Source organism: Gammaproteobacteria bacterium (genome assembly GCA_016199745.1).
Taxonomy (GTDB): domain Bacteria; phylum Pseudomonadota; class Gammaproteobacteria; order Acidiferrobacterales; family Sulfurifustaceae; genus JACQFZ01.
This window is the reverse complement of record JACQFZ010000048.1, coordinates 1-56,622: the sequence shown is the minus strand read 5'-3', so window position 1 is coordinate 56,622 and position 56,622 is coordinate 1. Positions and strand designations below refer to the sequence as shown.

The window sequence follows — 56,622 nt, the reverse complement described above, 5'->3', positions numbered from 1 at the left end:
CAATCCGAAGTTTTATTGGAGTGAGCGAGTGAGCAATTTTAGTTCCGAAAAGAGCCCATATGTTAGTTCGCCTGGCACAAACGGCGGCTAGAAGACATGCAGGAACATTAACTAAATGACGCATAATGTATGTTATGTTAAATACAAGATTCTAGGTGCGGTAACAGTGTTAATCCTTGGCGGCCACACTACTCGGGCGAACTAAAAATACGGAAAGTTAGGAACTAAAACTACGAAATCCCCCGCCATCGTTCTTCCTGCAGCCGCTTTTGGGAGATTTGGTTCTCCATCTATGCCTTCCGTCCGTTGAAAGAAAAGTGTCCCACGCCCAAGCGCTGCTCAATCCGCCTGCCCCAACGCCGCTCTCAAGCGCGCCTTCGCGCAGCGATGGAGATTGTTGGCTGAATAAGGGCGTACGGGAATATTTTCAGTACCACTTTTTTAATCTGGTTCAGGACTGTCTGGATCGCTAGCCGGGTCCACGCCATCATCTTCTCGACTTGCTACTCGACTAGCGCGTCGCACTCGCTCCGCGCGTTCTTCTTTGGTGGGCTCAGGGAAACCATGCTCACGCATAATCTCGGCGATCGGCCGGGATCTATTTTTCATGCTCTTTGCTATCCGCGATCCCTTCGGTTCAACGTGAGCGCGATCTTGGAGAGCGCCGACGAGCTCAGCAGGCGGAGGTGGCCTGCGTGCCGCAATGACGTCGTCGGCGGGCGGTCCGGGTCGTAGTCGTTGGGGCGCTGTCGGTGGCGGACCTATCAACATGATGAACTGCTCATACTGGCCGCTGACTAGCAGATCGAATGCAACGCTACCATCGGATCATTTCGTAAACAGTTCAATGCGATTTATATCCGATGCACCACGATCGATTCTACGGATCGCTGCAAGTACTTGCCGCAAGCGTTCTTCGTCCGCGGGTGTCATGGTTTGACCGCTAGCCCACGCGTGAAACGATGGCCGATCCATCTGAAAGAGACGGCAAAGCTGATCCCAAGCTAAACCGCTAATACGACGGAGTTCGCCGATGGCGGCGCCGATTCGTTGGGGTGGTTCAGGAGACGTGATCATTGTCATGATTTTACGCGCCTATCGTGGACGCGAATTACTGAAGCAAAAGGGTCCGACTCTGGGCGTTTATCCATTGTTTGCGGCCGGCTTACGTCGAGTGGCACGTTGGGTACGTTGTGACTTGGCGAGCTGCCGCACGGATGTCATCAGCCGGCTCATGTCTTTCTCACCTCTCTGTTTTGCCGTTCGCAGCTCTCGGTGGAGACGTTTGATTTCTGCATTTCTTTCTGTCACTAGCTGGCATTGCTCGCGTTCGCGTTGCTGAAGCCGGTGTAATTCGGCCGCTTTGGTGGCATGCGCCTCGGTCAGAATTTCATGACGGTTCTGGATTGTTTTCAATTCTTTTTGAATAGCCCCCAGTTGGCGGTCTTGTTCAGTCATCGCACCTTCCAACGTTTCGCGTCGCCCGGTTTCTTTGGCCAACCGCTCTCGTAACGATTGATTGTCTTCCCGTGCATCAGTTAGCTGCGCTTGCTGTTGTTGCAACACGCTGAGCTGTTGAACACGTATGTCATCAAGCTCTGCTAGTTGCGTTCGACATCGAGCTACCTCGGCGTCCTGTTCACTCAACCGTTGGCGCTGCTGTTCCACCGCGGCTTCATGTTCTCGTGATTTTGCCTCGAATTTAGCCTGCGCGGTGGATTCGATTGCCAACAGAATGATCTCGGATTGCTCTCGTAACACCTGCAACAAATGATCGCTGAGATTGACGCCGGCATGTTCACGTTGAGCCTGTCGTTCACGCCAGGACTTTAGGTACTTATTGATGGTCGTTCGGCTTCCGGTGTTCCCCAGTTCCTGCCGCACTGTGTCGACCGATGGCTTAACGCCATCGGCCACCAACCGATCCGCCGCCTGAAAAACCTGGTATTCGCTGACGCCAATACGGCCCATGACGGTCTCCGAGTATTTTGTACTGTAGGACGGATACATTATTTTACATGACAAATAGATCAATATATTACTTATGTAAATGTATCTTTTCAAAACTAGCGACTATACTTTCCGCCTAGTTCACCAAAAGTCGCTACCCCGGCCATGCCGTCCATTGTTCCCGTTTTGCCGTCCGACACGATGCCGGCACTGAGTGATCAGACCGCCGCGTTGACCAACCCAGCCGCGCTGTATCTGGCCACCTTGGGCTCCGTGCAAAGCCGGCGGGTCATGCAATCGCGGCTCAATCGCTTCGCCCGGCTGTTGCAACTCGAGCACTGGCGGCAGATTCCCTGGCGGGATTTCGATCGTCCGTGGTTGTTGTTGGCCAAGGAAGCCCTGACCGTCGATCACTGCGCGCCCGACACGATCAATGCCACGTTGTCGTTGCTCAAAGGCGTGGCGCTGCAGGCCTGGGAGCTGAAACTTATCAGCGACCATCGTTACCTGCGGATCAAGAACACCCGATCGATTCGCGGCCACCGCGTTCAGAAGCGTCGCTGGCTCGCTAAGGACGACATCACCGCCCTGCTCGATCACTGTTTGGTCGACGATCGCTTACAAGGGTTGCGCGACGCCGCCTTGCTCGGGTTGCTCTATGGCTGCGGACTGCGCCGCTCGGAAGTCGTGAGCCTCGATCGGGCCCATCTCGATCCCTCGGAACGCAGCATTCGCATTCTCGGCAAAGGCAACAAAGAGCGCCTGGTCTATCCACCGGCGCGCGCCTGGGAGATGGTGAACGAATGGATCGACGGTGGTCGATGTGCCGGCGACGGTCCGCTCTTTTGCCGTATTCGCAAAGGCGGCGTCATCACCCAGGAACGGCTCACCGATCAAGCCGTGTATTACCTGATCAAACGGTTGATCGCGTTCACCGGGGTCAAACGCTTTTCGCCCCATGATTTGCGCGGCTCCTTCATCTCGTACTTGCTCGATCACGGCGAAGACATCAAGACCGTGGCCGACATCGTCGGACACGCCGACGTGCGCACGACGGCGGCGTATGATCGGCGCGGCGAACAACGGAAAAAGAAAGCCAATCGCGCGATTGATTTTTGATCGACGTTAAAAACGATCATTGTGGGGTGATCGATCCTACCGAGATATTTTTTCGATAGTTCCCGGCAGTCTGCCAATCGCAACGTGTTTGATGAGCCCCAAGTCATTGCCGATTTGGGTGTCAATTTATCCAAATTTGGATCGTGGAGTCGAGGATCTCGGTGTAGTCGGCGTGTGCGGAGAGATTGTCGATGCTCGCCACCTCGGCCCGCAGTCGCCGTGAATCTTGACGGTCTCGGCGCCGTTCAGCATGGCGGCGCCGAGCGTAGAGCTGTTGAGGAACACCGGGATATCGGGAATCCGGCCGGCCTCCTTCGGCAGGTGAATCAGGTACATCAACGTCTGCGCGCGTCCGACCGCGAATGCCGGGACAATAACCGTGCCGCCGCGTTTGACGGTTCGGTTGATAACCTCGGCCAGTTTTTCTTTGGGATCGGTGGGATCGTGGCGTCGGTTACCGTAAGTGGATTCGATGACGAGATAATCCACTCGCCCGACCGCCAACGGCGCCGCCATAATAGGATCGTGCGGTCGCCCGAGATCGCCGCTAAACAGCAATGTGGTGCCATCGCCACGCAACTGAACAAGCGCGGCGCCGAGCAGATGCCCCGCCGGTCGCAGGTGCAGCACTACCCCGCCCCGCTGTCAGGCAACAGGATTGCACAGAGGTCGCGTGTCGCCTCGCTGCAATACACCGTACCTTTGAATCCGTTCTTGACCAGCAGTGGTAAGTAACCGCTGTGGTCCAGATGCGCGTGGGTCAGAATGACGGCATCAACGTCTCGTGGCGCAATCGGCAACGGCGCCCAGTTGCGCAGGCGTAGCTGTTTGTAACCCTGGAACAGCCCGCAGTCCACGAGAAGTTTTTTGTCGCTCGTGCTCACCAGATACTTCGACCCGGTGACAGTTCCCGTGGCACCGAGAAAGGTTAGCTGCATCGTGACTCCTGCGTTAGAACGGTACCGCGATCCAACTGCTTCAAAGCATATTCAACCGCTCGAATCGAGTTATCGGATCCTACAGCCAAGAGAAATCGGGGCAAGCGTACCTTCTGGTGGGTGGCACCACTAGTGGAGCAGGAAGAAGCCGGCGAGCATAAGGCCGCTGATAATCGTCGCAACCATAATGATGACTGCAAGCGCGTTTAGACCGCCGTTGCCCGCGCTCGTCGCGCCTGCTTTAGAGAGCAACCACCCAAGGACGATGAACAACATGAGTACGATGATGCTGTGCGTGACCCAATGATGTCCGGTCGCTGTTTGCATGAGCGCCTTGATGGCCACGTTCGTCTCCTTGAAGATGACTAACAAGGAGCTCAGTACGCTTACGATTACCAACGACCAACCAAACGCCCAGATATACCTGACTTGTATTTGTGTCGCCATCGCTATTTCCCCAGTAGACCCAGCTTCACGCCGAGGCCGACGATGGCCCCGGAACCTTCCATTGCCAGCCCCAATAACACGACCAGCGCCGACAGCGTCAGCACGAGATGGCGCGCGCCACGGTCCGTCACCAATTGATTTGCCGATGTCGTGCCAGAAACCGCGATCGGTAGGTAGGTGCTGATGAGGAGCAGCACCAGAAGAGGAGCAGCACCAGAAAGAGATGTTCCTTCGTTTCCATGAAGAAGCTGTGCGCAAATGGCCACGGCCCTTGTTTGATGATGGCCTTGTCTGCGCCGTAGAACTGTACGTACCAGTATCCGCCGAAGAGGAACGACAGCCAGATCAACACGGCGACCACAACGCTCGCCGTGTTGATGCGGTGGCGGTTGGCGTCGCTCACGTTGATCACTTCGACGAAAACCCATACCGCGGCCAGCATCCCCAGCACACCGAAGGTCGGATGCAGCATCAAGATAAATTCTTTGCTCATGTCGCCTCCTACCTCCATCCTCTGATTGGTTCACTATTGCTTACCGCGATCCACTCCACGCGGACGCCTCGGTCGAAACGGTACAACGACCAACCGGCGGCCAAACCGAACAGCAGTTTGGAAAAGAACGTGACCGGATAAGGCATCAGCGACACGAACGCAGGATTGAGGTACGGAAGCACCACGAAGAAATTGATGGCCCACACTAATGCCAGCGCGACAGTGCTGGCGGCGATGGTCAGCGCGGACGCGCGCTTCCGCGTCAACGGCGACCACACCAATAGGCCGAACGCCAACACCAATAACACGGACAGCGCCATGTGCACCGTCACCTCCAGCGCCGGCGCAAACGTCGATCCCGCGAGCGCAGGCGCTACGCTCCCCACCACCTGACGGGAAACGTCAGCGGCGCTGAGCGTTGAAACCTGCGAATACAGCACAATCCATACAACCTCAGCGAGGCCGCCGACTAGCCCGGCAAACAGCAAAGGCCGAAACGATCAAATGCGGTTGGATGGCGTCACAGGACTTCTCCGTCTTAAGTTGGCCCCAGCATAGCGCCGCCGCGAATGGGCCATGTTGATGCAAATCAAGGGAAGGACGGATCGCGAAGGAAACTCAGCTCGGTGATCGAATTTCGTTAACGCCCGCTCTACCGGCGGCTCGATTCGGATCGCGCATCGCACAACCGTCCAATCGAGCCCGTGCAGGTAGGAAAATTCCTACGCACACCCCTCCTCGTCCTACCTCTAAAATCAGAACATCCTGACCGGCAGAATCAGCACCCACCGATACGATGGCGGGCATTGCCAACCGATACTTTCATCCATGGAAATGTCGGTTACTTTAAAGAGCGTTTTTATTGTCGAAGATTCCGTCGCGGTGCGTGCGCGTTTGGTTGAGTTAGTGCGCGCCATTGACGGTGTCACCGTTGTCGGCGAGGCCGGAACGCCGATCGATGCGGTGATCGGAATCATGAACACGCGCCCCGATTTTGTCGTCCTCGATTTTCAGCTCGAGGGCGGCACCGGCGCAGATGTGCTGCGCATGATTCGCCCGCAGATGCCTAATGCTGTCGTCATTGTGCTGACTAATTACCCGCTGGCACAAATCCGCCGCGCGTGTCTCGATGCGGGTGCAAACGCGTTCTTCGATAAAACGAGTGAGTTCGGAAAAATCAAGGACGTTATCGCGGGCGCTGCGCCCGCGTAACTATTAATAGATCAGCCAATACCTCAAAGAGGACGTCACCATGGGATCCGCCGCCGCTTTTTGTACGACCGACAATATGTCGATACCTAGCAATCGCCGCGCAGCGCCAACAAATGTGGAGCGTTGCCCGACATTGTGTTCGAGTTGCAATCTGCGTCACCTCTGCCTACCGTGCGGCATGACTGGCACCGACGCCGAGTTTCTCGATGGCTTGCACTTCACTCGTCGTCAACTAAAACGCGGCGACACGCTTTACCGCGCCGGCGCGGCTTTCGATTCGCTCTACGCCGTTCGCAGCGGCTTTTTCAAGAGCTACGCAATCACCGAAGACGGTCACGAACAAGTGACCGGTTTCCAAATGACCGGTGAGATCATCGGTCTTGACGGTATTGAGAACGACACGCACAACCTAACCGTCAAGGCGCTCGGGGACGCCGTTGTTTGCGTTATTCCGTTCGCGCACCTCGAAAAAATGGCGAGCCGCTTGCCCACCTTGCAGCGTCAATTCCATCGCATGATGAGCCGCGAAATCGTGCGCGATCAAGGCGTGATGATGCTGCTCGGCACGATGCCCGCGGAGGGCCGCGTCACCGCCTTCTTGCTCGGCCTATCGCAACGCTTCGCCGCGCGCGGTTATGCCGCGTCCGAATTTATTCTGCGCATGACGCGCGAGGAGATCGGTAGCTATCTTGGGCTGAAACTCGAAACCGTGAGCCGCGTATTCTCGCGGTTGCAGCAATCCGGTCTGATCGACATTCAGCAAAAACACGTGCACCTGCGTGACATGACGGGGCTTCAGGCGATTTTAGGAAGATCGGCGTAACGCGATACGACAAGGAGTCACCCATGTGCGCGCAAAGGCATCCTCCTTCTGCGGTCGGATCATCGCTGCCGCCGGAATTGTTGGCGAACGCGCTGACGGCGATCGATAATCCGGTCTTCATCGCCGACCGGCAAGGCCACATCGTTTGGGTCAATGACGCCTTCTGCCGAATCAGCGGTTACCCGTCTGACGAAATCATCGGCAAGAATCCGCGAATTCTGAAATCCGGCGTACAGGACACAGCGTTTTATCGAAAACTTTGGGAAACGATTCTTGCCGGCAATACTTGGCGCGACGACATCGTAGAGCGCCGCAAAGACGGCAATCTGTTTACCGTGGAACAAGTGATCACTCCCCTGCGCAATCACACCGGCGTCATTACTCACTATGTCGCTATTCACCATGACGTCACGCGACGCAAGCAAGAAATCGAACACGAGCGACATCTTGCCTATCATGACGCACTGACCGGCCTGCCGAATCGCGCCTTGTTTTTCGACACACTGAAGCAGGCGTTCGCCAAGTCCGGACGCCTGCCGAATTCGCTGGCGGTACTCTATGTCGACATCGATAACTTCAAGTCGATCAACGATACGTTGGGGCACCACGGCGGCGACAGTCTGTTACTCACCGTCGCCGACCGGTTACGCGCCGCTGTCCGCAAGACCGACACCGTTGCCAGGCTCGGCGGCGATGAGTTCGCCGTCCTTCAGGCCGATGTCGACGGCCCGGAGATCGCCGATAAGCTCGCCGCTAAATTGCTAGACACGATTTCGCGACCCTTTATGATCGATGGGCACAAGGTACATGCATCCGTGAGCATTGGCGTCGCGATACATCCGGGTGATGGTGATAACGCGCAAGACCTGCTGGATAACGCGGACCAGGCGATGTATCAGGCGAAAAATCAGGGACGAAATAACTATCGGCGGCATTGCCCGACGGCATCGCGGCTGATGGTTTCAGGTCAGAAATTCAATGCGGAAAATGCCGCCGGACAAGCTCTATCAAAGCGAAGTCGCATTCGTCGTTCTCCGCGAATAGCGTCGTGAGGAACGATGTCGACAGACAAGGACACATATTTAACCATCGACCAGGGACAACTCGTCGCATCGCTGCACGAGCTGTTGCTCTATGATCACGCGGCTGATGGCGGCGTCGAGTTGTTGCAAACGCATATTTCCTACGTATTCCTCGTCGGATCGTTTGCTTACAAAATTAAGAAAGCGATCGATCTAGGCTTTCTCGATTTTCGCACGCTGAGCGCGCGCAAGTTCTATTGCGAAGAAGAGCTGCGCCTCAATCGCCGAACCGCGCCGGGGCTCTACGTGGATGTTATTGCCATCAGCGGCACGGCGGACCATCCGGTGCTCGGCGGCAGCGGGCCAGCGATCGAGTACGCGGTGAAGATGCGCCGCTTTTCACAGGAGCATCTGCTCGGTCGGTTGTTAACGCGCGGCGAGCTGACGCCGGCGCACATCGATCAGCTGGCTGAGAGGATCGCCACGCTGCATGCATCGGCGAGCACGGCATCGGCCGATGACATGTACGGCACGCCGTCTGCGATCGAGCAGCCGGCGCTGGAAAATTTTCGCCAGCTTAAGACCACGCTGAGTGGATCGTCCGAGCTGGCGGATCTCGATTCCTTGGAGCAGTGGACCAATTTCCAGCACCAGGTATTGCAGGCCGAGCTCGGCGAACGCAAGCGCACCGGCTTCGTGCGCGAGTGCCACGGCGACTGTCATCTCGGCAACGTGGCGCTGGTCGATGGTCAGGTAACGCTGTTCGATTGCCTCGAGTTCAGTGCCAACTTGCGTTGGATCGATGTCATGAACGAAGTCGCGTTCGTGGTCATGGACCTGCAGGACCGCAGGCGCACGGATCTGGCGCAGCGCCTACTCAACCGATACCTCGATATCACCGGCGACTACGAAGGGCTGCGCGTGCTTCGGTTCTATGGGGTCTACCGCGCGCTGGTGCGCGCCAAGGTTCACGCGCTGCGCACGCACCAGTCGAACGTATCGCCACCAGAGAAGACGCGCTTGCTCGGCCAGTGCCGCGGCTATATCGCGCTGGCGAAGCAACAGACGATCGCCCCACCGCCGATGCTGATGATCACCCACGGTTTCTCCGGCACTGGCAAGACGACCTGCACGCAGCCGCTGCTCGAAGCGATCGGCGCGGTGCGCATCCGCTCGGACGTAGAGCGCAAGCGGCAGCATGGCATGCCCGCGCTCGCGCATACCACCTCGGCGGTCGGCGCTGGAATATACAGCGCCGACGACAGCGGGCTAACGTATGAGCGGCTGCTCGATTTAGCCCATGCCATCATCGAGTCCGGCTATTCCGTTATCGTCGATGCCACGTTCCTCAAACGCGCGCAGCGCGATCCCTTCCGGGATATGGCGCAAGCCGCGCGTGTACCGTTCGCGATTCTCGACATCGTCGCCGACGACACCGTGTTGCGCGCACGTATACTCGAGCGTCAACGAACATCGAGCGATGCTTCCGAGGCCGATATCGCTGTACTCGAATACCAGCAGCGGATCCATGAGCCGCTGCAACCGCCGGAGCTGGCCGTCACCGTCGCTTACGAATCGAGTGCGCCGTTCAACAGTGCCGACGCAACGCGTGCCTGGGCGACTGTCTTTCGCAAGACTGGTTTCGTGCCGGAGAATATCGTCCGCCGAATCGACCGTGTTGGAACACGGAGGACAAATGATTTTTCACCAGCTGTTTGAGCCGTTGTCGAGCACTTACACTTATTTGGTGGGCTGCACAGAAATGCGGCAGGCGGTCTTGATCGATCCGGTGTACTCCGCCTGGGAGCGTGACCTGGCGCTGATTAAATCGCTCGGTCTAAAGCTCGCATACACCGTCGACACACACGTCCATGCGGATCACATCACCGCCGCGTTGCGTCTGAAACAGGAAACCGGAAGTCGTATCGCTTTCCCAGCAATGAACCGCGTGGCGTGCGCCGACGTGGCGATCGAAGATGGCGTGCCTCTACAGGTCGGGAGCGTGCGTCTGGTTCCGCTCTACACGCCCGGGCATACCGACGACCATTTTTGTTACTGGTGGAACGACCGTGTGTTCACCGGCGATGCGCTACTCATCGACGGCTGCGGGCGCACCGATTTTCAGAACGGCAGCGCCGCGGCGTTGTATCGCAGCATCCACGAAAAGCTGTTTCGGCTGCCGGACGATTGCCTGATTTATCCAGCGCACGACTATCAGGGCCGCCGCGTGTCAACGATCGCGCAAGAAAAAAAGCGCAATCCGCGCGTGAATCTAGAGATACGCCTCGATCAGTTCATACAGTTGATGAGCGAGCTGAAGTTGCCGTACCCGAAGTTTATCGACTACGCGGTGTCCGGCAACCGGCAGTGCGGCGTGTGCCCCTCGCATCTGCCGGAGAAGATGAAGGAGTACTGTGCACAGATGACGCTCAGCCTGCAAGGCTGAGACGTCCTGTGAAACCGGCATCCGAACAGCCCGGGTGCCTTAACGACAACCGGTAGCCCACACCATGACAGATAACTTCACTCCCTACAGCGGCTTGCTCGGCGGTATCCTGATCGGCATCAGCACTGCCCTGCTGTTATTCGCCAACGGCCGCATCGCCGGCATCAGCGGCATTGTCGGGGGACTGCTGGCGCCCCGCCGCGGCGAGCTCGGATGGCGTTTCATGTTCGTCGCCGGATTGTGGATCGGTGCGCTCGCGTTCGTGTTCGCACGCGGCGAACCTCTGCGCATCACGCTTGAAGCATCGTGGCCAACGATGGCCGTCGCCGGATTGCTGGTCGGGTTCGGGACGCGCATGGGCAGCGGTTGCACCAGCGGCCACGGGGTGTGCGGTATTGCCCGCTTCTCTAAGCGCTCGATCGTGGCGACGTTGGTTTTTCAGCTCAGCGCCATCATCACCGTCTTAATCAAACGTCATGTACTGGGAGCCTGAATCATGACGCATGGACTACACCTCCGGGCAGCGTACCTACTCTCGGCCCTGGCCTCGGGTATTCTGTTCGGCCTCGGGCTCGTCATCTCACAGATGGTTGACCCTGCCAAGATCATCGGCTTTCTCGACATCACCGGCGAGTGGGATCCAACGCTCGCCGTCGTCTTCGCCGGCGCACTAATGGTGTCGATACCGGCATTTCACTGGATATTGAAGCGGCCGCATCCGCTGCTCGCGACCAGCTTCGTGTTACCTACCAAAACCGAGCTCGACCTGCGGTTAATCGGTGGAGCGGCGCTGTTCGGCATCGGCTGGGGACTCGCCGGATTCTGTCCAGGTCCGGCGGTTACCGCGCTGGTCACGTTCGCGCCGCCGGTCATCATCTTCGTGGCGGCGATGCTCGCCGGCACGTGGTTATATGGACGATTGGTGGGGCCATGAGCTACTGGAAATAAATCCATTCTGCAGTAATTGTGGATCGCTTCGGTCGCAATCGCCGTTGGATCTTCCGGTGGAAACTTTTCGAGCAGAATACTAATTGCGAAGTCGCCACGCGCCGGAAATTCCAATGCCCAACTTTCGATAAACTCTTCTGCATCGCGGTCCAGGTCGCGGTGATGAAACGGCGTTGCGTCCATCGAGTTAAGCAGCTGTGCCAGCTCGCGCAGTTGTAGCTGGATTTGATGGGCCGGCTTGCCGCGGCGATGCGACGCGATAAATCCCATTACTTCTTCCGCCATGCCACGATTTTCCTTCTGCTGGCTAAGCTGGTGTTGACCGATTCGTGGAATTTACCGGTGAAAATGGTGGCGTACCTTCGCCGCGATTTGCCGCGGCGTCATTTTATCGACTGCCTCGACCTCTTCGATCTGGCCGCGGATCTTGTTTCGGTCGAGTCGCCGCTCGAACTCGCCCTTCGCCAGACCAGGGCCGAATATCAGCACGCTGTCGGCGTCATGCAGTTTCGCGATGACCTCGTCGTAATAGATATTCAAGTGGCCAACGAAATCCCGCGTCCGCTGATCGTCCGCCGGTCGGGGCTCGCGTCGCCGCGACACTATCGAACCATTACGCCGACGCTGCCATTGCACATTCGATTCGATGATGTCGATCTGCTCGTTGTCCGTGGTGAGCGTTACGATCACTGCCTTCGAATGATCGATCCATACACCGGCAGCTATTTTTTCCGGGTCATGCATGGGTCACCTCGTGCTCCTCGCTAGTTGCATTCTTATTCACCGCACGCCGAGACGGATAAATCAGCGCGCGCTCCTCGGTATCGAGCTTGGTACCCACGAGATCGAGAATCGCGAATGCGCCTTCGGCAATCGCGTCCGTTACCTTGCGCGGGCGCACGGCGTCGCCGACCACATAATGGCGGATGCCGCTGTCGCCAAGTCCCTTCGCGACAGCATTCACCGGCCGAGAGCCGAGACACAGTACGACCATATCCGCCGGCAACATGCGCGTCTCGTGCGGCGCCAGTGTCACTACGTTGCCGACCGCGAGGTTTACCAACCGTGTATTCGGCATAAGTTTGACGCCGCCGTGCTGCAACCGGCTGAGCAGCAACGTGCGTTCGTCGATCGGTGCGTCGACGGCGATATCGCCCTCGGCTTCGAGCAAGGTGACATCGCTGCCGCGTGCCACAAGATACTCCGCCGTCTGTGCGCCGGCGCAACCGCCGCCGGCGATGACAATGCGGTCCTGAGGCGCGGTCGATTGTTCGAGGATGTCGCGTCCGGTGGCAACGCACATGCCTTCCCAACCGGGGATCTCCGGCCGCACTGGCTCAGCGCCGGTGGCGACGATGACCACCCACGGCTTTTGCCGCGCGATATCATCGGCGCTCATCGTCGAGTTGAGACGCACCTCGACGCCGAGTCGCTCGAGCTCGCGGGCCAAATAATCGCGCAGCATCGCCCAATCCTGCCGATGCGGCGCCGCCGCGGCGGCGGGCAGCTGCCCGCCGAGCACCGCGCGCGATTCGTGCAGCGTCACCTTGAAACCGGCGATGGCGCCGTAGCGCGCCGCGGTCATGCCCGCGGGTCCGCCACCGATCACTAATAATTTTCGGCCGTCGCCACCGCGCAAATTGACGAACGACATTTCGTGACTCACTTCCGGATTGACTGTGCACCACACCGATTTCTGATCGAACAGCCGACTGATACAACCTTGATTGCAGGCAATGCAGTGCCGCACTTCCGCCGGTTGACCGGCCGCTACTTTGTTCGGCCAGTCGGGATCGGCCAGCAAGCTGCGACCCAAGGCCACGAAATCCGCTTGGCCTTTTTGCAATACCTCCTCCACCATCGCCGGCGTGCGCAACTTGCCAACGGCAATGACCGGAATCGTGACCGCCGTCTTCACGCGCTCGGCGAGCGGTCGTAGCACGCCGTCCTCGACTGCCATCGGTGGGATCATCGTGCCCTGCGCATAGGTGGCGTAGCTGCCGGTTGAGATGTGCAGTGCCGCTACACCCAATTGCTCCAGGCGTTTGGCTGTGGCAACGGTCTCATCGAGTGTCAAACCACCCGGCAGCGTTTCCTCCCCCGAAAGCTGGACAATGATCGGAAAATCCGGCGCGGTGCTGGCGCGGACGCTGGCGTACACCTCTTCGAGAAAACGCCGCCGGTTCTCCGGCGTGCCACCATAATTATCGTTGCGGTAATTGCTGAACGGCGAGAGAAATTCTGCGATCAGATAACCGTGCGCCCCGTGCAACTCGACGAAGTCGACGCCGGCGACGTAAGCGCGGTGAGCGGCCTTGCCGAAAGCAAGCACGATCTCGCCGATCTCGGCCACGCTCAACGCACGCGGCAATTCATTGACCACCGGATCGGTAATCGCCGATGGCGCCACCGGTTGCTCGCCCGAGATCTTCGCCGACGCCTGCCGGCCGCCGTGAAAGAGCTGAATGCCCATGAGTGCGCCATGATGATGGCCGGCGTCGACCAACGTTCGCAGGCGTGGAATAACGCTGACGTGGTGAATACCGAGTTGATTCAGAAATCCCTTGCCGTCCTGACGCACGAAGCTCGCTTCCAAAATGATCGTGCCGACACCGCCACGGGCAATGCGATCGATATGCGTGATATAGCGCCCGGTCGCGTGCCCGTCATCATCGGCGTAGTTGCGGACCATCGGCGGCAATACCAAGCGGTTTTTCGGAATTAACCGGCCGATGCGGCCAGCGCTGAACATCAGAGGATAGGCTTGGCTCATGACATGTCCTTATGAATCTCAATAAGAAACTTCTGATTGATTCCCTCTCCCTCCGGAAGAGGGGCATTTCAGTATCGCCCCATCGCCGTTCGGCCGTTTTGATCTAGGTCAACCTTGCTTCACCCTACCGGCTGATCCAACACCTTCACTCCTTCGCGGCGCCGCTGCGTATAGTCCTGCAGCTGGCGCCGCATTACCTCGACCGCGTCGTGAACGGCTACATAGACATTCTCATGTTTATGCGGCGCATCCGGATCGCGGCTCGCCACCAACTCTCGACCCGCGACCTGCACGCTGAGCCGCACGTGGAAATGATTCCCCTGGTGATGGTGTCGATGACGCTGCTCGACGATGACCTGGCAACTCACTATCGGCTCGCCGTGCGTCTCCAGCGAGGCCAATTGTTCGCGAATGTTCTTCTCCAACGCCGGGGACGAGTCCATGTGGCGGAAAACGAGCTGTAGCGGCTGATTCATCGATCTATTCCTTATATATATGGTGTAAGGGAAATCTGCTTAATTCTGCGCGCGCGCCGGTCATCGCTCTTTGATCGGCGTCAAAGACTATTTACGCCGCCGCAAATAAATAACATGAGGTAAGCCAATGGAAGAAACCGGGCGTCCTGACCCAATGCGTGCCATGCAACTGCGCCATCCGCGAGAACCGCTACAACTCGTCTCGCGCGATATCGATCATCCCCGCGCGGGACAGGTGCTCTTGCGCGTATTTGCGTGCGGGGTATGCCGTACCGATTTGCACATCGTCAACGGCGAGCTGCCGCCGCTCGATCATCCGGTCATTCCCGGCCACGAAATCGTCGGCACCGTTGTCGAACGCGGCGCTGGTGTTGACCGTTTCGCCGTCGGCGAACGCGTCGGCGTTCCATGGTTGGGATGGACCTGCGGACATTGTCGTTATTGCCTTGCCGGCCGCGAAAACCTCTGCGACAACGCGCGCTTCACCGGTTACCACATCGACGGCGGTTACGCCGAGTACGCGTTGGCTGACAGCCGTTACTGCTTTGCACTGCCGTCGTCGTACTCGGATGCCGAAGCGGCGCCGTTATTGTGCGCCGGCCTGATCGGCTATCGCGCGCTCGTGATGGCGGGCGACGCCGAGCGCCTCGGCATCTATGGCTTCGGCGCCGCCGCCGATATCGTCGCGCAGATCGCGCGCCATCAAGGCCGCCGCGTGTTCGCCTTCACGCGCCCCGGCGACATCCGCGCGCAACAATTCGCCCGCGCGCTCGGAGCCGTCTGGGCCGGCGACTCCACCTCCCCCGCGTCGGAGCTACTCGACACCGCCATCCTGTTCGCACCCGTCGGTGCGTTGGTCCCGATCGCGTTGCGCGCCGTCGCCAAGGGTGGGACCGTCGTCTGTGCCGGCATCCACATGAGCGACATCCCGACATTTCCCTACCACATCTTATGGAACGAGCGCCGCCTCGTGTCGGTCGCCAACCTCACGCGCGACGACGGCGAGAAGTTTCTCACGCTGGCGCCGCGCGTGCCGATCAAGACGCAGGTTGAAACCTATCCGCTCGAACAAGCCAACCAGGTGTTAACGCGCTTACGCAATGGCGAGGTTAACGGCGCGGCCGTGCTCATCATGCCTATCAGGGTTCGCCATTAAAGACTCGGCGACACATCAACTCCCGCAGTGCGACTAACGTCATAGTGCCGTTGGCAACGCAGGCAGCGTTTGGCGGTGGGATAAGCACCGAGCCGGTCGCGACCGATGTCGGCGCTGCAGTCGGTGCAGATGCCGTAACTCCCATCGGCAATTCGCAGGAGCGAGGTGCCGACGTCGCGCAGTTCCCGCACCTCGCGTTCACGACCGGCGAGATCGGTGTCGCGCAATAGCTTGCTTACCGATTCGTCGCCGGCGTCGTGCGTTTCGCCGACGAGGTAGGCGTACTCGTCGCGCCGGCTCGGAGCCAAAGCGGAACGTAGGTGCGTGCGCAGTTGCTCGCGACGCTCGCGCAGTCGCTGTTTGAAGAGTTGAAGGTCGGCGCGTGTCAGTGACGGCATGTGTGCTCCTTGTTCGCGTCTTCGTCATGTCAAATTATCGGCCGACGCCAGATGGAGGTATTGATCTACGTCAAATAGAATCGCGTTGAGTCAGCGGCGTTTCGCTGATCTATCGCAAAAATCCCCCGCCCCGCTTCTCACTTGGAGAAAAAGTGATAATAAAAAACCCCGACGCTGTTAACCTAGGAAACCTCTGATCCATTCAAAATGTAGGGTGGGCAACTTGTTGCCCACGCGTTTTTTGGTTGAGTATCCGCGTGGGCAGAATTGCTACCTGGGTGCAACAAAATCCGTTGCACCCGTTCGGCGGCGCGAATCTCCGCCGGACATTCGCGAAAACCCCGCCTCACCCCACCCTACGTTGAATTATTCAGAGCTTCCTAGTTTTTCGGTTCTTGGAGGCAACGCTAGTGCCGGCTACGCCGTTTCCATTTTGGAACTTATCGCTCGCTGAGCTTGAGGCACGGTTGAATACCGGCGCGCAAGGGCTGACGAGCGAAGACGCGCGTCAGCGGTTGGCGCGCTTTGGGTTGAATGTGCCGCGGGCGCGTCGAACGCGGGCGGTGGTATGGCAGTTTTTGGCACGCTTCGGGAATCCGTTGATCATCGTGTTGCTGGTGGCGGGCGCGGTATCGGCGGTGATGGGTGATGTCGCGAGCTTTGTCATCATCGGCTTGATCGTTCTTATCAGCGTGGCGCTCGATTTTTTTCAAGAGCACCAGGCGGGACGCGCGGCGGAGCGGTTGCAACAGTCGGTGGCGGTGCACACGTGGGTGAGGCGCGACGGGCAGACGTGCGAGTTGGCGTTGTCGCAGGTGGTGCCAGGGGACATGGCGGTGTTGTCGGCGGGCGATTTGGTGCCGGCAGATGCGCGCGTACTCGAGGCGAAAGACTTTTTCGTGAACCAGGCGCTGCTGACGGGCGAGTCGTATCCGGTCGAGAAGCACGCGGGTGATTTGCCAAACCCAATGGACGACGTCGGCGACGCCAGCAACGCGGTGTTCATGGGCACGTCGGTCGTGAGCGGCACGGCGACGGTGTTGGTGTCGCGCACCGGGCGCGAGACCGCGCTCGGGCTCATCGCCGAATCGTTGGCGGCAAAGCGGCCGCCGAATGCGCTCGAGATCGGCACGCAGCGCTTCGGGCTGCTGATCTTGCGGCTGACGGTGTTGCTGGTGTTGTTCGTCTTGCTGGTCAACGCCCTGCTCCACCGACCGCTGCTCGAATCTTTTTTGTTCGCGCTCGCGTTGGCAGTGGGATTGACGCCGGAGCTGTTGCCGATGGTGATGTCAGTCACGCTCGCGCGCGGCGCGTTGTGCATGGCCAAGCGCCAGGTGATCGTGAAGCAGCTCGCGGCGATTCACAACCTCGGCAGCATGGACGTGCTATGCACTGACAAGACCGGCACGCTCACCGAGGCGCGCATCCGCCTCGCGCGGCACATCGACGCCGACGGCAGTGACAGCGAGCACGTGCTCGAACTCGCTTACCTCAACAGTCATTTCGAAACCGGGCTCAAAAGCCCGCTCGACGACGCGATCCTGGCACACGCGACCGTCGACGCCTCGCGCTGGCGCAAGCTCGATGAAGTGCCGTTCGACTTCGAGCGGCGGCGCGTGTCGGTGCTGGTCGACGACGGCAGCGAACGTTGGTTGATCGTCAAAGGCGTGCCGGAGGATATTCTGCGATTGTCGACGCACTACCTCGCCGCCGACCGGACGACAGTCGTGCCGCTCGACGACATCGCGCGCGGCCGCATTCAAGCACTGCACGATACCCTCGCGCGCGACGGATTCCGCGTCCTCGGCATCGCCTCGCGCCGCGTCGCCGCCGATTATCCGCACGCGGTCGTCGGCGACGAAACCGAGCTGGTGTTCGCCGGCTTCGCCGCGTTCCTCGATCCGCCGAAGCGCGACGCCGCGGAAACGTTGAAGGCATTGGCCGCCAGCGGCGTCGCGATCAAGATCGTGACCGGCGATAACGACCTGGTGACACAGCACGTTTGTCGCGAGCTCGGGCTGCCGATCACCGGCGTGCTGACCGGCGAGGCAATTCAGCAGCTGGACGATTTCGCGCTACAGGCGCAGGCGGAGACGACGAATCTATTTTGCCGCGTCAACCCGGCGCAAAAAAATCGCATCATCATTGCACTTAAGGCGCGCGGCCACATCGTCGGTTATCTCGGCGACGGCATCAACGACGCGCCGTCGTTGCACTCCGCCGACGTCGGCATCTCGGTCGACAGCGGCGTCGACGTCGCCAAGGAGGCGGCGCAGATCATTCTGCTGCAACACGATCTCGAAGTGCTACGCGCCGGCGTGCTCGAAGGTCGGCGCACCTTCGGTAACATCATGAAGTACCTCTTGATGGGCACGAGCTCAAGCTTCGGCAATATGTTCAGCATGGCCGGCGCCTCGCTGTTCCTGCCGTTTCTGCCGATGTCGCCGATTCAAGTGTTGCTCAACAACTTGCTGTACGACATCTCTGAGATCCCGCTGCCGCTGGATCGCGTGGATCCGGAGTATCTCGAACGACCGCGTCACTGGGACATCGCCTACGTGCGCAACTTCATGTGCGTTGTCGGACCGGTCAGCTCGGTGTACGACTTTCTGACGTTTTATATTTTGCTCAATGTGTTTCATGCGCCGGAAGCGCTGTTTCGCACCGGCTGGTTCATCGAGTCGATCGCGACCCAGGTGCTCGTGATCTTCGTCATCCGCACCCGCGCCAATCCCCTGCGCAGTCGCCCGAGCGGATGGTTGACGGCGACGGCGCTGGCGATCGTCGCGATCGCGGTGTTTTTGCCGTTCACCGGCATCGGACGTTATTTCGGTTTTGTCGCGCCGCCGGTGTTGTTCTTTCCCGTGCTGATCGGATTGTTGCTGGGTTATTTGCTGACGGTGGAGATGGTGAAGCGTGTATTTTATCGGCGTTATGATGCGCGGAGAATCTGAATGGATTGCCACGTCTCGCGGCGCCTTCGATGAAACCGAAACAACGTCACTGGCTCGATGCCTCCCCTGCTGTCGCCGCACGCGGCCTCGCGCTCGACCAACTTGCCGCCGCGGCGCAGGCACGTAAGCGCTTGCGCGATGGCACCGACGCTGGCGCATTGCACGACTTTCGCGTGGCGTTACGACGGCTTCGCAGTACCATTCGCTTGTATCGTCCCTGGCTCGATGAAAAGGCGTTGTCGCGAAAGTTGCGTAAACGTCTGAAACGTCTGGTGCACGCCACCAACGCGGCACGTGATGCCGAGGTCGGACTGGAGTGGCTTCGACGTTCTTTACCGCGGTCAGCGCGCGGCGCTGCCGAGTGGTTCGCCGGCGAGACCGAATCGCGTCGGCAGGCGGCCTATGACGAAATTCACGACCGAACAATGGCGGAATTCGACGCATTGCATCCACGTCTGCGCGCGGCCCTGCGCACTCGGCCGCCGCACCCGTCGATGCGGCGTGAGCTGCTGCGCAACGCGATCGGCGATATCGCGGCGAAACAAATCGCCGCGCTGGCATCGACGATGAACGAGATTCGCTCGGTAGACGACGCCGACAATATCCACGCCGCACGCATCGAGGCCAAGCGCTTGCGTTACCTGCTGGAACCGCTGGTGCGCGAACGCATCAATGGCAAACGCTGCCTACAGCAACTGAAGGATTTCCAGGATCGGCTCGGTGAGTTCTGCGACCGCACCGTGCTCGCGCGTGAGTTGCTCGACATCGCAAAGCGCGTCGGCGCGGAACACGCGAAGCGCGGCATCGAAGCGGCGCTGCACGGCCGACGCGAGGCGCCAGTGCCTGATCGCCTGCCGGCGTTAGCGGCATTGAGCGCCCACGTACAGACACAGCGCTTGCGAAGCTTCCTGAACATCCGACGCCAATACTTGGGAGAGAGAACCGAAGCATTCCTGGCACTGTTTCATTCGTTGGCGCAGGCGTTGACGAAACCACCGCGGCGACGGACAACAAGCACAACGTCCGTCTTGAATGGTGACGACGATTCGAAACCGGGAAAAATTGGCGGTCGTCAATTCACGAACAAACCGGCGAAGGCACCTCCATAGCGGAATGTTTTTTAAGAAGCTTGTTCATCAGACCCATTTTTATCGCAGGTAAGCCTCGGTCACGTACCGCCGCATCATACGATGACTGTTAAAGTACGACGCATTTTTACAGATAGCGCCCTTCATCACCGCGATCCATGCCGCGCGTGTGACGTCGCCATAGAGCGGCAATACCGTGCGCTCGAGCTTGTCGTACAGCGACTGTCCATCGTCGCCGTTTCTAGAGTTGCCGTCGCCGACGGCCCAGCCGGTCACGCCTTCAAGGCAGCCTTCGATCCACCAGCCGTCGAGCACACTCAGCGATGGCACGCCGTTGATGGCGGCCTTCATACCGCTGGTGCCGCTCGCTTCCAGCGGACACTGCGGTGTGTTGAGCCAGACGTCGACGCCGGCGACGATCGATTGGGCGAGCGTCATTTCGTAATTCGGCAGGAATACCGCTGGGACGATGCCGGCGAGCGCGCGGATGTCAGCGTGTAGCCGTTCGATCAATTGTCGTCCGCCGTCGTCGTGCGGGTGCGCCTTGCCGGCGAGGATGATTTGGAACGGTTGCAGTTCCGCGATGCGCTTGAGGCGGGCGATGTCGGTGAACAACAGATCCGGGCGCTTGTAGCCGGTCATGCGGCGCGCGAAACCGAGAATCGGCAGTTGCGGATCGAGCGTGACGCCGCTGCGTGCGCGTACCTGCGCGATCAGATCGCGCTTCGCCTCCGTGTGGGCTTGCCAGAGCGCTTCGTCCGGGATGCGACTGGCGCGCACCAACAATTCCGGTTCGTGGCACCAGCCGGGGACGTGCGTGTCGAAGAGCTTCACGAAGCTCGGATGGGTCCAGGTCAGCGGATGCACGCCATTGGTAATCGCGCGCACGCCGTAACCGGGAAACATCTGGCGCGAAATTTCGGCGTGGCGCTGGGCAACACCGTTGACGTACTCGCTCAAGCTCAACGCCAGGCGCGTCATATTCAGCACGTCGTTGCCGGCGAACGACTTCACCAGACCGATATCGAGATAGCCGCCGAGCAGACGGTTGACGAGGTCATACGAGAATTTGTCGTGACCGGCGTCCACTGGCGTGTGGGTCGTGAAGTTGCAGAGCTTGCGCACGCGCGGGATGTCGTAGCTCGGCTCGCCGGGCCGTATCGCCTCGGGCGCGTAAGCGGATTGGCGCAACAGCTCCAGCGTCAGCAGCGCCGAGTGGCCTTCGTTCATGTGGTAATGGCGCACGCGGAACCCGAATGCGCGCAGCAAGCGCACGCCACCGATGCCGAGAACGATCTCTTGCTTCAAACGATATGCTGCATCACCACCGTAGAGCGTGTGTGTGATCTCGCGATCCGCCGCTGTGTTTTCGTTGAGATCGGTATCGAGCAACACCACCGGCTGGATTCCGCCGCGACTCCCGGCCAACTCATACAACCAGCCGCCGACCCAAACCTGGCGGCCTTCGATCGGTACGGTGATCTTCGCGTCGAGCGGCGACGCCGCGCGCGCCGGGTCCCACGGTTCGGGATGCTCGACTTGGTGGCCGTCGGCATCGATCGTCTGGCGAAAATAGCCGGCGCGGCTGACGAGACTCACCGCCACCATCGGCAACTCCAAATCGGCGGCCGTGCGCATGGTGTCGCCGGCTAAAATCCCGAGACCGCCGCTGTAGGTCGGAATGTCCGGGTGCAGCGCGATCTCCATCGAGAAATAGGCGACACGCGGCTCTTGGGTAAAACGGATTTGCATGCGGCGCCTACCCCCGATTAGACATTTCCGCCGTTATTTCCGGCGCATCATCTCTTTCATCAGCATCTCTTGCTGCCCCAGCATCTGATCCATCATTTGCTGCATCATGTCCATTCGCGCCTGCATCATCTGCATGCGCTTTTCCGTCGGCATGCGTGCACCCTCGGCCGGCTTCATGCCCTCCCCCATCATTCCGCCCATCGCCTGCATATGAGTCTGCATGAGTTGCATGTGCTCCTGCATCAGGCGTTCGCGTTCCTTCGGGTCGCTGGTCTCGCGAATCTTCGCCATCTGTTCGTGCATTTTTTTCATATCGTCCATCATCGCCGGCGGCATACCGGCGCTTTGTGCAGCGGCCGCGGCCGGTGCAGTAGATGCGTTCGTTTGAGTCTGTGGATGATGCGTATCATCGGCATAGACCGGCAGCGCACACAAGAACGAGGTCAAGGTAACAACGTATAAAATCGGTTTCATGAGTAGTCTCCAGTCGAATGTCGAATAAGGAAGGATTGATTTGCGACAACTCTGTCGCTGTTTCATTGGCCCACGTCAGGCGCGGCGACGTTGAGCCGGACGACGGCGAACAATTGCGTCTCCGTCCTGGAGCCCACGTCCACATCGTTGTTAGGGACGTTACCGCGCCGAGCGTTAATGCTACCGCACGGATGCCGCCATCGGCGCAACCATCACCGTCTCGCGGCGGCGCGCTAATGGCGGAATGCGCGAGCCTTCTTCCAGAAGTCGTCCCAACGCCCGCGCGGTGTAGTTGTCTTGCTCAAGGTACATAATGCCGATGACATTTTTTTGAGCCCGCACCACCATCGCCCGCAGCTGGAACCACTCGCTCGCGTTGGAACGGTCGAAGCGTAGTGCCACCGAAATCGGCGCATAGAGCGGCACGGCACCCTGATGGAGCGCAAGACTAGCGCCCCCCGTGCTCATGTCGATGATCCCAGCGCTCAACCAACCTGCCGGCTGGAAGTAGACGTTGATATCTCCCGTTACCGGGATGCGGACGTTGTAACGATGCTCCACGTCACTCCTCCTTGATTTGTTATATCGCCAATATCCTATCCGCCAACGGCGGCGGGACTATTGATCTACGTCAAATAACAACTGGCCAGGCTGTTGGATACTGCTGTCGTCTTAATCGTTCGCTTCAGTTTTTCCCGCTAACCCACGAATCGGAAAAGGAGAAAAGTATGGCTATCGGCGACATCTATATCCGCGAAGTTGTGTCTATTGATAAAGACGCGACTTTATTGGAGGCGGCGCAGCTCATGCGCCAGCACCACATCGGTGATGTCGTCGTCGCCGATAGCCGAAATGGGTATCACGTACCCGTCGGCATGGTCACGGATCGCGACATCGTGATTGAGGTCGTGGCAAGGAACTTGAATGTGAACGACCTATCGGTCGGCGACGTCATGAGTAAGGACATTGTGACGGCGCGCGAGGGCGACGGGATCTCCGAAACCATTGCGCTCATGCGTTCCAGCGGCGTGCGTCGCCTCCCTGTCGTCAGCGACGCGGGCGCGTTGCTCGGGATCGTTTCGATCGACGATTTGTGGCAATTGGTGGCCGAAGAGGCAACCGAGCTGTCGCGCGTGGCGTCGCGAGCGCAGGCGACCGAGCAAATGGCGCGACCTTAAAAAAATGAACGTCGGCACTACTGGCCTTCTCGCCTCGTCCGCTCGAGCATTGCCGCCACGGTGCGACAACCGTTACCGGTAAACCAGCACCGGAATCGACGAGTGCGTCAGCACCTGGTTGGTGACGCTGCCCAAAACCAACGCGGCGATCCCGCGGCGACCATGGGCCGCCATCATGATCAGATCGCAGTGTTTCTGCTTCGCCGTTTCGACGATGGCTTTCCACGTCGGCACACGTTCCACCAAAACGCGATCGAACGCGACGCCGCCGACACGCGCGGCGGTCTCAATGCGATCGAGATAAGCATTGCCTTCCTTGCGCGATGCCGCCTCATATTGCTGCAACCAGTCGCCGCTCATGGCGCCGAATTCGGACCCGATCGTGAAGGCCGGCTCCATGACGTGAATGCTGACAATTTTCGCGCTTAGTATTTTTGCCAGCCGCACGCCGTCGGTAACCACCTTTTCGGAAAGCTCCGATCCGTCAGTTGGTATAAGAATGTTCTTGAACATGTCATCTCCTTTGATGTCTCGTTATTCCATCGACCACGATATCGTGCAGTGCGTTCGCCGTATTGATGTTGATCAATACATCACGAACGGCGTTGCCTTTGACGCAGATCAAAGCGATGGACATGCAACGAAGGTACATTTTCTCGCCGCACCGATTGGCGGCCAAGAAGGAGGGAATCGTGGCTAAGAAACGACTGCAGGTACTCAATGGAATTGTAGCGGCCTCGAAACCGAGCCAGGTGATCACCGCAGAAAAGCGCCGAGCGCTGATCGCTGAGATCGCCTACTTTCGGGCAGAAGCCCGCGGCTTCGCGGGCGGTGACGCGACCGACGACTGGCTGCAGGCCGAGAGACAGGTCGACGAGAAGCTGATGACGCCATCGGCGAAAAATCCACCGGCGCGCGCTGACAACCCCCTCGCTCGCCACGCCGATATCGGCCGGTCGCCGACAGCGCAAGAATTGCCGCCCGCGGAATGACACTCCACTAATTTATAGAGACGATGTTTTCCCATCAACTATCAACAAGGAGCAACTACCATGACGAACGAAACAGCGAGTAACGACAAAAGCAAACAGGTCCCACAAACATCGGCAGCGCATCCATTGGCGCGTTTCCACGACATCGAGCGCGTCTTCGATTCTTTATTCCGGCAATCATGGCTGCGCCCGCTGGCGATGGAATGGCCAGCGCCGCTGGCGCAAGCGTTTCCCTTCAACGGCCACGTCCCGAAAGTCAACGTCATCGATCGCGAGGCGGAAGTCGTCGTGCGCGCCGAAATCCCCGGCGTGGATAAGCAAAATCTCGATGTTTCGGTCGGTGAAAACAACGTCACGATCAAGGGATCGACCCGTCACGAGGAGAAGGAAGAGAAAGGCGACTACTATCGCCACGAATTGTCGGAGGGTTCGTTCAGCCGCACGGTCGAGCTTCCGACCCAGGTCGATGGCGCGAAAGCACGCACGCAGTTCAAGGATGGTGTGCTCGAGTTGATACTGCCGAAGATCGAAAAGGCGAAACGGCACAGCGTTAAAATTCAGTAGTTCGGCGCACGCTTCCGTCATCCCCGGCCCGTCTCCCGGTGGGAGAAGGGAGTAAAACCCCTCTCCCACCGGGAGACGGGTTGGGGTGAGGGATTTTTGAATCGCTTCTGGTCAAAGCGCTTCGTTACCGCGGCACCTTACGACACCGATACTGCCGCCCGGTCCGTCGACGCCGTTTGATCTTGCTGCTGCTCGATTTTCAATATCCGCCGCGTGGTCTTCAGCACCGCGTCGGGATTGAGACTGATCGAATCGATCCCAAGATGCACCAAGAACTCGGCCATCTCCGGATAGTCGGACGGCGCCTGGCCACACAAGCCAGAGTGGATCCGATTACGCCGGCAGCCTTCGACCGCCAGCCGGATCATGGCTTTGACGCCCGCGTCGCGCTCGTCGTAGTCGAATGCGACGAGTGCGGAGTTGCGGTCGACGCCTAACGTCAGTTGCGTTAAATCGTTCGATCCGATCGAGAATCGATCGAAGCGCTGGGCAAACTCGTCGACCAAGACGACGTTGTTCGGGATCTCGCACATGGCGTAGATCTCAAGACCCCGCTCTCCGCGTTTGAGACCGCACTCCACCATCTTCGCCAGTACTTGATCGGCCTCGGCCAGGCGCCGCACGAATGGCACCATGATGATGACGTTGTCGAACCCCATGTCTTCGCAGACGCGCTTGAGCGCGGTGCATTCGAGCACGAACCCTTCAGCATAGGCCGGATGCGCGTAGCGCGATGCGCCACGAAAACCGAGCATCGGATTTTCTTTCTTGGGCTCGAACTAACGCCCGCCGAGCAAGGCGGCGTACTCGTATGTTGACGCCGAGTGGCGCCAGCGACCGATAGAGCTCGCCCAACGATGCGTTCTTGCCGCCTACGGTCGCGACGTCATCGAAGCCGATACTGTTGAACCAGCAGACATAGATGACGCGGTGATTTGTTGATCATTGTCGGTGACGCCGGCGCCGCTGTTATTGATCCGGATCAATGAAGCGTTCCTCTCCCCCGCAAGGGGGGAGGGGAACGCTTCGAGGATGAATGGTGGTTCATAAAAAAAGCGGTAGTTCACCAAGCAGGGTCACGTCGATATCGATCAAACACACCGCAAACCGCGGGCAGCAACAACCGACCGTGTGGCATGACCGTGATCCACTCGTGATTCAATTCCACGTGGCCGCCATGAGCGAACGCTTCCAATAACGAAAGCTCCGATGCGAAGTACTGTGCGAAATCGATAAGGTAAGCCATGCCGATCGCCTCAAACGACACGCTGAGGTGGTTGATCAGCGAATGAATGACGCTTTGTCGCACCATGTCATCTTGACTGAGAACGACGCCGTACTTGATCGGGAGCCGCCCACAATCGACGAGCTCCGAGTACCGCACCGGGTTGTCCTCGTTCCGGCAGTACGTCGAGCCAATTTTGCTGATGGCATCTGGACCCAAACCGATCCAATCGCAATCGTGGCCGGCACAGTAGCCGCGGACACCAAAGTGGAGCCGCCCCTGTCGGCGCGCCTGTGCCAGCTCGTGCTCGGGTAGCGCGAAATGATCCATGCCGAGATAGACGTAACCCGCTGCATCGAGCACTTGCAATGTCGCCCGCTGCACATCGAGCGCATTGGCGGACGGTACTGGCGTCGGTGCGGGCGCCTGCCAACGCACGCTGTCGGCTCGGGCCGCAATAATGTCCGCCAGCTCGTATCCAGAACCACCCGCTTCGACTGAGGGAAAATCGCTAACAATATCGACGGTTTTAAAGCCGGCACCACGGGCGCTGTCGACCGCCTCCTTCAAATCAGCCGCCGCACCGGGAGCACAGCGCGCGTCGATGCGCAGGTGATTGAAACCCTGCGCTACCAACCGCACGACTCGGTCTGCGCTCGCATCGCCGAGCTCCATGAAAGCGGTATAGGCGCCGGACGGATGTAGATCGAAGTCGCGACCGGCAAGCGCCATCAGCTCACCGCCGCCGACGGCGCGGCAATCGACGCGCGATACGGTACGATCGACCAATACACGTTCGGCAACGAGCCTCAGCTCGCGATTCACAAGCTCCGCACTACAGTCATTGGCGGCGTTGTTGCGTGATCGCTGCCGTCGCGGATCGCCGACATACAGCGCCAATTCCGATACCGGCACAAGCCCGCGGCCGCGGTCGCGCAGCTGCTGCTCATGGATGCGAACATCGAAGTCGGCCCTAAAGCAATCACTCGGTGGATAACACGTGTAGCGCTCCCCGCACGGGTTGTAGCTGCGCAAAAGCGTGAAATCCGCAGTTCGATTTACCGACATGCTGTGATCGGCGCCTCTGTTCATTTCTAACATGATTGCGCATATCTGTCGGCGTGCCTTTGACGTGGGTCAAGCGCGGTATCGCCGAGAAACCTTTGCATGAATCCGGCTGGAATGAGACGCAGCTATTGATGCAAATCAAACCATGGTCGACCGCCGTCGTTTATGGCTCCACCGAAGCCGTCGTGGCGTCTCGATAGTGCTCTTGGCTTCTTAGCGAAACGAACGGAGGGAGTTCTAGTCCAATATCGAACGGCAAATCCGCGACATCACCCAGCGCTTCATCCATCCACTACGCTTTTTGAAAACCATCCGAACCAGCACGGCCGTCACTAAGCCGATAGCAAGTGGGTATCGCCGCAGCGTCTGCACAACCGCCATGCCGCGATCCGCTAATGAGAGCGGCGCGCGCCAGGATTGCGTTACACGGGCCAGCTCGTCGCGCTGGATGGCGGCTCGCGCTACCAGTCGCGCCCGGCGTTGGCATATGTCGACGAGTTTGCCGCCCACGTCAGTGCGCCACCAATCGTTCGCGGTCTTTGGAAAACTCCGCCATCGTCACCGCCAAAAGCCGCGGTCGGGACTTGAGTTGGTTGCGTAGAACGATCGCCGCCGCGACGCCGACCGCGAGGTACAACGTCGCGAAGCCGCCCAAGACAAGCAGCCGGTATGTTTCCGAAAATAGCGTGACGATGAAGAGCGTCAGTAAAATGGTCCCGAAGCCGATGAAGAACAACGTCATGAAACCAAACACCAGCAGTTCACGGAGGCGCACGCGCTCTTCTTCATACTCAGTCACAGCGATCTCGACGCGCGTCTGCAGGATCTCGATCAGCGTAGCGAGCAAGCGCTGTAGCGACGCAAGCAACCCGGTGGCGGGAACGGCGCGGGCGTCGTCCATGTTACGAGCGGCGAGACGTCAATAGCCCGATCAAAAACCCCGTAGCTGCCGCGATACCCACCGACTGCCAAGGATGTTGCCGCACCAGGTCGTCGGTCGCACGTGCTGCTGCTCGGGTCTTCTCGGCGATACCGCGCTCCAGCTCAGCGAGCTGCTGTTTGCTGACGGCTAAGCGCTCTTCGACGCGTGCGCGCACGGCGGTGACTTTCTCGCCGGTTTGCGTCGCCGTCGCTCTCAACAGCTCCTCGGTGTCGGCAACGACGGCGCGAAAATCCTTCACCAGTTTTTCTCTCGCCGCTTCGGTCTGCGTGGTTCCGTTCATGGCATTGTCCTCTTGGCTGATGGGTGTAGATATCGCGGCTACCTTATAACGGTCAAAGGCGGTCGTGCTTTGACTTACATCAACGCCAGGCGAGATATCTCACAGCCATCGACGCATCTGCCAGCCGATGTTCTCCCGCAAACGTCGGTGCCAGCCGCGGCGCAGCCACCGTTGTAATTCAACCGGCGCGGCTTCCGTCAGGTCGACCAGAAACTGTTGCGTCAACGCCGTCGCCAACACCGGGTCGCGCGCGACCAGATTGACTTCGTAATTCGTGAAGCAGCTGCGGTAATCCATATTGGCGGTGCCGACCGTGCTCCATTCCCCGTCGATCACCGCCGTCTTCGCGTGCAGCACTCGCGGGAGGTATTCATAGATCCGCACGCCGGCGCGCAGTAACGGTGCGAACACCGCGTGCGCCGCCCATTCCGCCAACGCGACGTCGCCGTGACTCGGCACCAGCAGGCGCACGTCGACGCCGCGGCCGGCGGCGCCCATGAGCGCCCGCTGCCAGCGTAGACTCGGCGCGAGATACGGCGTCGTCACGTCGATCGAATGGTGTGCCGTGCGAAATCGCTCGGCGAACCAACAATAGAGTCGATGATGACAATCGAAGGAACGGTTGGCGACCAGGACCGCGCCGGACGGTGCGCTCGGTTGCCACTGCCAGCGCCGTTGACCATGCCAGAACGCGTCGAATAGCTGTGTCGCCTGGCGCGCGAGATCGCCGCGCATGCCGACATGCGTATCGCGCCAACGCTTATCGCCGTAAAGCCGGCGTGAGCTTTGCCGATGGATATTGAAGCCGCCAAGATAAGCACTGGTCTCGTCGACCACGAGAATCTTGTGATGGTTGCGCCGGTTATACCGCAGCGGATTGCGCCAGCGCCATCGATGAAACCAGCGTAGCTGCACGCCCTTTTCGCGCAGGTAGCGATCCACCGATCGGGTAGATTGCAGGAACGAGCCGGCGGCGTCGATCTGCACGCGCACGTCCACGCCCTGACGCGCCTTTTCGGCGAGTGCCTCGGCAAACTGCCAACCGATTTCATCGGTGGCAAAGATGTAGCTCTCGAGTCGAACGCTCTCGACGGCCGAGCGGATAGCGGCAAGCATTGCGTCGTAGAGCCCATCGCCATCCGTAAACAGCTCGATTGGCTCGACGATCGGTGCCAGCGTTGGCGCGCACTCGCGTATATGGGCAAGCCGGCGTTCTCGGAAGCTTGAACCGTAGCGATGCATGATACGTAAGTGAGACGCCCGCCGACTAACTCTTATTCATATAACGCGTTGCTGCCTCGTGATACTTGCCCGGCTCGGACGAGAAACGCGCGTGACACCCGCCGGAGCAGAAATGATAGGTTGCACCGCGATAAACAACGCTCGCCGCGGTTCGAAACTCGTTCAGCGTCTGCCCGCAAACTGGGTCAGCGAACAACGCCCTGGCTTGTTGCGGCGCCGGCTCTGGAAACCGAGAAAATGATCGTAAGGCGTGCGTCAGCATATAGAGCCCTCCTCTTTCGCTCTTTCTAGCACGGCGCGCCGACACTCGGATTGATCGAAGTCAAAAGTGTCCGCGTTTTCCGCATACTTCCTGCCCGCTGCTTCTGGTCGCGGCGCCGTCCAAAGCGACGTCCGTCGCTCATAGCGAAACCGCTTCCGCCTGGATAATATGCCTAGCAATTCTCAGGTGCTTCGTGGGACCATCGGTCATACGAGGCGTCTCTCTTGAGGCCAGTAGATACGAGAACTTCGCACGTTCTGCACTGCACCGGTATTGATATGAATCAAATATCACCCTCGTCCACCGACGCTAGGCCGGCTTCCATCGCTCCAGACTCACGGTTGCCTACCGTTTTCGGGCCGGCACTGTTCCTGACTGGGGTAACCGTCGCGCTGGCCGTGTTTGCCGCGACCCTGGGCTTTTATCGTACTGGAATGTCAATCATCACCGCTGTGGTCACCGGTGCCGCGCTCGTCCTTGCTACCGTCCTGCTTTATCGGCAAGCGGCGCAACAGCGCACCGCCGGTCGCGCACTGGACGATGTCGAAGCGCGGATCGGCGGCATCATCAATTCAGCGATGGATGCCATCATCACCATCGATCGCGATCAACGCATCGTCCTGTTCAACGAGGCGGCGGAACAGGTATTTCGTTGGCCGCGTGCAGCGATCATCGGCCAACCGCTCGAGCGATTACTACCGGCGCGCTTTCGCGGCCTGCACCAGCAACACGTTCAGCGTTTCGGCGATACCGGCGTTACCTCGCGCCGCATGGGCGCGAGTACCGTCCTCACCGGTTTGCGCGCCAACGGCGATGAATTCCCGGTGGAAGCGTCTATCTCACAGTTCGGCCAAGGCGAGCAAAAACTCTACACCGTCATCCTGCGCGACGTCACCGAGCGCGTGAAAACGGAGGATGCGTTACGCCGCTCGAAAGAAGAGCTGCGCGAACTGGCGGCAGCCGCCAATCAGCTGCGCGAACAGGAAAAACGCGCGATCGCGCGCGAACTGCACGACGAACTGGCGCAGGCATTGACCGGCCTCAAAATGGACGTCGCCTGGATCAAAGACAAATTTCCAGCACCGCCGGCGGTGGTTGTGGATAAACTGCAGAGCATGGAAACATTACTCGACAGCACCGTCGCCGCTACCCGGCGCATCTCCGCTGATCTGCGGCCAATGATGCTCGATGACCTCGGACTGGTACCGGCGATCGAATGGCTGGTGCAAAATTTTATCGAACGCACCGGCACCCGTTGCGAGTTCACCCTCACCGACCCGAACCTCGATCTGCGCGATCTGCATGCCACCACCCTGTTCCGCGGCTTGCAGGAATCGCTGACCAACATCGCCAAACATGCAAACGCCGGCAACGTCAACGTCACCCTGGCGATCGCCGACGACGCGGTGACACTCAGCGTGCGCGATGACGGCGCCGGCTTCTCGCTGCAATCGCCGCGCAAGCCCAATTCCTACGGGCTCATCGGCCTGCGCGAGCGCGCCTATCTGCTCGGTGGCACGGTGGCGATCGACAGCACTCCCGGCGAGGGAACGTGCGTCACAGTTCGTTTACCATTCGACTCATGATACGCATCATTATCGCCGATGATCACCCGATCGTGCGCGAAGGGCTGAAGCAGCTGCTCGCCGGCGCGGATTTTGAAATCGTCGGCGAGGCGCGTGATGGCCACGAGGTTCTCGAATGCGTACGAACGCTCAAGGCGGATGTATTGTTGCTCGATATGTCGATGCCCAAAAAAAGCGGTATCGAGCTAATCAAACAGATCAAAAGCGAAAGTCCGAAGCTACGTGTGCTCGTCTTGAGCATGCACGAAGAGCAACAGTACGCCATCCGCGCGATCAAGGCCGGTGCCTCCGGCTACCTCACCAAGGAGAGCGCCCCGGCACTGCTCATGTCGGCGATCCGCAAAGTCGCTGTCGGCGGCGCTTTCATCAGCGGCGCCGTTGCCGAGCAACTGGCCCTCGGCGTCATGCCGCAAGCCGTAGGCGCACCGCACACGACGTTGTCCGATCGCGAATACCAGGTGTTTCAGCTATTGGTCTCCGGAAAATCCGTCACCGAGATTGGCGAGCGCTTAAACCTGTCGGTCAAAACCGTGAGCACGCACAAGGCCCGACTCATGGAAAAGATGCGCCTAAGCAATCAGGCGGAATTGATCCACTACGCTATCAACCATCGATTGGTCGACGACTCCGACACGGATGCTGGCTAGTCTCGATCGAACGTTTATGCGGCGTCGTTTAGAAAAATAATTGCAGATACGCGTAGTAAACATCGTGAACCCCGCCATATTCGCTACCTGAACCGCCGCCAAAGCGCTGCGTGCCGATCGCTACGTCCCATTCGTGGGTCAGAGAGTACACCAGGGTTGGTGCGAAGAAATAACTGGCATCGTCGCGATTGAGGATCAGGTAATTCTCCCAACGCAGGAGCGGTGTCAGGTCGTATTTCAGATGCGCGCCGAGGTAGTACTTGGCAACATTCTGAATTTCTCCGTCGAACAAACGCGCGAAGTCATAGCGCGATTCTTGCGTTGTGCCCTCGCCGTTCCAGTAATACTCGGCACCGATCGTTAGCGTATTGGCGAATGCGTATTCAGTACCTAACACGGCGCGGGTAAAAGCGTCTTGTCCCTCGGGACGCGTGTGCGCGACTTCGCCGTATACACCGGCGTTACCGATACGGCCGGCAAGATCGAATCCAACAACGCGCGACTGGCGAAATTCTCCCGCCATCAGCGCCACGTCGGTATTGGCGAAATTCGTACGATAACGGACCGCGCGGCTGGCCGATGCGTTGCGCTGCGGCGCATACGCCAGGCTGAGGCGAGAAAGTGCGGTAAAGTTTTTTTCCACCAATGCGGCGTCCACGCCCACGCGCTCTTCGCGCTCGAGTTGGGTCGGGTTGTAAGGATTGAACAGATCGGTGGGATTCCATAAGCGTCCGCTGCCCCAGGCAATGCGCTGTCGGCCGAGATACACATCAACCGCCGAGGTGTTCAGAGTTACGAAGCCGCGGTGTAACCGATGACGCGCAAACATCGACGGCCGGTCTACGTAATCGTCTTCCAGATCCCAATACGTCGGCGGTCTCGCGGCCTTGAGTTGCGCGAATTGTGCGGTCTGCAAATAACTGCCGAGCAGCGCCTCGTTGTCGTATTGGATTTCGAAACCGAGCCAATCGGCCGGGCGTCCGCGGGCTTCGAGGCGCAGCCGGTTCATGTCTAGCGTGTAAGGTTCGACCTGCGGAAAGGTGGTACGTGAATGCGTTACGAGATTCTTGTAGTAACCCTTGAACTCAATGGCCTCGCCTTCCGCAATGGCCTGGGTCGTTACGAGGAACAGCATCATGGCGACGGCGAGCGGCCTATTACACATTACGTAGCGCCTGAACCGGATCAAGCCGCGCGGCGCGCCAGGCCGGATATAGGGCCGCGACCGTACTGGTGACGAACAGCGCCGACGTCGGCAGCCAGACGTTGGCAAACAAAATCGTTGGGTAGATAACGCTCGTCAGACCGGGGATCCGGCCGGTGACGGAATACGCGCTCAGATCAAAACCGGCGGTGTGAAAATAACCGACGACGAGAGCGCCGGCGACGATACCGGCACCGAGCCCCAATGCACCGAGACCCAACGATTCGTAGAGCACGGTACGCACGATCTGAGCCGGCCGCGTGCCGAGCGCAAGCTCTAGTCCGAACTCGCGTGTGCGTTCCAACACCGCCATGAGCAATGTGTTCATGACGCCCAGCGCCACGACGACGAACACGACAATCAAGATGACGCGCAGATTCATGCGAATGAGGCTAAGCATCTGCACGACCTCGGGCAACAACGTTTTCCAGGTGACCACTTGTTGTGCCGGTTCGGCCAGGCCAGCCGTTATCGTCGCGGCCGCGCCGTCGACGGCGTCGATGTCGTAGAGCCGTACCGCAATCGCCGACATCCCGTTCGGCACGGCGAGCAACTCGCGCGCGATCGCGAGGTTGGTCACGGCCATCGTGCGATCGAACATGTCATTCCCGGTCTCGACGATGCCGACGATGCGCAACGCGGCCGAACCGAGCGAACCGTCGGCGGCCGGCGCCATCAGCACGATCTTCTCGCCCAGGCGCACGCGTAACCGCTCGGCGAGCTTGCGACCGATGACGATTTCGCGCCCGCGCCCGCCACTCAGATAAGTGCCCTCCACAATTTTTCGATGCAACGTCGTCACCATCGTCTCAGCCAATGGATCGACGCCGTATACCATCAAAGGCTCGGACTTCGTCGGGCTGCTCGCCATCGTCTGCGCCTGCAGGCGCGGGGTCGCTGCCGCCACCAGCGGGTTTGCGCGCACGCGCGCGAGTAGCTCGTCGGTCTGTGTGAGCGTGAGCTTGGCGTCAAACTCGTCGCGGAATCCTTTGCGCTCGACTTGGAGATGCGAGGTGATGAGATCCGTGGCGTTATCGCGCATCTGTAGAAAAAAGCCCGAGGTCAGCGCGCTCAAGAACAGATACGCCGCGAGTCCAGCACCAAGCGCACCGAGCGTCAGCAGCGTGCGCCGCGGGTTGCGCGCGATGCCGCGTAGCGCGATGCGCGCGAACACGGCGCGCGGCAGCCAAGCCAGCGCTACGCGCAACATCGGTAAGCGCCGCCGCAACGGCTGGCGCGCTCCGCGAATGGCCGCGATCGGCGACAGACGCGCCGCCTTCCACGCAGGATAGACCGACGCGCAGACGGTGGTAGCAAGCAACGTTGCTGCGAGCAGTAGCAGGTGCGCGAGACGTACACCCGGATGAACCACGCCGGTGAGACCCGGCATCATCTGCACTGCTTGCGAGTAACCGCCGAGATCGACGCCGCGATAGCCAAAGTAGCCGGTAACTCCCGCACCGATAGCACCGCCGAGCACCGCGGCCCCTACGCCCAACAACAGCGCCTCGTAGAGGACGATGCGCGCCACTTGTGCCGGCCGTGTGCCAAGGGCGAGCATCACACCGAACTCGTGCGAGCGCTCCATCACGCCCATCAGCACGGTGTTGGCGATGCTTAACGTGATGACGACGAAGACGACGAACAAAATGATGGTCGCGAACAGATTGTGCAGCGCCACGTTGCCCGAGAGCTCCGGCATCAATGCCTCCCAACCGAGCACTTCGAAATCCGGCCCGAGCTCACGCCGCAGTTGCGCAACTGAACGCGGAACATCGTCGATATCGCCGAGTCGAATCGCGAGCGTCGTGACCTGCCCGTCGAGCGCGAGCAACTCCTGCACCGCGGCTAACGTCACGACGATGAACGAGGCATCGATCACGTCGATGCCGCTGCGGTAGATGCCGCGCACGCGAAAGCGCGCGGCACCGATCGAACCGTCGGCGGCCTGCGTCACCAGCGCCACCTCCCCACCCACTTTCACGCCGAGGATCGCCGCGGTCCGCTCACCTAGCACGGCGCCCTGACGATCGGCGGCGTCGAGATACTCGCCGTCCTTCAGCGCTCGAAAGAGCGTCGTCACCCGGCGCTCGCGCGCCGGATCGATACCCAACACCATTACTCCACGCGTCTTCTCCGGTCCACTGGCGAGTGCCTGAGTCTCGATGCGCGGAGCAATAGCGGCGATGGTGCCGCCGCGTGTATCGAAGCGCCGCATCAGCTCGTCGGCGCGGGCGAACGTGAGATCAAGCGTCGGATCGTCGTGATAGCCGCGCTGGTGTACCTGTAGGTGGCCGGTCAGATAACCGGTGATGTTGTCGACCATCTGCCGGTTGATGCCGTCGACATAACCCCAGAGGAATACCAGCGCCGCGAGACCGATGGCGACCGCGGAAAGTGTGATTAGGCTGCGGCGCCGATTACGCCGCAGCCCTCGTAAGGCGAGCTTGAAAAATACGCGCTCGGTCATGGCGAGGGCACCACCCGGCCGTCCTTGAGCTGCACCAGGCGCCGCGCGTGTTCCATCACCATTGGATCGTGCGTCGAAAACACGAAGGTGACGCCCTTGGTTTCGTTCAAGCGCCGCATGAGATCCATGAGCGCCGCACCCGTCGTTGAATCGAGGTTGGCAGTCGGTTCATCGGCGAGCACCAGCGCCGGCTCGGCCACAATCGCGCGCGCGACCGCGACCCGTTGCTGTTGGCCGCCGGACAACTCACCGGGGCGACGATCTTCGAGACCGGTCAGGCCGACGTCGGCGAGCACGGCAAGCGACCGGTGCCGGCGTTCGTCGTCGCTGATGCCTTGCAACAGCATGACGTACTCGACGTTCTCGATAGCGCTCAACACCGGGATCAGGTTGTACTCCTGAAACACGAAACCGATGCGACGCAAACGCAGGTCGGCCAATTCGCGCGCGCTTAGTGCACCGAGCTCGCGATCGGCGACCCACAATCGCCCCGAGGTCGGACGGTCGAGACCGCCGAGGAGATTGAGCAGCGTGGATTTTCCGGAGCCGGAGGGACCGATCAGCGCGATAAATTCGCCGGCGGCGATTTCGAGATCGACGTCCTTGAGCGCGGTGACTTCGATACTGTTCTGCCGGTAAACGCGGGTCAGTTTCTCAGCGCGGACGCCGGACATTGTTGGCTCCTAAAGTGTGCCATTTCTTTTTCCTCTTACCTGCCATCCCAGTTCACGCTAACGCGTCCGCTGCAGGTTGCGTAATGCAAAGACGTCCGCTGGAATCGGTGCATCGAAGGTCATCTGCCTCAGCACGAACTCCGTCCGATTTTGCGGCTTTTGTACCGGCTGCATCTGCCAACGGGTGGGAATCAGGCGTCCGCCCAGCTCGCGCACATCGAGGAACCGCAACACCTTGATCAACTCGCCGCGTTCGTCGTAGTACTCCTGACGCAGCGGTATGCGGTCGGCGATGCGAATCTTGTAAACGACTTTGCCCCAGACCACTGCGGCCTCGGGTTTCGGGATGGAGTCCACCCGATAGACCTTGATGCCATCAATCTCTTCGTTCGCGCCCAAGGTATGCGTGTAGTCCTCGACGGCGCTGCTCTCTTTGACGAGGTCGTCGTTCGTCAGATCGGAGCCCATCCACGGCTGCAACATCATCGACGGCGGAATCTTGATGACGCGTTCAACCGCGGGCAGGTAATTCCACATCTCGGCCTTGATCCGCAACGAACCGATGCCCGCCTCTTTCGGCGGCGACACGATGCGGATGAACGTGCGCTCAGGGCGCTCCATCCAGAAACGCATTTCGAGCTTCCGCTGCCAGCGCGGCGTGATCACCGTCATCTCGGCGGCGCCCTGGCTGGTCTTGCCCCAAAGCAGTCGCTCGACGTGCGCGACGAGTTCCTGTCCCGTCGGTTCGGCCGCCCCAGCGGAACCCAGAACGAGCACACAGAGCAACAACACCCAACGAGTCTTCCCTATTCGCATCTCATGACCTCAATTCCGGGATCGCGCCTGGCTCTTTATCCTGCTCGGCCGCAGACTCAGCGCAACCATTCCGCAATGGGTTTGCAACAGTCCTGGCGCCAGACACAGACACTATTCGCACATTGCCAACGCACTTCCGTCGCAAAACAAGGTTGCTCCCCGAGGCGATGTTGTATCGCTCGCACGAGTTTCGATTTGGTCACCGGATAAGACCCGCGAATTTCCAGCGCGTCTGCCTGCTCTTGCAGTTGTTGTAGCTCCACGTCCCTATCCTCCTTGTTTTGGCCCGGCTTCAGGGCCGCTTAGGCAAACACTATCAATGATGTGCAAATTTGGCGTTGATGCAGATCAAGGGCAGGGGCGCTCATTGCGTCAGTTCGAGCAGCTTGCTGTAAGCCTCGTCGAACAATCTCACACCATCGACCTGTAACGTCTCGCCCACGACGTGCAGATCGATGCCGATTCTCTCCAGCGCGAGGAAATGCGCCTCGGCTTCCTCCACACCCTGCTCCAACGTCAATCGCGCCTGCCCATGATCGCGGAACGCCGCCAGCGTGGCGTCGGGCATCGTGTTGATCGTCTCCGGCCCAATGAGCGGCTCAACGTACAGCACGTCACTATAGGCTGGATTCTTGGTGCCGGTGCTACCCCACAAGAGGTACTGCGGGCGAGTGCCGCGTGCCGCGAGCTCGACGAACGCCGGCCCATGAAACAATTCCTTGTAGCGTTGGTAGGCGAGCTTCGCGATCGCCACGCCGGTGCGGCCGCGCAAACTCAATGCCTCGGCGCTGCCAAGCGTCTCCAACTGCTTGTCCACGAGCGTATCCACGCGGCTTACGAAGAGGCTGGCAACCGCTTTGATCGTGCGCGGATCGCCGCCGTTATCGATCCGCGCACGCATGCCCCGAATGTACGCCTGCACGACCTGCAGCACGTGCCACAACGAGAACAGGAGCGTGACGTTGATGCTGATGCCGTCGGCGATCAATCGCCCGAACGCACGTACGCCGGCCGGTGTCGCTGGCACTTTGATTAACACGTTGCGGCGATTCACCGCGCGGTACAGACGGCGTGCGGTGTCCACGGTTGCCGTCTCGTCGTGGGCAAGCGTTGGCGAAACTTCCAGGCTTACATAACCATCATCCCCGCGAGTCGTCTCGTAAATCGGACTCAACAGATCACACGCCGCTTGAACATCCGCAATCGCCAGGCTCTCGTAGCGCTGTTCGGGATCAAGCGTCGTCGTCTTCAATCGCGCGAGATCATCGCGATAATACGTGTCGGCGGCGATCGCCTTTTGGAAGATCGCCGGGTTCGAGGTCACACCGGTAAGGCCGTCCTGCTCAATCAGCCGCCGCAAGCCGCCATCGCGCAGCAGCGGGCGCGACAAGTTGTCGAGCCATACGCTCTGACCTAGGCGTTTTATTTCAAGCAGCGGATTCATCGGCGACTGCCCGAATTTCTTCATACACCGTTCGCTCCGTACGGCCACTTCCAGTTACGGATCTCCGGCATGTCCTCGCCGTGCTCGACGATGTAGTGCTTATGCTCGCTGCGCCGGTCGCGCATGAGCTGTTTGAGGTACGCCGCTCGGCCGGCGAGCAACGGAACGCGGTCGGCCACGTCCATGACCAGATGGAATCGGTCGAGGTCGTTCAATACCGTCATGTCGAACGGTGTCGTGGTCGTGCCCTCTTCCTTGTAGCCGCGCACGTGCAGGTTTTTGTGATTGGTGCGCCGGTATGTCAGGCGGTGAATCAGCCAGGGGTAACCGTGATAAACGAAAATGACGGGTGTGTCGGTCGTGAACAGCGCATCGAAGTCGCGGTCCGATAACCCGTTCGGATGTTCCTCCTTCGGTTGCAGTGTCATGAGATCCACTACATTCACCACGCGCACCTTCAGTTCCGGCACGAGTTGGCGCAGCAGGTCGACCGCAGCGAGCGTTTCTATCGTCGGCACATCGCCGGCGCATGCCATCACGACATCCGGCGTCGCCCCTCCGTCATTGCTTGCCCATTGCCAGACGCCGATGCCGGTACAACAGTGTTTGATGGCAGCGTCCATGTCGAGCCATTGCGGCTGCTCGTTTTTACCAGCGACGATCACGTTGATGAGATCGCGTGACCGCAGGCAACAATCCGTTACGCATAGCAGTGTGTTGGCGTCCGGTGGCAGGTACACGCGGATGATATCGGCCTTCTTGTTCATGACGTGATCGATGAAGCCCGGATCCTGGTGCGAGAAGCCGTTGTGATCCTGGCGCCAGACGTGCGAGGTCAGCAGGTAATTGAGAGACGCGATCGGCCGGCGCCACGGTATTTCCTTGCTTACCTTGAGCCACTTGGCGTGCTGGTTAAACATGGAATCGATGATGTGGACGAATGCCTCATAGCAAGAAAAAAATCCGTGACGCCCGGTCAGCAAGTAACCTTCGAGCCAACCCTGGCAGGTATGTTCGCTCAAGATTTCCATCACCCGGCCGTCCGGCGCGAGATGATCATCGCCAGCGATACGCTCGGCCATCCAAGCACGATTGGTGACCTCGAACAGCGCGCCGAGTCGATTCGAGTTGGTCTCGTCAGGTCCGACCACACGGAAATTACGCGCGTCGAGATTGAGCTTCATGACGTCGCGCAAAAATACGCCCATCACCCGCGCCGCCTCGGCCTTAGTCGCGCCCGGTTGCGGCACGGGGAGCGCGTAGTCGCGAACTTTGGGTAAACGCAGGTCGGTCAGTAGCGCACCGCCATTGGCGTGTGGATTGGCGCCCATACGACGACTTCCCTGGGGCGCGACTCCCGCAATTTCATTTTTCAACACACCATCGTTACCGAAGAGCTCTTCCGGTCGGTAACTCTTCATCCATTGTTCGAGCAACTGTCGATGTTCGGGTTTTGCCAGATCGCTGAACGGGACTTGATGCGAACGCCAATGGCCCTCGGTCTTCTTGCCATCGACTTCCTTCGGCCCGGTCCAGCCCTTCGGTGTTTTAAGAATAATTGCCGGCCAACGTGGGCGACGCGACTCGCCCGCGTCTGATGCGCGTGCAGCCCGCTGGATCGCCCGTATGTCGCTGATGACGGCATCGAGCGTCGTCGCCATCAATTCGTGCATCGCTTTCGGGTCGTCGCCTTCGACCCAATACGGCCGATAGCCGTAGCCGGAAATAAGACTTTCGAGTTCCTCGCGCGGAATGCGCGCCAACACCGTCGGGTTCGCAATCTTGTAGCCGTTTAAATGCAGGACCGGCAACACCGCGCCATCGGCCGCCGGATTGAGAAACTTGTTCGAATGCCAAGCAGCGGCGAGCGGTCCGGTCTCGGCCTCGCCGTCGCCGATCACGCAGGCAACGACGAGATCGGGATTGTCGAAGGCCGCGCCGTAGGCGTGCGACAACGCGTAGCCAAGCTCACCACCTTCGTGAATCGATCCCGGCGTCTCGGGCGTGGCATGGCTGCCGACGCCGCCGGGAAACGAGAATTGGCGAAATAGGCGCGCCATGCCGTCGGCGTTGCGCGGCACGTTCGGATAGAGCTCGCTGTAACTGCCTTCGAGCCAGGTATTGGCAACGAGCGCCGGGCCGCCGTGACCGGGGCCGGCGATGTAAATCATGTCGAGGTCATGCTTATTAATAGCGCGATTCAGATGCGCGTAAATGAAGTTAAGCCCCGGCGTCGTGCCCCAATGCCCGAGCAGTCGTGGCTTGATGTGCTTCAATGCCAGCGGCTCGCACAACAGCGGATTGTCGAGCAGATAAATTTGACCGACGGAAAGATAATTCGCCGCTCGCCACCAGCCGTCGAGACGCTGCAACTCGTCGGGTTTGAGCGTGCGCTCTGTCGGTGTCGACTTTGTCACTACTTCGTTCATCGCTGTCCCTCGGGATTTCGGTCCCTGTACTGACATCAAACGGGAATTCTATTGCGCGTAGAAAGCGCCGGAACGACAGCTCGGGCGGCACGCGCCAGCGCTTCGTCGACGGCAATGACCCATACGTCCACACGACTGTCGGCATCACTGATCTTTTTTTCCGCGCCGACCGCCGCTTGATTCGCTTCGGTTCGGCGGGTACCGCAATAGACGTCGCCGGTTTCGCATGGCGGGCGTGGGCTGGCGCAGCCGATGCGCGAGCCACATGTCCCGCATGCTCCATCGCCGCAACGGCGGCCGCCGGATCTTCCGGCAGGCACACATGTTTCGGCACGACCTCGCCACTGCAGTGGTATCCACACTCCTGCACGTGCTGCTTGATGGTCGAAAGTTTCGTTTGCGCCTCGTCGAAACAGACTGTTGCGTTTCCAGCGACGTAGTTCACCTCTGCCTTATGTACACCAAGAAGGTCGAGCAGCTGCTTTTCCACACCGCGCGCGCTCAGCGGCGAGAGCATGCCGGCGACGTCGATGACGACAGTTTTCATTATCGAATGACCTCGACTTGACCCGTGCGTACGGGGGGACGTGCAACCGGTTTGCCGATGAGACTTAGTAGCTCATCCTCCGCCAGCGTTTCCTTTTCTAGCAACTGGCGCGCGCCACGTTCAAGCGTTTCGCGTCGCTCACCCAGAATGGCGAGCGCCCGATCAAACGCAGCGCCGATAATGTCGCGCACAGCGTGGTCGATCTCGCGCGCCGTCTCTTCGCTGTACTCGCGCGGGCGGGTCATCCCCGGTACATCGAGCAGCGTGCCGCGTTCGGCCTCGTAGGTGACGTGGCCAAGCGCCTCGACCATGCCGTAGCGCATGATCATGCTGCGGGCGATATCGGTCACCTTGGCGAGATCGTCGGCGGCACCGGTGGAAAAATGTTGGTAGATAAGTTGCTCAGCGGCACGCCCGCCGAGCAATACCGCCATTTTGTTTTCAAGCTCGGCGCGCGTCATGAGGTAACGGTCTTCGGTCGGGCGCTGGATGGTGTAGCCGAGCGAGCCGATGCCGCGCGGGATAATCGACACCTTGTGCACCGCGTCGGTACCCGGCAACGACAACGCCACCAGCGCGTGGCCCATCTCGTGATGCGCGACGATCTCGCGCTCTTTGGGATTGAGCAGCCGGTTTTTCTTTTCGAGGCCGGCGACGATGCGTTCCACGGCCCGCGTGAAATCATCGAGCGTGACGGCATCGCCGCTGCGCCGAGTCGCGAGCAATGCCGCTTCGTTCACCAAGTTGGCGAGATCGGCGCCGGAAAAACCCGGCGTGAGCGCGGCGATCTTTTCCGGATCGGCATCGGCGGCGAGCTGCACCTTCTTCAGATGGACTTTTAGAATATCGACCCGTCCTTTTTTGTCCGGCCGATCCACCAATACCTGCCGATCGAACCGGCCGGCGCGTAGCAATGCCGGATCGAGGATCTCCGGCCGATTGGTCGCCGCCAGCAGAATCAGCCCGACGCTCGGATCGAAACCATCCATCTCCGAGAGCAACTGATTCAGCGTCTGTTCTTTTTCGTCGTGCCCACCGGCGAGCGGCGAGGCACCGCGGGCGCGGCCCAAGGCGTCCAGCTCGTCGATGAAGATAATTGCCGGCGCGAGCTTGCGTGCCTGCTCGAACAAATCGCGCACGCGCGCCGCGCCGACGCCGACAAACATCTCGACGAACTCGGAGCCGCTGATGGTCAAGAACGGCACGCCGGCTTGACCGGCGACTGCACGCGCCAACAGGGTCTTGCCGGTGCCTGGCGGGCCAACCAGTAGTACGCCTTTGGGAATACGCGCGCCGAGGCGGCCGTAGCGTTTCGAATCCTTGAGGAACTCGACGATCTCCTGCAGCTCTTCCTCGGCCTCATCGACACCGGCGACGTCGTCGAACGACACGCCGGTCTGCTTCTCCATATAGACCTTGGCCTTGCTCTTGCCGATCTCGAGCATTCCTCCGGCAGCGCCGCCCATGCGCTTCATCAAGAACCACCAGACGCCGACGAACATCGCTGTTGGCACAATCCACGACAGTAATGTCGCAAGCCAACGACTTTCGATCTTGCCGGTGAAACGGACGTTGGCGGTCTCAAGCTCCTTGACGAGATCCGGATCGCCGACCCGCACAGTCGCAAAACGATGCCGATCGCCACCGGCGCGCTGCAATCGTTCGAGCATCGTTGCCGGCAACTTTCCATCGAGGTCTTTTGTGCGCAGCTCGCCCTCGATCGTCGTCTCGGTCAGTGCCACCTCCTCGACGTTGCCGGCCCTGAGCAAGATCTTGAAGTCGCTGTACGCGAGCTCCTCGGTATGCCCGTTCGCGAAGTAATTCTGGAACGCGATCAACACCAGAAACACGATCACGAAATACCAGAGCGAGAATTGTTGCTTGTTTTCCATCAATACCTCGTCAACGCGTGTCTTGCGCCTCGCGCCGCAAACGATCGATATCTGTTTCCGCTTGCAGCCAATCGTCGATCTCGCCACCCGGCGCGAATTCACGCGCCTGTGCCCGATAGTACGCCGCTTCGGCAATCATGCGCTCGCGTTCGCCGTCCGATGGCGCGCTGGGCTTTACGTGTCCGGACGGCTGTTTCACTTGCTTGTGTCGTGGGAGTTCTCCTTTCAAGGTGTGCGCTTGCCTTCTACTAGCCGCGCATCGGAACGTTGGACCGATGCGGTCATGAATTCCTCTCGGCGACAGCGGTTAGCGCCGCCTGTTCCCGGTATTCCGGTACGGCGACGGACCAATGCAGCGCTTCTTCGATACGCCGGCGCAAAGCGTCGACCGCTTGCGGTTCACCGTGCGTGATGAAGGTCTTGCGCGGCGGCGCCTCGAAACGCCGGAGCCATTCGAGGATTTCGCCGTCATCGGCATGCCCGGACAGATTGTCCAGGCGTGCTATCTCGGCGCGCACCGGCACGTACTCGCCGTGGATTTTGATGGTCTCGGCGCCGGCGAGCATGGCGGCACCGCGCGTGCCGCCGGCCTGGAAACCGGCGAAGAGAATAGTGTTGCGCGCGTCCGGCGCAAACGCCTTCAAGTGATGCACGACGCGACCGCCGGTCGCCATGCCGCTCGCCGAGATGATGATCATCGGTCCGCTTAAGGTGTTCAGGTGTTTCGATTCGTCGACGCTGTTGACGATGTTGGTGGCGCCGCACATCGCATCGCATTGCGCCGGTGTCAGCCGATGCTCGTCACGGTGATGGTGAAAGATGCGCGTAGCATTCACCGCCATCGGACTGTTGAGATACACCGGGATATCGGGAATGGTGCGCGCTTCCTTGAGCTGGTGAATCAGATACATGAGCGTCTGTGCCCGACCCACTGCAAACGCCGGAACGATCACCACTCCGCCGCGCGCGACAGTTCGGTTGACAACCGAGGCGAGCAGCACCTTGGGATCGGCCGGATCATGGAGACGATCGCCGTACGTGGATTCGATGACGAGATAATCGGCGCGAGTGATCGCTGTCGGTGCCACGAGGATGGGATCGTTCGGCCGCCCGAGATCGCCGGAGAACACGAGCGACGTGCCGCCATGGTCGAGACGCACGATCGCAGCACCGAGCAGGTGACCGGCCGGCGCGAGACGAATCTTCACGTCGCCGGCGATGGTCACGTCCTGGTTGAACGCGATCGGCGTGAAACGGCTCAGTGCCTGTTCGCCGTCCACCTGTGTGTAGAGCGGCAGCGCAGGCTTGTGCTTGGAAATCCCGCGGCGGTTGGCGTACTCCGCCTCTTCTTCCTGCAGGTGGCCGCTGTCCGGCAACAGAATGGCGCACAAGTCACGCGTCGCGTCGCTGCAATAAACCTTGCCGGTAAAACCGCTTTTGATTAACAGCGGCAGATAGCCGCTATGATCGAGATGCGCGTGCGTGAGTACGACGGCGTCAATCTCCGCCGCTGGAAACGGAAACGGCGCCCAATTGCGCAGCCGCAGCTGTTTGTATCCCTGAAACAGACCGCAGTCGACGAGTATCTTTTTTGCGCCAGCGGTTACCAGATATTTCGATCCGGTTACGGTACCTGTTGCGCCGAGGAACATGATGTCCATAGCATTTCCTAGGATCGTGCCCACGCAAATTCCGCGTGGCTTTCGTGTGCGGCGCCGGGAAGGCGGAAACGTATGGCGATTCGATACGGGCCGCTACCCGTCAACGAAAAATAATTGCCGTAGGTCAAACTGCCCGCTACTACCATCGGTTCCAATTTTTTCTCCACGTGGAGTCCACTGCCGGTTACGCGTGCGTTTGCCTCGACGTTGTCTATGCGCTTACCGGTCTTGTTGTCGAACAGCGCGACCATGATATGACTCTCCCCTACCGGGACACCTCCGTGCATGTCGCTTTCGGCATGTTGCGGTGGGTGACCTCGCACCAGTTCAGCCGGCACGATGCCGAAGTAGATAGCGACACCATCGACAACCTGTTGGCGCGCGCGTTCTGCGGAACCAGTTGTTGTCGCGGCGAAAACGATGACAGGCACAAACACCGCTACCCAAAAAAATAATCTTCGCCAACGAGTCAACATGTCCGTGCTCCTCAAAAGCCCCGCGCAGAATTGGCATCGGCGAAAGCATTGCCTGTCGCCGATGCCCGATGGATCGCAAGATCTACTACTGCGATTTCATCATGTCCATCTGTTTGCGCATCTGCTCCATCTGTTGCTGCATGTGCGGATCGGTGCCAAGCTTCGTACCTTTGCCCATCATGCCTGACATGTCACCCATCCATTTCGACATCTGCTTCATGCGCTCGGCCATGCGCTTCTGCTCGGTGGCGTCTTTGTTGGTCCAGTCGGTCATCTCCTGCGACATGCCTTCCATTTGTGCCGACATGTCATGCATCATGCCTGACATGTGCGCCGACCCAGGGCCCGCGGCCGTTGCCGCATACGCCGATGCGCCGAATACCCACGTCGCGACACACAATGCGGTAACCCATCTACGGTTTGTTGCATTTCTCATAGCGTGCTCCTTTTTAGTAGTGAGGGAAGATGAAAGTTGTTGATCTCTATTAATTACGGTGTCTATCCCACGGAAACTGCCTTGCTCGTTGTTATAATCCCCCTCCTTCCCGATTCACCAACTATGTTGACGACTCAAGAATTTGTTCCATGGGTACGCTCGCCGAAGAACGTCCGCCAGTTCGGAACAAAAGCGGGCGTATGCGTCGCATATCGACGGTAACGTTCACCGAATTCACGTTCGACGTCCCGCTCTTCGGTCCGCGCCAGTCGCACATACATGAACACCAATATCGGAAACATGGCGAGCGTGAGCAACGTTGGCCACTGCAAGAGGAAGCCGAACATGATCAACACGAAGGCGACGTACTGCGGATGGCGGATCTGTGCATAGGGTCCACTGATGGCGAGCTCGCGCGTTCGCTGCGCACGGAACAATACCTTCCACGCCGCGGCCAACAATACGAAACCGCCGCCGATGAATATGAAGCTGAGCAGATGAAACGGCCCGAAGTGCGGATTGGCTTTCCAGCCGAAGAGCATCTCGAGCAGGTGTCCGGCGTCGTGCGAGAGCCAGTCGACACCAGGGAAGCGGCTTTGCAGCCACCCCGACAACAGAAAGATCGTCAACGGAAAGCCGTACATTTCGGCGAACAGCGCAACGATGAATCCTGAGATCGCGCCGAACGAGCGCCAGTCGCGCGGGCTCTGCGGTTTAGCGAAGCTGTAGAGAAAGATAATGAAGACCGCCGAGTTGAGAATTACCAACGTCCAAAGTCCATAGGCCGGTGCGGTGTCAGTGTTCACGCGAACCTCCTCGGCGCGATCCGCCGCCCCCGTGGCCGCCATGACCGAAGAGGTGCATCAGCGGGCAGAGTGCGAGTAATACGTAGGGCAAAGCGCCGAGCACGTGCGCACGATGCTCAGTCAGCAGAAAGAATCCGGCGATCGCGGCGAAGGCCAAAAACACCCACCACATGCGCCCGTTCGAGTGTCGTTGATGGTCGCTGGAAGGGTTATGGTCCATGAGTTTTTCCTGGGATCGATTGAATTTCGGGAAGTTGCGCCAGCGCACGCTTCACCTCTCGTTGCGCGCGCTCACCCTGCCACCAGGCAATCGCCATCACGATCGGGCAGGAAATGGCAACGGCAATTGCGAACAAGGTCCACCAAGCGAGTCCGGACCCGGTGTATGACAACGCCGCGAGCGCCACCATGAGGAGAAAGCAGGTGGCTCGATAGCGCCAGCGGCGACGGCCCGCCGATTGGTCGAGTACAGGATTTTCGTTACGCAACGTCATGGGCGAACCCTCGCGGAGTACCGAGATCGGGTGAGACCTTCATGCCCTTGAGTAGTGCCGAGTTCACGATCACCGACAGCGACGACAGCGCCATCGCCGCCGCCGCAATGATCGGGTTCATGAACCCGAAAGCCGCAACCGGGATCGCCACCGCGTTGTAGAAGAACGCCCAGAACAAGTTCTGCTTGATCTTCCGGAGCGTCGCGCGCGACAACTGAATCGACGTCACCACGTCGCGAACGTTGTCGCGCACGAGAATGATGGAGCCGGTCTCCTTGGCGACGTCCGAACCGCTGCCGATCGCGATGCCGATGTCGGCGGCAGCCAGTGCCGGCGCGTCGTTGACGCCGTCGCCGACCATGGCCACGACCTTGCGCTGCTGCTGCAACTCTCGAATGATCTTGGCCTTATCGCCCGGCAAGACCTCGGCAATGACATTGCTGATGCCGAGTTCGCGGCCGATGGCCTCGGCGGTGCGCCGGTTGTCGCCGGAAAGCATGACCACGTCGATGTCCTCGGCCTGAAGCGCGGCCACCGTCTCCTTCGATTCAGGCTTGAGCGTATCGGCCACGGCGATCACGCCAGCAAGCGCGCCGGCGTAACCGACCAACATCGCGGTCTTGCCTTCGCTTTCGAGCCGAGTCATCACCGTTTCGGCAGCTGTGGCGTCGATGCTTTCGTCATAGAACAAGCGACGATTGCCGAGTAAGGCGTCTTTACCGTCGATTCGGCCACGAATGCCGTGGCCGGCGATTCCCTCGAATCCGGTTACCTTGGAAAGCTTGAGATCGCGGTGTTTAGCGGCACGCACGATTGCCTCGCCCAACGGATGTTCCGAACCGACCTCGACCGCGGCCGCGAGCTGCAACACGGCGGCCTCATCCATCGCGCCGAGCGACACGATGTCGGTCACGTTGGGCTCGCCGCGCGTGAGCGTGCCGGTCTTGTCGAAGACGACGGTTGTAAGGTTGCGCGCGCGTTCAAGCACCTCGGCGCCGCGAATCAGGATCCCCGCTTCGGCGCCCTTGCCGACGCCGACCATGAGTGCGGCAGGTGTAGCGATACCGAGCGCGCAAGGACAGGCGATAATGAGCACGGCGATGAAGGCGAGCAGGCCCTGCGGAAAATTGCCGGCGAGCCACCAGCCGCCGAATGCAGCGATCGCGACCACAACCACCGCCGGTACGAAATACGCCGTCACTTGATCGGCGATACGCTGAATCGGCGCGCTCGTGGCTTGCGCCTCCTCGACCATCTTTATGATCTGCGCGAGCGCGGTCTCGGCGCCGACGCGGGTGGCGCGGAGGCGCAGCAAGCCGGCCTTGTTCAACGTGCCGCCGATGACACCGTTGCCTGGCTTCTTGTTGACCGGCATGGATTCGCCGGTCAGCATCGACTCGTCGATGTTCGATGTTCCTTCGAGCACCGCACCGTCGCTGGGAATCTTTTCGCCCGGTTTCACGATCACCGTTTCCCCCACCATGACCGATTCCGCCGGCACGTCCATCTCGGCGCCACCACGAACCACATGCGCGATCGCCGGCCGCAGATCCATCAGCTTGCGCACCGCCGCCGAAGAGCGCTTCTTGATGACCTCCTCCATGTACTTGCCAAGCAACACGAACGCGATGATCACCGCCGACACTTCGAAATAGACATCGCGCTCCTCGACCTTGACCGGCAACACGTCCGGGAAAAAGATCACCGCGACGCTGTAGAAGTACGCCACCGACGTACCGAGCGCGATCAGGAAATCCATGTTGATGGAGCGCGTCTTGATCGCGGCCCAGGCGCCTTTATAAAAACTCCAGCCACCGATGAACTGCACCGGCGTGACCAGGATAAACAGCCACATCCCCCAAGTGAACCAAGGTAGCTGCGGAATCGGCGCCCAGGTCACGATCGTGGCGCCGGCAGCGAGTGCTATGAACGCGGCGGCGCGCAAGATCGCCAACGCGAGCACGCCGGCGAGTGCGATCGTCACGCGCCGTTTCATCGAGCTCAGCTCTTGCTCGGGCGATTCGAAGGTGCGCTGGCAGCCGCTGGAACAAAAATAATACGTGCGTCCGGCGCGCTCGGTTTTAAGCGCGCTCGCCTTTTCCACCACCATGCCGCAGATCGGATCCTTGGCGAGATCTTTCGCGGGTCGCGTGGCCGCGCCGTTGGGGATGTGACGTTGGTCTACCGCGACCTTCATAGGTAAGCGATCGGTCTGCGCGTCCACATATGCCGCCGAATTCGCTTTGAATTTCTCGACGCAGTTGGGAGAGCAAAAGTAATAAGTGTTGCCGCGGTAGTTCGTCGAACCCGCCGCGGTTCGTTCCCGCACCGTCATGCCACACACTGGATCAATCGCCATCGCTGCCGCTCCGTCGCGTTCTATCATTTGGTCTCTGCTCACGTCGCTGCGATGAACCAGTGTGCGGCACGTTTATTTCTTGCCCGAATTCCCGAGCAAGTACTTAATCAGCGCGGCGATGGCCAGGACCACAACGATCCAGAAAACCACCATACCGAAACCCATGCCACCTATTCCGCCATCGTGCATACGTCACCTTTGACCTGAAGAACCCGATTCAATTTAGGCGGGAATGCGGCATCTACTCTTGATCTAGATCAAGTCGGGCTTAACAAAGTCCCGGCCGCCAGATTACAATTTTGTAATGTTGCGTGATGACCGCAATGACGCGGCACGTTGCCATCCCCCGGCTCAGCGAACCACAGCAGTTATGAGGAAGTTGCGCAGGGGCATGCACAACCGGGGCGGCTTACGCAAATGAGGTTACATCGGAGAGAAAGAGTTCCGGCAGAGAGGACACGGGACTGTCACCCGCGTCGAGTACGTCAGCGATCAGGGGCGCATAAATGCTTCTCGCGTGGCAACACCAGCAAGATCTCACCCTAAAAGTCACCGCCGAGCGAGATCGGTTGTCGTATCAGTTCGACGAATTGCGCCACACCCACGAGGCGCTTGTCCGAGACTATCGCGATGTCCAGATCGCACTGGCTGAAACACGAACGCAGATCGCGGTGGTCGAGAACGAGAAGACGCTACTCGATGGCAGACGGATGGAGGCGGAACGCAAATTCGAAACGCTGGCAGAAATCCATCAACAGACGCTGCAACAACAGGCGATGCTTGAAGGACAGCGCCGTGCCAGCATGCTAACGTCGACGGTCTAAACCATGCATCAACTCATTGTGAAACTTAATAATGGGAACCTCTAAAAATTCCCCACGTGCTACCTGGACGTGCGCTTGCCGTGCAGTGAGTTTACTGCTTCTCGGCTAGGCGTAAGATATGGTCGCGAATTCAAAAAACCAAAAGGCGTAAGCCCATGCTGCCCGTAAAAATCGTCTCCACCGGATGCTATATCCCGAGCGTGAAAGTTCCGTCCACCGACTTTGACGAAAAGTTCGACCTCGAGCCCGGCACGGTCGAGAAGAAAACGGGTATCCGTACCCGCTATTATGGCAATGAAGTCGAAATCTCTCCGTACATGGGTGGGAAAGCCGTGAAGGCTGCGCTCGATCGTGCGCAGCTGACGCTCGACGATGTCGATGCCCTTATTTCGGTTAGCGGAGGTCCCGCACAGGGATTGCCCTGCACGGCTAGCTTGATCTTGGCAGAGCTAGATGAGGCGCCGCGTCACCTGGCGGTTTTCGATATCGACGCGACCTGCCTCAGTTTTCTTGTCGGCTTCGACACCATGGCGCATCTGATTGCCGCCGGTCGTTATCGGCGGGTGGTATTGGTTGCCGCCGAGAACGGTTCCTCGCATCTGAACCCGCACGAATGGGAAAGTGCGGCGCTCATTGGCGATGCGGCGGTGGCGGTGGTCATCGAACGCGACACCGAACACAGCAACACAGCAACACAGCAACACAGCAAAGCGTCGCAATTCTGCGCGGGCAGTTTCATGATCGCGCCCAAAGGCCGCGACTATGCCCGCGTGCGTATTGGCGGCAGCATTTACGGCCCCCGCAGTCCCCGTACGCCCACACCCGAGGATTCTTTTTTCACCATACAAGGACGCCACATGATGCGTCTGATAGGACAGATCACGCCCGGCTTTTACGAGCGATTCCTCACAGCGAACAACCAGCAACCCGCAGACATCGATCTGTTCCTCACGCATCAATTGAGCGAACCGCTGATTCAACTCATCGGCCGCCAACTCGATTGGCCCGAGGAACGACACTTCGTCCACCTGCGCGACTACGGCAATACCATTGCCGCATCGATCCCGCTCGGCTTACACTTCGCCATCGAGCAAGGACGACTTAAGCGTGGCGACTTCTTCACGATGGAAGGACCTAAACTTTTCCACCTAGCGGCGCAGCACATGCCCGGCTTTTACGAGCGATTCCTCACAGAGAACGAACAGCGACTGTCGGACATCGACCTGTTCATGTTCCATCAAGCGAGCGGACCTGCCGTAAAACTTATGAGCCGCCGCCTCGGTTGGCCCAAGGAGCGCCACTTCGTCTACCTGCGCGACTACGGCAATACCGTCGCGGCGTCGATCCCGCTCGGCCTACACTTCGCCATCGAGCAAGGGCGTCTTACGCGCGGACACAAGGTGTTGCTATACGGCCAAGGCGCCGGACTGGCGTTGGGCATCGTCACGTTTGTCTATTGATGAGGGTGAGGATTGAAACCCATCGATATTAAAAAATCCGCGCGGCGCAAATGAGTCAAATGTGCCGATCGGTCTTCATTTGATCGCCGAGCGCAAACTCGCCAAGCCGGGCGATAAAGTCGTCATCGTCGGCGGCGGGCTGGTGGTGAGCCACTTGGGATTGGTCTGGGGTTAATCTCTCCGGGTGTAATTCCCCGCCGCTTGCGGCGAAGCATTTAGCAACACAAAATCGATACCCCGCCCCTTGGGGCGTGGTTGTTCATTGATGGGTTTTGGATAACGCCGCACAAAAAATAGCCGTTCGGTAGCCGCTTCTGTTTGCCTGCCTCTTCCCGTCGTTCAAACAACGCCACGCGTGTGGAAGTTTTTCAACCACCTGTGAGGCCCAGTGACAGGGAGCCGCAACCTAATCTCATGTCTTGAGGCGTTGCGGTTGGAGGGCCCATTCATTGTACGGCCTCCGCTACCGCTGCCCCTTCCGTATCGATCGCCATGCGCTCGTTCATGTCGAGGTCGAAGCGCCCATATGGGTTGATGTGGGCGTAAATGAGCGGCGTCAACCCGCGGCGATTGGCTTCCTTCAGGCGTTTGTGCCAACGGTCTTCCACCAGAACGCGTTGAATCATTAAGGTATGATGTAGCTGCAGCAAATGCAGCGCAAGCATAGAGAGCTCCTGATCCTCTAACTGGTTGGAGGCGACCTCGCCGCCCTTGCCGTAAAAGATGAAGCTGTTGGCGCTGTTCCAGTTTTCCACGACATTCAACCCCTCGTGGATTTCACGACGCAGATCGTCGGAATGCAGATACCGACAGAGAAAGATCGTCTTCACCGCCCGGCCCAGTTCAGCGAGCGCTCGGTACGTCGGGTGTTGAACGTTGTCGCGCGTGAAGCGGCGTAGGATCGCCTCCGATTCCGCGGTGCCTAACCGCAATGCCGTCGTGTACTTCACCATTTCGTCGTACTGATTCGCGATTAACTCCCAATCGATGGGGCGCGTCAGGCGGAATGACCACCGTCTTGCCGGCGTCGCGTAACGGCTGGATGACCCGCGCCTCGGCATCGTACCCTTTGTCGCCGATCACGGTGTCGGCCAATACGCACGGTAGCAGCACATCGGCACCCTCGAGATCGGACGCTTGTCCCGGTGTGAGGAAGAATCCGGTGGGATTGCCGAGCGCATCGACCGTGGCATGAATCTTTGTTGTCAGACCGCCTTTGCTCCGGCCGATTTTCTCTGTGGTTCGATTGTCTTCTTCCGTTTGCCCGGCTTTTTTTGGGCGCCGGCGCTGTGCTGATGCGCGCGGACGATGGTGGCATCGATCATGGCGTATTCGTTATCGGCCGCTGTCGCCAACTGGCGAAATACGTGTTCCCAGACACCGCCTTTCGCCCACCGACTAAACCGTGTGTGGACGACGCGAAAGTCGCCAAACCGTTCCGGCAAATCTCGCCAGGGTATACCGGCGCGATAGCGGTACAGCACCGCTTCCACGAACAACCGATTGTCTTTCGCGGTCACCCCGACGTGGGCTTCCTGGCCGGGTAATAAATCTTTGATCCGCTCCCATTGGTCATCGCGCAGTCCATATCTCCTTGTCATTCGACGTGCTCTCGCCTCGTGTTGATGGGTTGAGGTTGGGATTGTGGCGGATGGGTTAATTGGTGACACGCCCTTTCGTGCCAACCGCCGTTTAAGTTCCAAGAAGAACGAAGCACTACACTAGCGTAGCGCCTCGATAACTTGTTCCGCTACCACATGCGACGACTGCGGGTTTTGGCCGGTAACGAGGTTGCCGTCGCGCACGGCGATCGGCTGCCAATCCGGCGCTCGTTCGAAGATGCCGCCCAATTCCCGAAGCCGGCTTTCCAGCAAAAACGGCACAACACTCGACAAACCCACCGCCGACTCTTCCGTATCGGTGAACGAATTCACCCGTCGGCCGTGCACGATCGACTTGCCGTCTTTACGTCGCGCCGACACCAACCCGGCCGGCCCGTGGCAGACCGCCGCGATCACTTTGCCGGCGTCGAACGCCGCGCCAAGCGCGGTTGCCAGCGGCGTATTCGACGGCATATCCCACATGGCGCCGTGCCCACCCGACAGAAATATGGCGTCATACGGTTTAGTGTCCGCCGCTTGGATCGCCAAACTTTTCTCAAGCTTGTTCATGGCCGAGGAATCCGTCATGAAACGTTGAACGGACGCCGGCCGATTGCCCGGCTCGCCTTCGCTGCCGGGATCCACGGGCGGCTTGCCGCCGTTGATGGAGGCAATGTCCACCGTGTAGCCGGCATCGACAAATACGTAGTAGGGCGTGGCCAACTCTTCGAACCAAAATCCGGTTTGTTTGCCGGTATCGCTCAAGCGATCGTGCGATGTAACGACGATGAGTACTTTCTTTGCTGTGCTGGCCATGATTTTTTCCTTGGTTGGTTTTTTAATGGAGAAGGGTGATCGCGGCGTCGGTCGCCCTTTTGAGGTAACGATTACTTTTGCCGAACCTTACCAGCACCAATAAACCCTGGTAACTCGTGAATAAATGTTGCGCGATCAGCGCCGGGTCTTTTCTGCGGTCGATCTCGCCGTTCTTTTGCGCTCGCCGGACGATCTCGACGAATTTTTCTTCGATGATCTTGAAACCGGTTTCGATTTTCCGAGCCACCGCTTTATCCAGGCCCGGTTCCGCGGAGGTGATCGTCAATAGACATCCGCACTTACGGTAATTCTTGTTGGTAAACGTGGACTCGAAATACGCCCGAACGCCTTTGTGAAACTCGCGATGGCCGAGATACGCCTCGATCCGGCCGATGACGACGTGCCGTAAGTAATGGTTCATCACCTGCCGAAACAGCGCCCGCTTGTTTTTGAAGGTGAAATACAGGCTGCCGGCGCTCAACCGGCTCGCCTTCTCGATATCCCTCATCGACGTGGATGAGTAGCCCTTCGCGATAAAGATACGAAGCGCCGTCTGCAAAACTTCCGAGTCGTCAAATGATTTGCGGCCAGCCATGATAACGAGTGCGGTTGCTATTACTAGAACGATCGTTCTAGTATATGCCGACACCGACAAAAGACAACACGTCGCCGCACACTCGTTTGAACGCCGCGCTCGCGCCATGACCGCCAATCGTGAATACGTGACCTACGTGCTGGATCTATTGGAGCCGGTTTTGCCGGTACGCACGAACCGTTTTTTCGGCGGGGTAGGAATATCGTCGGGCCCGGCGCAGTTCGCGATGATCATGAAAAACAGCCTGTATTTTGTCGTCGATGACACGACGCGTCCGACGTATGAGCGGGCGGGCATGGGCGCTTTTTCTTATGTCACCAAAAAAGGACGGATACAGGTCCGGCGCTACTTTGAACTGCCGGAAGAGATTCTGCTCGATCCGGTGGAGCTGTTGTCATGGGCGCGCGAATCCATTCGCATCGCGCGCGACGAGACGAGAAAAAAGAAGAAGAAACCAAGACGCCGTTAAAAAACCGCTTGACGGCGCATTACTAAGACAATCGTTAGTAATGCCTCACAAAAACATTGTCGTCGTGTCGAACACAAAACGATCACGCGCAAACAAATTCCGCGAACGACGCACACGCCTATCGCCGGCGGCGCGCGCCAGGTCGAATGCTTTGGCAAAGAAGCTCCTGGTAAAGGCTGATGCCAAACCCGGCGCGCGCAAACGTAGTCGCGGCCGCCGCAAGTGAAGAAATTGCTTTTTCTTTGCAGCCAAAATCGCTTGCGGAGTCCTACCGCGGAAACCATTTTTTCCAAGTGGCCTGGGGTAGAAGCGCTTTCCGCGGGTCTCGACGACGATGCCGCGACCCCAGTTTGTGCTGATCTTATCGAATGGGCCGACATCATCGTTGCTATGGAAGAGAGACACCGAAAAAAACTCAACGACAAGTTTGGGGCGGCGCTTAAAGGCAAACGAATTGTGGTGCTGGGTATTCTGGATAAGTACGACTACATGCAGCCTCAGCTAGTCCGGTTGCTCAAGACAAAGGTTCCGCGTTATCTCAATATATGAAGACAGTAGTGTCCGGACGTTAATCGAATAAAGTCAGCTGATTAGCCGCAAGCGCCTGGATGTCATCCGTGATGATGTTATTAAGTAGCTGATCCAATGGCATTCGCTCGAACAAGGTCAGACTCAAGATCTGTAGCATTTCAT

The 56,622-nt window shown here is 59.4% G+C and carries 58 protein-coding genes and 5 pseudogenes; 22 read left to right on the top strand and 41 right to left on the bottom strand.

From position 1 onward, the window contains the following. Positions 1 to 1,143: 1,143 nt before the first annotated feature. Positions 1,144 to 1,971 carry a DNA-binding protein gene (locus tag HY308_11540; protein MBI3898913.1) on the bottom strand — a complete coding sequence of 276 codons (828 nt, stop codon included), beginning with the start codon at positions 1,969 to 1,971 and terminating at the stop codon, positions 1,144 to 1,146. 144 nt (positions 1,972 to 2,115) lie between these two features. Between HY308_11540 and HY308_11535 the strand changes: the two genes are divergently transcribed. Beyond that, positions 2,116 to 3,069, top strand: coding sequence for a tyrosine-type recombinase/integrase (locus tag HY308_11535; protein ID MBI3898912.1), 954 nt, complete (start codon positions 2,116 to 2,118; stop codon positions 3,067 to 3,069). Between the two features lie 126 nt (positions 3,070 to 3,195). Here HY308_11535 and HY308_11530 read toward each other — a convergent pair. The 4 genes and pseudogenes from HY308_11530 to HY308_11515 form a co-directional block, all read right to left on the bottom strand. Next, positions 3,196 to 4,007, bottom strand: a pseudogene (locus HY308_11530) (MBL fold metallo-hydrolase). A gap of 129 nt (positions 4,008 to 4,136) precedes the next feature. After that, positions 4,137 to 4,454 (bottom strand): hypothetical protein, encoded by a 318-nt coding sequence (locus HY308_11525; protein ID MBI3898911.1) that lies wholly within the window; start codon positions 4,452 to 4,454, stop codon positions 4,137 to 4,139. A gap of 2 nt (positions 4,455 to 4,456) precedes the next feature. Beyond that, a pseudogene (locus HY308_11520) lies at positions 4,457 to 4,947 on the bottom strand (hypothetical protein). 8 nt (positions 4,948 to 4,955) lie between these two features. After that, positions 4,956 to 5,435 (bottom strand): hypothetical protein, encoded by a 480-nt coding sequence (locus HY308_11515; GenBank protein MBI3898910.1) that lies wholly within the window; start codon positions 5,433 to 5,435, stop codon positions 4,956 to 4,958. 346 nt (positions 5,436 to 5,781) lie between these two features. Between HY308_11515 and HY308_11510 the strand changes: the two genes are divergently transcribed. The 7 genes from HY308_11510 (at position 5,782) to HY308_11480 (ending at position 11,384) form a co-directional block, all read left to right on the top strand. Then, positions 5,782 to 6,159, top strand: coding sequence for a response regulator transcription factor (locus tag HY308_11510; GenBank protein ID MBI3898909.1), 378 nt, complete (start codon positions 5,782 to 5,784; stop codon positions 6,157 to 6,159). Between the two features lie 76 nt (positions 6,160 to 6,235). Further along, on the top strand, positions 6,236 to 6,982 hold the full coding sequence (gene fnr / locus HY308_11505; protein ID MBI3898908.1) for a fumarate/nitrate reduction transcriptional regulator Fnr: 747 nt from the start codon (positions 6,236 to 6,238) through the stop codon (positions 6,980 to 6,982). 23 nt (positions 6,983 to 7,005) lie between these two features. Further along, complete coding sequence (locus tag HY308_11500) at positions 7,006 to 8,034, top strand: diguanylate cyclase (protein ID MBI3898907.1); 1,029 nt, start codon at positions 7,006 to 7,008, stop codon at positions 8,032 to 8,034. Positions 8,035 to 8,040: 6 nt separating this feature from the next. Beyond that, positions 8,041 to 9,723 carry an AAA family ATPase gene (locus tag HY308_11495; GenBank protein MBI3898906.1) on the top strand — a complete coding sequence of 561 codons (1,683 nt, stop codon included), beginning with the start codon at positions 8,041 to 8,043 and terminating at the stop codon, positions 9,721 to 9,723. After that, on the top strand, positions 9,701 to 10,450 hold the full coding sequence (locus HY308_11490) for an MBL fold metallo-hydrolase (protein MBI3898905.1): 750 nt from the start codon (positions 9,701 to 9,703) through the stop codon (positions 10,448 to 10,450). The genes HY308_11495 and HY308_11490 overlap by 23 nt, the downstream gene beginning before the upstream one ends. Before the next feature lie 64 nt (positions 10,451 to 10,514). Next, the gene (locus tag HY308_11485; protein MBI3898904.1) at positions 10,515 to 10,943 is read left to right on the top strand and encodes a YeeE/YedE family protein; all 429 of its coding nucleotides are present in this window, start codon (positions 10,515 to 10,517) and stop codon (positions 10,941 to 10,943) included. Positions 10,944 to 10,946: 3 nt separating this feature from the next. Beyond that, entirely contained in the window at positions 10,947 to 11,384 is a 438-nt protein-coding gene (locus tag HY308_11480; protein MBI3898903.1) for a YeeE/YedE family protein, read from the top strand. A 350-nt stretch (positions 11,385 to 11,734) separates the two neighbouring features. Here HY308_11480 and HY308_11475 read toward each other — a convergent pair whose 3' ends face one another. The 3 genes from HY308_11475 to HY308_11465 all read right to left on the bottom strand — a co-directional run bounded on the left by HY308_11475 (position 11,735) and on the right by HY308_11465 (position 14,647). Continuing rightward, a complete protein-coding gene (locus HY308_11475; protein ID MBI3898902.1) occupies positions 11,735 to 12,142 on the bottom strand; it encodes a hypothetical protein in 408 nt (135 codons plus the stop codon). Beyond that, positions 12,135 to 14,171, bottom strand: a complete 2,037-nt coding sequence (locus HY308_11470) for an FAD-dependent oxidoreductase (GenBank protein MBI3898901.1) — start codon at positions 14,169 to 14,171, stop codon at positions 12,135 to 12,137. The genes HY308_11475 and HY308_11470 overlap by 8 nt, the downstream gene beginning before the upstream one ends. A gap of 119 nt (positions 14,172 to 14,290) precedes the next feature. Continuing rightward, positions 14,291 to 14,647, bottom strand: a complete 357-nt coding sequence (locus HY308_11465) for a ribosome-associated translation inhibitor RaiA (GenBank protein ID MBI3898900.1) — start codon at positions 14,645 to 14,647, stop codon at positions 14,291 to 14,293. Between the two features lie 154 nt (positions 14,648 to 14,801). On the opposite strand from HY308_11465, the gene HY308_11460 reads away from it, so the two are divergent. Beyond that, positions 14,802 to 15,803, top strand: a complete 1,002-nt coding sequence (locus HY308_11460; GenBank protein MBI3898899.1) for a zinc-dependent alcohol dehydrogenase family protein — start codon at positions 14,802 to 14,804, stop codon at positions 15,801 to 15,803. On the opposite strand, the gene HY308_11455 is transcribed toward HY308_11460, so the two are convergent. Further along, positions 15,800 to 16,201 carry a TraR/DksA C4-type zinc finger protein gene (locus tag HY308_11455; protein MBI3898898.1) on the bottom strand — a complete coding sequence of 134 codons (402 nt, stop codon included), beginning with the start codon at positions 16,199 to 16,201 and terminating at the stop codon, positions 15,800 to 15,802. The two genes, HY308_11460 and HY308_11455, sit on opposite strands and share 4 nt — an antisense overlap. Positions 16,202 to 16,611: 410 nt before the next feature. Between HY308_11455 and mgtA the strand changes: the two genes are divergently transcribed. Together mgtA and HY308_11445 are read left to right on the top strand one after the other, a co-directional pair. Then, positions 16,612 to 19,155 carry a magnesium-translocating P-type ATPase gene (gene mgtA, locus HY308_11450; protein ID MBI3898897.1) on the top strand — a complete coding sequence of 848 codons (2,544 nt, stop codon included), beginning with the start codon at positions 16,612 to 16,614 and terminating at the stop codon, positions 19,153 to 19,155. A 29-nt stretch (positions 19,156 to 19,184) separates the two neighbouring features. After that, entirely contained in the window at positions 19,185 to 20,264 is a 1,080-nt protein-coding gene (locus tag HY308_11445; GenBank protein ID MBI3898896.1) for a CHAD domain-containing protein, read from the top strand. Positions 20,265 to 20,303: 39 nt separating this feature from the next. On the opposite strand, the gene glgP is transcribed toward HY308_11445, so the two are convergent. From glgP to HY308_11430, 3 genes are all read right to left on the bottom strand, one after another. After that, entirely contained in the window at positions 20,304 to 21,995 is a 1,692-nt protein-coding gene (gene glgP / locus HY308_11440) for an alpha-glucan family phosphorylase (protein MBI3898895.1), read from the bottom strand. Positions 21,996 to 22,028: 33 nt separating this feature from the next. Beyond that, on the bottom strand, positions 22,029 to 22,469 hold the full coding sequence (locus HY308_11435; GenBank protein ID MBI3898894.1) for a hypothetical protein: 441 nt from the start codon (positions 22,467 to 22,469) through the stop codon (positions 22,029 to 22,031). A 180-nt stretch (positions 22,470 to 22,649) separates the two neighbouring features. Further along, positions 22,650 to 23,030, bottom strand: a complete 381-nt coding sequence (locus tag HY308_11430; protein ID MBI3898893.1) for a PilZ domain-containing protein — start codon at positions 23,028 to 23,030, stop codon at positions 22,650 to 22,652. Between the two features lie 167 nt (positions 23,031 to 23,197). On the opposite strand from HY308_11430, the gene HY308_11425 reads away from it, so the two are divergent. Beyond that, positions 23,198 to 23,647: a CBS domain-containing protein gene (locus HY308_11425; protein ID MBI3898892.1), complete on the top strand. Its 450-nt coding sequence runs from the start codon at positions 23,198 to 23,200 to the stop codon at positions 23,645 to 23,647. Between the two features lie 72 nt (positions 23,648 to 23,719). Here the strand turns inward: HY308_11425 and HY308_11420 are convergent, their stop codons facing one another. Next, entirely contained in the window at positions 23,720 to 24,160 is a 441-nt protein-coding gene (locus HY308_11420) for a universal stress protein (protein MBI3898891.1), read from the bottom strand. Between HY308_11420 and HY308_11415 the strand changes: the two genes are divergently transcribed. The 3 genes from HY308_11415 to HY308_11405 are packed head-to-tail and all read left to right on the top strand — an operon-like array spanning position 24,159 to position 25,203. Continuing rightward, positions 24,159 to 24,347: a hypothetical protein gene (locus HY308_11415; protein ID MBI3898890.1), complete on the top strand. Its 189-nt coding sequence runs from the start codon at positions 24,159 to 24,161 to the stop codon at positions 24,345 to 24,347. The two genes, HY308_11420 and HY308_11415, sit on opposite strands and share 2 nt — an antisense overlap. Beyond that, entirely contained in the window at positions 24,283 to 24,639 is a 357-nt protein-coding gene (locus HY308_11410; protein MBI3898889.1) for a DUF2934 domain-containing protein, read from the top strand. Before HY308_11415 ends, HY308_11410 begins: the two co-directional genes overlap by 65 nt. Before the next feature lie 60 nt (positions 24,640 to 24,699). After that, positions 24,700 to 25,203 carry an Hsp20/alpha crystallin family protein gene (locus HY308_11405; protein ID MBI3898888.1) on the top strand — a complete coding sequence of 168 codons (504 nt, stop codon included), beginning with the start codon at positions 24,700 to 24,702 and terminating at the stop codon, positions 25,201 to 25,203. Positions 25,204 to 25,340: 137 nt separating this feature from the next. Here HY308_11405 and HY308_11400 read toward each other — a convergent pair whose 3' ends face one another. After that, a complete protein-coding gene (locus HY308_11400) occupies positions 25,341 to 25,958 on the bottom strand; it encodes a hypothetical protein (GenBank protein ID MBI3898887.1) in 618 nt (205 codons plus the stop codon). A 308-nt stretch (positions 25,959 to 26,266) separates the two neighbouring features. Continuing rightward, the gene (locus HY308_11395) at positions 26,267 to 27,496 is read right to left on the bottom strand and encodes a hypothetical protein (GenBank protein MBI3898886.1); all 1,230 of its coding nucleotides are present in this window, start codon (positions 27,494 to 27,496) and stop codon (positions 26,267 to 26,269) included. A 59-nt stretch (positions 27,497 to 27,555) separates the two neighbouring features. Between HY308_11395 and HY308_11390 the strand changes: the two genes are divergently transcribed. Beyond that, a complete protein-coding gene (locus tag HY308_11390) occupies positions 27,556 to 27,696 on the top strand; it encodes a hypothetical protein (GenBank protein MBI3898885.1) in 141 nt (46 codons plus the stop codon). Positions 27,697 to 27,733: 37 nt separating this feature from the next. On the opposite strand, the gene HY308_11385 is transcribed toward HY308_11390, so the two are convergent. From HY308_11385 to HY308_11365, 5 genes are all read right to left on the bottom strand, one after another. Further along, positions 27,734 to 28,006 (bottom strand): hypothetical protein, encoded by a 273-nt coding sequence (locus HY308_11385; protein ID MBI3898884.1) that lies wholly within the window; start codon positions 28,004 to 28,006, stop codon positions 27,734 to 27,736. 1 nt (position 28,007) lies between these two features. Next, on the bottom strand, positions 28,008 to 28,397 hold the full coding sequence (locus HY308_11380; GenBank protein ID MBI3898883.1) for a phage holin family protein: 390 nt from the start codon (positions 28,395 to 28,397) through the stop codon (positions 28,008 to 28,010). A gap of 1 nt (position 28,398) precedes the next feature. After that, positions 28,399 to 28,719, bottom strand: a complete 321-nt coding sequence (locus HY308_11375) for a DUF883 domain-containing protein (protein ID MBI3898882.1) — start codon at positions 28,717 to 28,719, stop codon at positions 28,399 to 28,401. Positions 28,720 to 28,818: 99 nt separating this feature from the next. Continuing rightward, positions 28,819 to 29,835: a cardiolipin synthase B gene (locus tag HY308_11370; GenBank protein MBI3898881.1), complete on the bottom strand. Its 1,017-nt coding sequence runs from the start codon at positions 29,833 to 29,835 to the stop codon at positions 28,819 to 28,821. A gap of 151 nt (positions 29,836 to 29,986) precedes the next feature. Further along, positions 29,987 to 30,223: a YHS domain-containing protein gene (locus tag HY308_11365; GenBank protein MBI3898880.1), complete on the bottom strand. Its 237-nt coding sequence runs from the start codon at positions 30,221 to 30,223 to the stop codon at positions 29,987 to 29,989. Positions 30,224 to 30,756: 533 nt separating this feature from the next. Between HY308_11365 and HY308_11360 the strand changes: the two genes are divergently transcribed. Next, positions 30,757 to 31,809, top strand: a complete 1,053-nt coding sequence (locus HY308_11360; GenBank protein ID MBI3898879.1) for a PAS domain-containing sensor histidine kinase — start codon at positions 30,757 to 30,759, stop codon at positions 31,807 to 31,809. Continuing rightward, the gene (locus HY308_11355) at positions 31,806 to 32,456 is read left to right on the top strand and encodes a response regulator transcription factor (protein ID MBI3898878.1); all 651 of its coding nucleotides are present in this window, start codon (positions 31,806 to 31,808) and stop codon (positions 32,454 to 32,456) included. The genes HY308_11360 and HY308_11355 overlap by 4 nt, the downstream gene beginning before the upstream one ends. Before the next feature lie 28 nt (positions 32,457 to 32,484). On the opposite strand, the gene HY308_11350 is transcribed toward HY308_11355, so the two are convergent. The 17 genes and pseudogenes from HY308_11350 to HY308_11270 all read right to left on the bottom strand — a co-directional run bounded on the left by HY308_11350 (position 32,485) and on the right by HY308_11270 (position 50,164). Further along, on the bottom strand, positions 32,485 to 33,621 hold the full coding sequence (locus tag HY308_11350; GenBank protein ID MBI3898877.1) for a hypothetical protein: 1,137 nt from the start codon (positions 33,619 to 33,621) through the stop codon (positions 32,485 to 32,487). Continuing rightward, positions 33,614 to 36,130 (bottom strand): ABC transporter permease, encoded by a 2,517-nt coding sequence (locus HY308_11345; protein MBI3898876.1) that lies wholly within the window; start codon positions 36,128 to 36,130, stop codon positions 33,614 to 33,616. The genes HY308_11350 and HY308_11345 overlap by 8 nt, the downstream gene beginning before the upstream one ends. Then, the gene (locus tag HY308_11340; GenBank protein ID MBI3898875.1) at positions 36,127 to 36,804 is read right to left on the bottom strand and encodes an ABC transporter ATP-binding protein; all 678 of its coding nucleotides are present in this window, start codon (positions 36,802 to 36,804) and stop codon (positions 36,127 to 36,129) included. Before HY308_11340 ends, HY308_11345 begins: the two co-directional genes overlap by 4 nt. A gap of 57 nt (positions 36,805 to 36,861) precedes the next feature. Further along, complete coding sequence (locus HY308_11335) at positions 36,862 to 37,620, bottom strand: outer membrane lipoprotein-sorting protein (protein MBI3898874.1); 759 nt, start codon at positions 37,618 to 37,620, stop codon at positions 36,862 to 36,864. Positions 37,621 to 37,984: 364 nt separating this feature from the next. Beyond that, positions 37,985 to 39,064, bottom strand: a complete 1,080-nt coding sequence (gene tal, locus HY308_11330) for a transaldolase (protein MBI3898873.1) — start codon at positions 39,062 to 39,064, stop codon at positions 37,985 to 37,987. A gap of 20 nt (positions 39,065 to 39,084) precedes the next feature. Further along, a complete protein-coding gene (locus tag HY308_11325) occupies positions 39,085 to 41,493 on the bottom strand; it encodes a phosphoketolase family protein (protein ID MBI3898872.1) in 2,409 nt (802 codons plus the stop codon). Positions 41,494 to 41,528: 35 nt separating this feature from the next. Then, a complete protein-coding gene (locus HY308_11320; GenBank protein ID MBI3898871.1) occupies positions 41,529 to 41,813 on the bottom strand; it encodes a hypothetical protein in 285 nt (94 codons plus the stop codon). Next, a pseudogene (locus HY308_11315) lies at positions 41,801 to 42,040 on the bottom strand (heavy-metal-associated domain-containing protein). The gene HY308_11320 and the pseudogene HY308_11315 overlap by 13 nt, the downstream one beginning before the upstream one ends. Next, the gene (locus HY308_11310; GenBank protein MBI3898870.1) at positions 42,040 to 43,932 is read right to left on the bottom strand and encodes an ATP-dependent metallopeptidase FtsH/Yme1/Tma family protein; all 1,893 of its coding nucleotides are present in this window, start codon (positions 43,930 to 43,932) and stop codon (positions 42,040 to 42,042) included. Before HY308_11310 ends, HY308_11315 begins: the two are co-directional and overlap by 1 nt. Before the next feature lie 10 nt (positions 43,933 to 43,942). Then, positions 43,943 to 44,071: a DUF2934 domain-containing protein gene (locus HY308_11305; GenBank protein ID MBI3898869.1), complete on the bottom strand. Its 129-nt coding sequence runs from the start codon at positions 44,069 to 44,071 to the stop codon at positions 43,943 to 43,945. 142 nt (positions 44,072 to 44,213) lie between these two features. Further along, positions 44,214 to 45,593, bottom strand: coding sequence for an MBL fold metallo-hydrolase (locus HY308_11300; protein ID MBI3898868.1), 1,380 nt, complete (start codon positions 45,591 to 45,593; stop codon positions 44,214 to 44,216). 8 nt (positions 45,594 to 45,601) lie between these two features. Next, on the bottom strand, positions 45,602 to 46,069 hold the full coding sequence (locus HY308_11295) for a hypothetical protein (GenBank protein MBI3898867.1): 468 nt from the start codon (positions 46,067 to 46,069) through the stop codon (positions 45,602 to 45,604). Between the two features lie 85 nt (positions 46,070 to 46,154). Next, positions 46,155 to 46,505 (bottom strand): hypothetical protein, encoded by a 351-nt coding sequence (locus tag HY308_11290; protein ID MBI3898866.1) that lies wholly within the window; start codon positions 46,503 to 46,505, stop codon positions 46,155 to 46,157. Positions 46,506 to 46,639: 134 nt separating this feature from the next. Then, entirely contained in the window at positions 46,640 to 47,311 is a 672-nt protein-coding gene (locus HY308_11285; GenBank protein ID MBI3898865.1) for an isoprenylcysteine carboxylmethyltransferase family protein, read from the bottom strand. Next, positions 47,301 to 47,531, bottom strand: coding sequence for a DUF2933 domain-containing protein (locus HY308_11280; GenBank protein MBI3898864.1), 231 nt, complete (start codon positions 47,529 to 47,531; stop codon positions 47,301 to 47,303). The genes HY308_11285 and HY308_11280 overlap by 11 nt, the downstream gene beginning before the upstream one ends. After that, entirely contained in the window at positions 47,521 to 47,805 is a 285-nt protein-coding gene (locus HY308_11275) for a hypothetical protein (protein ID MBI3898863.1), read from the bottom strand. The genes HY308_11280 and HY308_11275 overlap by 11 nt, the downstream gene beginning before the upstream one ends. Then, entirely contained in the window at positions 47,792 to 50,164 is a 2,373-nt protein-coding gene (locus tag HY308_11270; GenBank protein MBI3898862.1) for a heavy metal translocating P-type ATPase, read from the bottom strand. The genes HY308_11275 and HY308_11270 overlap by 14 nt, the downstream gene beginning before the upstream one ends. 506 nt (positions 50,165 to 50,670) lie before the next feature. Between HY308_11270 and HY308_11265 the strand changes: the two genes are divergently transcribed. After that, positions 50,671 to 50,988, top strand: a complete 318-nt coding sequence (locus HY308_11265) for a hypothetical protein (protein ID MBI3898861.1) — start codon at positions 50,671 to 50,673, stop codon at positions 50,986 to 50,988. Between the two features lie 155 nt (positions 50,989 to 51,143). Continuing rightward, positions 51,144 to 52,448: a hypothetical protein gene (locus tag HY308_11260; protein MBI3898860.1), complete on the top strand. Its 1,305-nt coding sequence runs from the start codon at positions 51,144 to 51,146 to the stop codon at positions 52,446 to 52,448. Positions 52,449 to 52,894: 446 nt separating this feature from the next. Here HY308_11260 and HY308_11255 read toward each other — a convergent pair. The 4 genes and pseudogenes from HY308_11255 to HY308_11240 all read right to left on the bottom strand — a co-directional run bounded on the left by HY308_11255 (position 52,895) and on the right by HY308_11240 (position 55,460). Further along, positions 52,895 to 53,449 (bottom strand): annotated as a pseudogene (locus HY308_11255) (Tn3 family transposase). A gap of 1 nt (position 53,450) precedes the next feature. After that, a pseudogene (locus HY308_11250) lies at positions 53,451 to 54,049 on the bottom strand (IS5 family transposase). Positions 54,050 to 54,169: 120 nt separating this feature from the next. Further along, on the bottom strand, positions 54,170 to 54,865 hold the full coding sequence (locus HY308_11245) for a type 1 glutamine amidotransferase domain-containing protein (GenBank protein MBI3898859.1): 696 nt from the start codon (positions 54,863 to 54,865) through the stop codon (positions 54,170 to 54,172). A gap of 22 nt (positions 54,866 to 54,887) precedes the next feature. Continuing rightward, positions 54,888 to 55,460: a TetR/AcrR family transcriptional regulator gene (locus tag HY308_11240; GenBank protein ID MBI3898858.1), complete on the bottom strand. Its 573-nt coding sequence runs from the start codon at positions 55,458 to 55,460 to the stop codon at positions 54,888 to 54,890. Between the two features lie 106 nt (positions 55,461 to 55,566). On the opposite strand from HY308_11240, the gene HY308_11235 reads away from it, so the two are divergent. Together HY308_11235 and HY308_11230 are read left to right on the top strand one after the other, a co-directional pair. Continuing rightward, positions 55,567 to 55,929: a TfoX/Sxy family protein gene (locus tag HY308_11235; GenBank protein MBI3898857.1), complete on the top strand. Its 363-nt coding sequence runs from the start codon at positions 55,567 to 55,569 to the stop codon at positions 55,927 to 55,929. A 222-nt stretch (positions 55,930 to 56,151) separates the two neighbouring features. After that, positions 56,152 to 56,478: a phosphotyrosine protein phosphatase gene (locus HY308_11230; GenBank protein ID MBI3898856.1), complete on the top strand. Its 327-nt coding sequence runs from the start codon at positions 56,152 to 56,154 to the stop codon at positions 56,476 to 56,478. The last annotated feature ends 144 nt before the right edge of the window (positions 56,479 to 56,622 follow it).

Coding starts and splice junctions, on each gene's coding strand:
- HY308_11540 (MBI3898913.1), bottom strand. CDS start 1,971: ATGGGCCGTATTGGCGTCAGCGAATACCAGGTTTTTCAGGCGGCGGAT.
- HY308_11535 (MBI3898912.1), top strand. CDS start 2,116: ATGCCGTCCATTGTTCCCGTTTTGCCGTCCGACACGATGCCGGCACTG.
- HY308_11525 (MBI3898911.1), bottom strand. CDS start 4,454: ATGGCGACACAAATACAAGTCAGGTATATCTGGGCGTTTGGTTGGTCG.
- HY308_11510 (MBI3898909.1), top strand. CDS start 5,782: ATGTCGGTTACTTTAAAGAGCGTTTTTATTGTCGAAGATTCCGTCGCG.
- fnr (MBI3898908.1), top strand. CDS start 6,236: ATGTCGATACCTAGCAATCGCCGCGCAGCGCCAACAAATGTGGAGCGT.
- HY308_11500 (MBI3898907.1), top strand. CDS start 7,006: ATGTGCGCGCAAAGGCATCCTCCTTCTGCGGTCGGATCATCGCTGCCG.
- HY308_11495 (MBI3898906.1), top strand. CDS start 8,041: ATGTCGACAGACAAGGACACATATTTAACCATCGACCAGGGACAACTC.
- HY308_11490 (MBI3898905.1), top strand. CDS start 9,701: ATGATTTTTCACCAGCTGTTTGAGCCGTTGTCGAGCACTTACACTTAT.
- HY308_11485 (MBI3898904.1), top strand. CDS start 10,515: ATGACAGATAACTTCACTCCCTACAGCGGCTTGCTCGGCGGTATCCTG.
- HY308_11480 (MBI3898903.1), top strand. CDS start 10,947: ATGACGCATGGACTACACCTCCGGGCAGCGTACCTACTCTCGGCCCTG.
- HY308_11475 (MBI3898902.1), bottom strand. CDS start 12,142: ATGCATGACCCGGAAAAAATAGCTGCCGGTGTATGGATCGATCATTCG.
- HY308_11470 (MBI3898901.1), bottom strand. CDS start 14,171: ATGAGCCAAGCCTATCCTCTGATGTTCAGCGCTGGCCGCATCGGCCGG.
- HY308_11465 (MBI3898900.1), bottom strand. CDS start 14,647: ATGAATCAGCCGCTACAGCTCGTTTTCCGCCACATGGACTCGTCCCCG.
- HY308_11460 (MBI3898899.1), top strand. CDS start 14,802: ATGCGTGCCATGCAACTGCGCCATCCGCGAGAACCGCTACAACTCGTC.
- HY308_11455 (MBI3898898.1), bottom strand. CDS start 16,201: ATGCCGTCACTGACACGCGCCGACCTTCAACTCTTCAAACAGCGACTG.
- HY308_11445 (MBI3898896.1), top strand. CDS start 19,185: ATGAAACCGAAACAACGTCACTGGCTCGATGCCTCCCCTGCTGTCGCC.
- glgP (MBI3898895.1), bottom strand. CDS start 21,995: ATGCAAATCCGTTTTACCCAAGAGCCGCGTGTCGCCTATTTCTCGATG.
- HY308_11435 (MBI3898894.1), bottom strand. CDS start 22,469: ATGAAACCGATTTTATACGTTGTTACCTTGACCTCGTTCTTGTGTGCG.
- HY308_11425 (MBI3898892.1), top strand. CDS start 23,198: ATGGCTATCGGCGACATCTATATCCGCGAAGTTGTGTCTATTGATAAA.
- HY308_11415 (MBI3898890.1), top strand. CDS start 24,159: ATGTCATCTCCTTTGATGTCTCGTTATTCCATCGACCACGATATCGTG.
- HY308_11420 (MBI3898891.1), bottom strand. CDS start 24,160: ATGTTCAAGAACATTCTTATACCAACTGACGGATCGGAGCTTTCCGAA.
- HY308_11410 (MBI3898889.1), top strand. CDS start 24,283: ATGCAACGAAGGTACATTTTCTCGCCGCACCGATTGGCGGCCAAGAAG.
- HY308_11405 (MBI3898888.1), top strand. CDS start 24,700: ATGACGAACGAAACAGCGAGTAACGACAAAAGCAAACAGGTCCCACAA.
- HY308_11400 (MBI3898887.1), bottom strand. CDS start 25,958: ATGCTCGGTTTTCGTGGCGCATCGCGCTACGCGCATCCGGCCTATGCT.
- HY308_11395 (MBI3898886.1), bottom strand. CDS start 27,496: ATGTCGGTAAATCGAACTGCGGATTTCACGCTTTTGCGCAGCTACAAC.
- HY308_11380 (MBI3898883.1), bottom strand. CDS start 28,397: ATGGACGACGCCCGCGCCGTTCCCGCCACCGGGTTGCTTGCGTCGCTA.
- HY308_11375 (MBI3898882.1), bottom strand. CDS start 28,719: ATGAACGGAACCACGCAGACCGAAGCGGCGAGAGAAAAACTGGTGAAG.
- HY308_11370 (MBI3898881.1), bottom strand. CDS start 29,835: ATGCTTGCCGCTATCCGCTCGGCCGTCGAGAGCGTTCGACTCGAGAGC.
- HY308_11365 (MBI3898880.1), bottom strand. CDS start 30,223: ATGCTGACGCACGCCTTACGATCATTTTCTCGGTTTCCAGAGCCGGCG.
- HY308_11355 (MBI3898878.1), top strand. CDS start 31,806: ATGATACGCATCATTATCGCCGATGATCACCCGATCGTGCGCGAAGGG.
- HY308_11350 (MBI3898877.1), bottom strand. CDS start 33,621: ATGTGTAATAGGCCGCTCGCCGTCGCCATGATGCTGTTCCTCGTAACG.
- HY308_11345 (MBI3898876.1), bottom strand. CDS start 36,130: ATGACCGAGCGCGTATTTTTCAAGCTCGCCTTACGAGGGCTGCGGCGT.
- HY308_11340 (MBI3898875.1), bottom strand. CDS start 36,804: ATGTCCGGCGTCCGCGCTGAGAAACTGACCCGCGTTTACCGGCAGAAC.
- HY308_11335 (MBI3898874.1), bottom strand. CDS start 37,620: ATGCGAATAGGGAAGACTCGTTGGGTGTTGTTGCTCTGTGTGCTCGTT.
- tal (MBI3898873.1), bottom strand. CDS start 39,064: ATGAATCCGCTGCTTGAAATAAAACGCCTAGGTCAGAGCGTATGGCTC.
- HY308_11325 (MBI3898872.1), bottom strand. CDS start 41,493: ATGAACGAAGTAGTGACAAAGTCGACACCGACAGAGCGCACGCTCAAA.
- HY308_11310 (MBI3898870.1), bottom strand. CDS start 43,932: ATGGAAAACAAGCAACAATTCTCGCTCTGGTATTTCGTGATCGTGTTT.
- HY308_11305 (MBI3898869.1), bottom strand. CDS start 44,071: ATGATTGCCGAAGCGGCGTACTATCGGGCACAGGCGCGTGAATTCGCG.
- HY308_11300 (MBI3898868.1), bottom strand. CDS start 45,593: ATGGACATCATGTTCCTCGGCGCAACAGGTACCGTAACCGGATCGAAA.
- HY308_11295 (MBI3898867.1), bottom strand. CDS start 46,069: ATGTTGACTCGTTGGCGAAGATTATTTTTTTGGGTAGCGGTGTTTGTG.
- HY308_11290 (MBI3898866.1), bottom strand. CDS start 46,505: ATGAGAAATGCAACAAACCGTAGATGGGTTACCGCATTGTGTGTCGCG.
- HY308_11280 (MBI3898864.1), bottom strand. CDS start 47,531: ATGGACCATAACCCTTCCAGCGACCATCAACGACACTCGAACGGGCGC.
- HY308_11275 (MBI3898863.1), bottom strand. CDS start 47,805: ATGACGTTGCGTAACGAAAATCCTGTACTCGACCAATCGGCGGGCCGT.
- HY308_11270 (MBI3898862.1), bottom strand. CDS start 50,164: ATGGCGATTGATCCAGTGTGTGGCATGACGGTGCGGGAACGAACCGCG.
- HY308_11265 (MBI3898861.1), top strand. CDS start 50,671: ATGCTTCTCGCGTGGCAACACCAGCAAGATCTCACCCTAAAAGTCACC.
- HY308_11260 (MBI3898860.1), top strand. CDS start 51,144: ATGCTGCCCGTAAAAATCGTCTCCACCGGATGCTATATCCCGAGCGTG.
- HY308_11245 (MBI3898859.1), bottom strand. CDS start 54,865: ATGGCCAGCACAGCAAAGAAAGTACTCATCGTCGTTACATCGCACGAT.
- HY308_11240 (MBI3898858.1), bottom strand. CDS start 55,460: ATGGCTGGCCGCAAATCATTTGACGACTCGGAAGTTTTGCAGACGGCG.
- HY308_11235 (MBI3898857.1), top strand. CDS start 55,567: ATGACCGCCAATCGTGAATACGTGACCTACGTGCTGGATCTATTGGAG.